Below are 57,671 nucleotides of genomic sequence, written 5' to 3'. Positions count from 1 at the left end.
GCTCGGTCCCCGGCACCGTACGCGCCGGGTCGGTCAGCCGCGTGCCCGCCGCCAGGTACACCGCAATGCGTCCCCCGGCAGCACCGGGGCACCGGGTCACAGCCCTGGGGCGCCCCACACCGGGAACCAGCGGCTCAGGTCCTGCTCTATCCGGAGATCGTTCCCGAGGGCCGCCTTCACCTGAAGCTCCAGCGCGTTGTCACGCCGCTGGGCGGTGCCGGGCAGCGGCGCGAAGGGATAGAAGGTGCCCCGCTTGTAGAGGTAGACGAGGGCCAGCCGCCGGCCGCCGCCCGCCGCGTACCCGCTGCCGGCGTGCTCGGTGCTTTCGGCGGTCCCGGTGTGCTCGAACCCGACCAGCGAACACAGCAGCTGCGGGCCGAAGCCGTTGGCCTCCATCGAGCTGTTCACCGCGTGCAGATCGTTCACCAGGTCCGGCAGCCGGTCCGGGGGGCGCTGCGAGACCAGCCAGGAGTAGCCGTAGTCGTCCTGCCGCAGCTCCACCGGCGGGGCGCCCACGGCTTCCGCGCCCCCCTCGCCCGAGCCCGGTCGCCGACGGTCGGCGTCCGCGTCCAGCAGGGCCCGCACCTCGCGCCGCGTCTGCTCGAAGGCCGCGCCCTCCACCGACGCGAAGCACACCGCGCCGCACCCGGTCGGCGTGAAAGCGGCCGCGGCCTCCAGCGTCACCGCCGCCGAGGGCACCGCGAACAACTGGTCCAGATCGGGTGCGACGGGTTTCGTACGGCCGAGCAGGATGTCCAGGAGCCCCATGCTCAGCCCGCCTTCCCCGGCATCGCCGCCTCACCCAGCTCGGCGGAGATCCGGCCCAGCTGCTCCAGCCGCTGTTCCAGGCTGGGGTGGGTGGAGAAGAACCGGGACAGGCCGGGCTCGGCGCCCAGTGCCGGGGTGAAGTAGAAGGCGTTGAAGGCCTGTGCCGTACGCAGGTCCTTCGTCGGGATCCGGGCGATGTCCCCCGAGACCTTGGTCAGCGCGGACGCCAGGGCCGAGGGCCGCCCGGTCAGGTGGGCCGCGGCCCGGTCCGCGGCCAGCTCGCGATACCGGGACAGCGCCCGGATCAACAGGAAGCTGATCGCGTACACGGCCGCTGAGACGCCCATGATCGTGGCGAAGACGGCGAGGGTGTTCTGGTCCCTGCGGCCGCGGAAGAGCTGCGAGTAGAAGGCGAACCGCACCATGAGACCGGCGAGGACACCGAGGAACGAGGCGACCGTGATCACGGCGACGTCCTTGTGCGCCACATGCGACAGCTCGTGCGCCAGCACACCCTCAAGCTCCGCGGGCTCCAGCCGGCGCAGCAGGCCGGTGGTCACGCAGATCACCGCGTGGTCGGGGTTGCGGCCGGTCGCGAACGCGTTCGGCATGTCGATGTCCGACACGGCGACCACCGGCTTCGGCATGTCCGCCTGGGCGCACAGCCGGTCGATGACCCCGTGCAGGTCGGGATACTCCTCGCGTTCCACGACCCGGCCGTGCATGGCGTACAGCGCGACACGGTCGGAGAACCAGTACTGCGCGACGAGCAGCGCCGCCGCGAGCACCACGACCAGCACCCAGGACTTCAACAACGCGATCAACACGGCCACGAAGGCCACGTACAGCAGCCCGAGCAGGAACAGCGTGACCATCATGCGCACGGTCAGCCGTCGGTCGCTCCGGAAGCGGCTCTGCATCTGCATCACCCCGCAGTCAGGCACTCGTCCCGCTGTCCAGTGTGCACCTGGCGACGCCCATGGCGAGGTCGGCGGCCGCTCCGGGACGGGCAAAGATTCGCCCCGGCCCGGCGGGTTTCCGCACGTCGGCGCCGACCGGCCGCTCCTGCGTACCCCGGCCGCCCCTAGGGCTGCCCTAGGGCGTGCGCATCTGGGCCCAGCCCAGCAGCAGGATCACCGCGGCGACGCAGCCGAGCACGATCACGGTCGACACCCATGACGACCGGCGCGGCACGACCGGCTCCGGGGCGGCGCGGAACGGGGCCGGGTCCGGCGGGTTCTCCTTCCACCGGGCGGCGAGCATCCGCGCCCGCGCGGACGGCTCCTTGTGCTCGGCGGCATCCGCCCACCTCAGATCGAACTCGCGCTCGCCGTCGTCCTGTACCGACATCCCCGTGTCTCCCCGTCACCCCTGTCGAACAGCCGTACACCATACAGTACGACCCCACCCCACCCCACCTCACCCCCACGACCTCACGCGCGTGGGCCTGCCGTACCGCCTCGACCAGCTCGCCGCTCGCGGGCGGCTCGCCGGGGCGGGCGAGCACGGTGGTGGCCCCGGCCTCGGCGTACAGCCCGGCCAGTCCCTCGCCGGGCACGACCGCGACGACGGCCCGCTGCGCCCGCTCCCGGGACGGCAGCGCGCCACCGCGGGTGTGCACGTCGCCATGGCCAAGTGGCTGATCCGGATCCGGTACGGCCGCCCGGCCTCGACGCCCGCCTCCACCGCGGCACCCCCCACAAACGGCCCCGCCCCCGCCCTGCCCTCGGGAAGCCGGTCGTACGACGTCGAGGTCCGTCACCCCCCGTGTCGCAGGGGGTGACGGACCTCAAGGGTGCCGCTAGGCGTCTTCAGTGCACCGTGCCGTCGAGCGGCGGGCTCGGGCCCGGGTCAGTGCACCCGCTCTTTAGACGTCGAAGTACAGCTCGAACTCGTGCGGGTGGGGGCGGAGCTGGAGGGGGGCGATCTCGTTGGTGCGCTTGAAGTCGATCCACGTTTCGATCAGGTCGGACGTGAAGACGTCGCCCGCGAGCAGGAACTCGTGGTCGGCTTCCAGGGAGTCCAGGACCGCCGGGAGCGAGGTCGGGACCTGCGGGACACCGGCGTGCTCCTCGGGGGCCAGCTCGTACAGGTCCTTGTCGATCGGCTCGGCCGGCTCGATCTTGTTCTTGACGCCGTCCAGGCCCGCGAGGAGCAGCGCCGAGAAGGCGAGGTACGGGTTGCCGGAGGAGTCGGGCGCGCGGAACTCGACGCGCTTGGCCTTCGGGTTGGAGCCCGTGATCGGGATGCGCATGGCCGCGGAGCGGTTGCGCTGCGAGTAGACCAGGTTGACCGGGGCCTCGAAGCCGGGCACCAGACGGTGGTACGAGTTCACCGTCGGGTTGGTGAAGGCCAGCAGCGACGGGGCGTGCCTGAGGATGCCGCCGATGTAGTAGCGGGCGGTGTCAGAGAGTCCGGCGTAGCCCTGCTCGTCGTAGAACAGCGGGTCGCCGCCGCTCCACAGCGACTGGTGGACGTGCATGCCCGAACCGTTGTCACCGAAGATCGGCTTCGGCATGAACGTCGCGGTCTTGCCGTTGCGCCAGGCGACGTTCTTCACGATGTACTTGAAGAGCTGAAGGTCGTCGGCGGCGGCGAGCAGCGTGTTGAACTTGTAGTTGATCTCAGCCTGGCCCGCCGTGCCCACCTCGTGGTGCTGGCGCTCGACCTTGAGGCCGGCCCGATCCAGCTCCAGGGAGATCTCGGCACGCAGATCGGCGAAGTGGTCGACCGGCGGGACCGGGAAGTAGCCGCCCTTGTAGCGGACCTTGTAACCGCGGTTGTCCTCCAGCGCACCGGTGTTCCAGGCGCCCGCCTCGGAGTCGATGTGGTAGAAGGACTCGTTCGCGCTGGTGGCGAAGCGGACGGAGTCGAAGACGTAGAACTCGGCCTCGGGACCGAAGTACGCGGTGTCCGCGATCCCGGTGGAGGCGAGGTACGCCTCGGCCTTCTTCGCCACGTTGCGCGGGTCACGGGAGTACTGCTCGCCCGTGATCGGGTCGTGGATGAAGAAGTTGATGTTGAGGGTCTTGTCCCGGCGGAACGGGTCCACCCGGGCGGTCGACAGGTCGGCGCGCAGCGCCATGTCGGACTCGTGAATGGCCTGGAAGCCACGGATCGAGGACCCGTCGAAGGCCAGCTCGTCGTCCGGGTCGAACGCCTCGACCGGCACCGTGAAGTGCTGCATCACGCCCGGCAGGTCGCAGAAGCGGACGTCGATGAACTTGACGTCCTCGTCCGCGATGAACTTCTTGGCCTCGTCGGCGTTCTGGAACATCCAGCTCCTCCTACTCCCGACCGTCCTGTCGCCGGGGTGGTAGTTCGTTCGTGCGGCCAGTGCGGTGGCACACGCTGGCTCGACCATAGGTACGGGTGATTTCTCGGGCGTGACCCATTTGTTTCGCAGAAGTTAACCGGTCCGGCTTCCACGGTAGCCCCGACGCACCCCGCCGTCTCCCGGTCGTTCCCGGGCGCAGTACCGTGGACGGGTGGACAACAGGCAAGCAATGGGGTCGTGGCTCTCCGGGCCGCGCGCGGCCATGGAAGAGGCCGGTGCCGACCTCGGACACCGGGGTGAACAGCTCGGTCTGCCGGAGCACGGGCCGGGCTCGATCGCCCGCCCGGGACGGCGGCTGGGCGCGCTCGCCGTGGACTGGGGACTGTGCCTCTTGATCGCATACGGTCTGATCACGGACAGCTACAACCGTGCGGCCCAGGTCTGGGCCCCGATCATCCTCTTCGCGCTGATCCTGCTCACCGTCGGTACGGTCGGCTTCACCCCGGGCAAGCGGCTCTTCGGCCTCCGGGTGGTCGCGCTCGACACCGGCCGTGTCAACCCGCTGCGCGTCCTGCTGCGCACGGTCCTGCTGTTCCTCGCCCTGCCTGCGCTCATCTGGGACCGCGACGGCCGGGGCCTGCACGACCGCCTGGCCCGCACGGTGCAGGTCCGCGTCTGAGGGCGTGCTCCGAAGCGTCCGGGGCCTGGGGCACACGGCTTACGGGTACCGACGGAGCGTGGCTTCGAGCGACGACGAGGGAGCGTGGCTCACGAGCGACGACGAGGGAGCGTTGCTTGCGTCTACGACGGAGCGTTGCTTGCGCCTACGACGAGGGGGGCGCCCGGAGATTCCCGGGCGCCCCCCTCGTCGTAGGCGGTCAGCGGGCCTTCGGGCCGCCCTTCGGCATCCGCATGCCCTTGGGCATCGGGCCCTTCGGCAGCGGCATGTTGCTCATCAGATCGCCCAGGGCGCGCAGCCGGTCGTTGGTGGCGGTCACCTGCGGGCCGGTCAGGACGCGCGGGAACTTCAGCATGGTGGTGCGCAGCTTCTTCAGCGCGACCTGGTCCTCGCCCGTGCCGACGATCAGGTCGTGCACCGGCACGTCCGCCACGATGCGGTTCATCTTCTTCTTCTCGGCGACCAGCAGGCTCTTCACACGGTTCGGGTTGCCCTCGGCCACCAGCACGATGCCGGCCTTGCCGACGGCCCGGTGCACCACGTCCTGGCTGCGGTTCATCGCCACCGCGGGGGTAGTCGTCCAGCCCCGGCCGATGTTGTCGAGGACGGCCGCGGCGGCGCCCGGCTGGCCCTCCATCTGACCGAACGCGGCCCGCTCGGCACGGCGGCCGAAGACGATCGCCGTCGCGAGGAAGGCGAGCAGCACTCCCAGGATGCCGAGATAGAGCGGGTGACCGATCAGGAAGCCGATCGCGAGGAAGACACCGAAGGTGGCGATGCCGACAGCCGCGAGTACAAGACCGATCTTCTTGTCGGCCTTGCGGGTCATCTTGTACGTCAGAGCGATCTGCTTCAGTCGCCCGGTGTTCGCAGCGTCCGCTGCGGTTTCCTTCCTCGCCATGTCACGAAGTCTACGTGGCCCGGCAAGCGCCTTCGACGGCAGTGTCCCGACGGTGACGCCCGGAAGGTGCGGGGCGTCAGGAGCGGGTGGCGGCCTGCTCCAGGACGCGTTGCGCCTCGACCCGGTCCTGGGCGCGGCGGCGGTCCTCCAGGACGGAGGTCCAGGCGTTGCGGCGGGCGGTGCGCTGACCGCCGCTCATCAGCAGGGACTCGACGGCGCGGAGTGCGTCGGTGAAGCTCGGGATGGCGGTGGCGCGAACGGGCGCTGCCTGCATGGAGGTCCCCCCTCGATACGGCTTCGGGAACGGGTGCGCATGGCGTGAGTCCAGGGTCACTGTTTGGTGTTACCAGGGCGTGACCGACCGGTCAAACACCGATGAAGCCTTGATTCGGGGGCCCGAAACGGTGACGCGGCCCCGACACGCGCCTCTCATCTGCGAGGACGGTCGGGGCCGCGACTTACCCGGACTCTACTGGCGGGTAACGGGGTGTGCGCGAACTCATACGACCCCGGATCCCCGCCCCGCGCAAGGGAGGTGACGGTGCCTCAGACCGCCTGGGCGGCGACGAACGCGCCACGCTTCTCGACGGCCATCTGGTACAGCCGCCCGGCACGGTAGGAGGACCGTACCAGCGGCCCCGACATCACGCCCGAGAAGCCGATCTGCTCGGCTTCCTCCTTCAGCTCCACGAACTCCTGCGGCTTGACCCAGCGCTCCACGGGGTGGTGCCGCACGGAAGGACGCAGATACTGCGTGATGGTGACCAGCTCGCAGCCCGCCTCGTGCAGCTGCCGCAGTGCGTCGCTGATCTCCTCGCGGGTCTCGCCCATGCCGAGGATCAGGTTGGACTTGGTGACCAGGCCGTGGTCGCGGGCGTCGGTGATGACCTTCAGGGAGCGCTCGTAGCGGAAGCCGGGACGGATCCGCTTGAAGATCCGCGGCACGGTCTCGACGTTGTGCGCGAAGACCTCGGGGCGCGAGGAGAAGACCTCGGCCAGCTGCTCCGGGACGGCGTTGAAGTCGGGGGCCAGCAGCTCCACCTTCGTACGGCCGCCCTCGCGGTCCGCCGTCTGCCGGTGGATCTGGCGCACGGTCTCGGCGTACAGCCAGGCGCCGCCGTCCGCCAGGTCGTCGCGGGCGACGCCGGTGACGGTGGCGTAGTTCAGGTCCATGGTGACCACGGACTCGCCCACCCGGCGCGGCTCGTCGCGGTCGAGCGCGGCGGGCCTGCCGGTGTCGATCTGGCAGAAGTCGCAGCGCCGGGTGCACTGGTCGCCGCCGATGAGGAACGTCGCCTCGCGGTCCTCCCAGCACTCGTAGATGTTCGGGCAGCCGGCTTCCTGGCAGACCGTGTGCAGACCCTCGCTCTTGACCAGGTTCTGCATCTTCGTGTACTCGGGGCCCATTTTCGCCCGGGTCTTGATCCACTCGGGCTTGCGCTCGATGGGGGTCTGGCTGTTACGGACCTCCAGGCGCAGCATCTTGCGTCCGTCTGGTGCGACTGCGGACACGACCGGCTCCCTAGCGATTGATTCTTCGGCGACTTCAAGGGTACGCCCGTTGATTTGAATGCCCGGCGGTGGTGCCCGCCCTGCTGGGGGCTGCCGCCCCCAGGCCCCCGCTTCGGCCTTGACGGCCTCGTCCTCAAGCGCCGGACGGGCTGTTGGGGCCGGGCTCTGTGGTCATGTGCCGGGCCTTGTCGTCACGTGGTGGGGACTGGGCCAGCCCTAGGCCGCCGGCTTTCGTTCGACTTCGCGGGGCTTGAGGTCCGCGTGCTCCAGGATGTCCCGCAGGTGGCGCTCGACCGTCGGCAGGACCTCCTCGACCGTGATGTCACGGCCCAGCTCCGCGGCGAGCGAGGTGACGCCCGCGTCCCGGATGCCGCACGGGATGATCCGGTCGAACCAGGCGTTGTCCGGGTTCACGTTGAAGGAGAAGCCGTGCATCGTGACGCCCTTGGCGACGCGGATGCCGATCGCGGCGATCTTGCGGTCCTCGCGCCGCTGGCCGGCGTTGGACGGGGCGTACTCCGGGCCGTTGAGGCGGGGGTCGAACTCCTCGTCGTTCAGGCGTGGATCGAAGTCCAGGGAGAGCCCGCCGACCGCCGGGCGCCGTTCGACCGGGTCGCCGAGTACCCACACCCCGCTGCGGCCCTCGACCCGGGTGGTCTCCAGGCCGTACTCCGCGCAGCTGCGGATCAGCGCCTCCTCCAGGCGCCGCACGTGTGCGACGACGTCGACCGGGCGCGGGAGCTTCTGGATCGGGTAGCCGACGAGCTGGCCGGGGCCGTGCCAGGTGATCTTGCCGCCGCGGTCCACGTCGACGACCGGTGTGCCGTCGAGCGGCCGTTCGCTGTCCTCGGTGCGCCGGCCCGCGGTGTAGACGGGCGGGTGCTCCAGCAGCAGAACGGTGTCGGGGACCTCGTCGGCGAACCGCGCCGCGTGCACCCGGCGCTGTTCGTCCCACGCCTCCCGGTACTCGACGGCATCCGCGCCGAACCCCATGCGGACGAACCGCAACTCACTCACGGCAAGCGCCTCCCTAGGGCGAAGGGTGTGTCAGGCACGTAACGCGCCCAAGCCACTGTACGTCCGGCCGTCACGCGTCAGCTTCGCGGTCCCGCCTCACACGATCGAATGAATGAGCGGCGAGATGTGCGAGTCGCTGCTCACTCTCCGCTACATTCGCGCCGTTCATGAGGCCATAAGGGCTGCTCACAGGCAATCCGGGCATGTCGGCCCGGGAGGCAGGAGACCGTACCGCATATGACGGAACGACCCGCGCAGCGCACTCCCAACCGCCAGCTCGCCGCGCTCATCGCGGAAGCGGGGTTCTCCAACGCGGGTCTGGCCCGCCGCGTGGACCAGCTCGGTCTGGAACACGGACTGGACCTCAGATACGACAAGACGTCGGTGACCAGATGGCTTCGGGGGCAGCAGCCGCGGGGCACCACGCCCGCCCTGATCGCGGAGGTCTTCACCCGCAGGCTCGGGCGCCGGCTCACCGCCCAGGACCTCGGCCTCGACGCCTGTGCCCCGGTCTACGCCGGGCTGGAGTTCGCGGCCGGCCCCGAGGAGGCCGTCGACATCGTCAGCGGGCTGTGGCGCAAGGACTCCGGCAGCCACACCGAGCTGCGCAAGATCGCGTTCACCGCGGCGGGGCTCGTGGTGCCCAGCCGGGACTGGCTGATCGGCCGGGCCGACGACCGGGTGGCCCGCAGCGAACCCGCCCCCCGGGTGCCCGCACAGGGCGGCCCTCTGTCGTCGCCGCGGCCCGCGGTCCCCGCCGCGCGGGCGGCGCATGTCCCGCCGCGGCCGCGCGGCCAGGTCGACCGCGGGGTCCCGCACAAGGTCACCGGCGGCGACATCGCCGCGCTGCGCTCCGTCTGCGAGCTGTTCCGGGCCCTCGACCACCAGTACGGCGGCGGCCACGCCAGGCAGGCCCTGGTGCGCTACCTGGAGCACGAGTGCGAGCCGATGCTGCGCGGCGTCTACGGCGAGCAGACCGGCCGCCGGCTGTTCGCCGCGGCGGCCGATCTCACCCGGCTCGTCGGCTGGACGTCGTACGACATCGCCGCGCACGGACTGGCCCAGCGCTACTTCGTGCAGGCGCTGCGGCTCGCCCAGGTGGCGGGGGACCGGGCGTACGGCTCCTATGTGCTGGTCACCATGAGCCGCCAAGCCGTCTACCTCGGGCACGGGCGGGAGGCCGTCCAGCTGGCGCGGGTGGCCCAGCAGGGGGTCGGGACCGGCGCCCCGCCCGTGGTGCAGGCCCTGCTGCACTCCGTCGAGGCGCGTGCGCACGGCGTGCTCGGCGAGGTGCGGGCGTGCACCGGCGCACTGGTGCGGGCCGAGCGTGCGCTGGAGGCGGCCCGGCCCGGTGACGAGGTGCCGCACTGGGCGCGGTTCTTCGACGAGGCGCAGCTCGCCGACGAGTTCGGGCACTGCCACCGGGACCTGCAGCAGTACCGGGCCGCCGCCCAGCACGCCGAACGCTCCCTGCGGCTGAGCGCCCCGGCGTACGCCCGCAGCCGGCTGTTCTGCCGGGTCGTCCTCGCCACCGCCCGCCTCGGCCTCGGCGAACTCGACCAGGCGTGCGCGCTGGGCGCGGAGGCGGCCGGGCAGGCCACGGAGATGCGTTCGGTGCGCGCGCTGGAGTACGTCAGGGACTTCGAGCGGCGGCTGGAGCCGTACAAGGACGCCGCGCCGGTGCGCGGGTACCGCGACAGGGTCGCGGCGCTCGGCTGAACCGGGGGCGCCTGAGGGCTCGGGGGGTTCGGTGGATCGGCGGGTGCGGGTTCGTCGGGGCTGGTCGCGCCGTTCCCCGCGCCCCTTTGGGGCGCTTGGTCGTGCCGTTCCCTGTGGGGGTCAGGCGGCTTTCCGCATCGCGGGCAGCGGGTCCGCGTGGTGCATCGAACCGGCCGCGCCCAGGTCCGCCAGGATCGCCGAGGCGGCGCGGCGGGCGGAGTGCAGCGCGCCCTGGACGGTGCTGGTGTCGCGATGGTCCCCGCACACATACAGGCCCGCCAGCAGCCGCACCGGGCGGCGCAGATCGTGCGGCGGGCGCATCGCGGGCACCGCCTCGGGGGTGTGGTGCACGGCCAGGGTCTCCCAGCGGTGCGTCGAGATGCCGTACAGCCGGGACAGATGCATGCGTACGGCCGTGTCGACGCCCTCCGGGGGAGCGCCCAGGACCGTCGAGGAGACCAGGGCACGGCCCGCGGGCGCCCGGCTCGGGTCGACCTCGCTGACGACCGCGGTGTGCGCGACCGGGCCGCCGCGGTCGGCGTCGAGCAGCAGCGAGGCGCCCGTCGCCGGCGGCTCGTCCGTCGTGTGGTGCACCACGGTCACCGGGTGGAAGTCCGGCACCCGCAGGCCCGGCAGCAGTTCGGCGGCGGCGCGCGCGTCGGTCGCCAGCAGGACCGCACGGCAGCGGATCTCGCCGTGTTCGGCGGTGGTCACCGAGGTGGTGGAGACGGAGGTGACCCGGACCCCGGTGTGCACGGTGCCCGGCGGCAGCGCGCCGGCCAGCAGCTCCGGCAGCGCCTCGGCGCCGCCCTCCGGCAGGCACAGCCGGCCACCGACGAACGAGCGCAGCGCGAGGTCGGCGCACCGGCTGGACGTGGCCAGCTCCGGGTCGCACAGCAGGGCGGCGAGCAGCGGGCGCAGAAAGCCGTCGACCGTGCGGGCGGGCATGCCGCGGACCACGAGGGCCTGGGCGGCGGGGAGTTCGGGGCGGGCCAGTAAACGCTCGACGGGGGTCGTGGCGATCCGGCCGAGCAGGGCGCGCAGCCGCAGGGGTGCGCCGATGTCGAGGGAGCGGGCGCCCGCCCGTGCGGAGGGCGCGGCCGAGCCTCTGGGGGCGCCCGCCAAGGCGCGCACGGCATGGAGTGCGCCCCTTGTGCTCCCCGCGCCCGCCGGGGCGCCCGCGCGTTGCCGGCGCCCGTCGTGGTGCAGCAGCAGGCCGGGCGCGAAGGTGCGCAGGACGAGGGCGTCGAGCCCGGGCGTCAGGCGCAGTTCGGGATACGACGTGGACAGGAGCCGTCCGATCCGGTCGAGCCGGAAACCGTCGACCTTCTCCGTCGACATACGGCCGCCGACGCAGGGGGCGGCTTCCAGGACCGCGGTCGTCACACCTGCGCTGGTGAGGCGATGGGCCGCCGACAGGCCGGCGACCCCGGCGCCCACTACGACGACGTCCGCCTGGTACACGGGCTCAAGCACGAGGCTCCTCCTCGACGTTACGCGGCCGGTGGGGGCCTCGTGCCCCGACAGGCAGCAGGAATACCCGAGTTCGGGTCGAGGGTAGGGCCGTGATGGGTCAAGAACAGTCGCGCATCGACAGGGCACGGTCGCACGACGGTCGCATACGGTCACAGGAGTTCATCAGGCGGCGCGGATCGCGTCCTCGACCCCGGGGAACGCAAAGACGAACCCCGACTCCAGCAGCCGCCTGGGCACCGCCCGCTGACTGCCCAGCACATCCCCGGCCAGCTCGCCCAGCACCGTCCGCAGCACGGGAGCCGGCACGGCGAAGAGCGTCGGCCGGTGCAGCACCCGGCCCATGGCCGCGGTGATCTCACGGTTCGTCACCGGCCGCGGAGCGGTCAGATTCACCGGGCCGGACAGTTCCTCGGTGTCGATGAGATGACGCAGCGCGGCGACCGTGTCATGCAGCGCGATGAACGACCAGTACTGCCGCCCGTCGCCCAGCCGCCCCCCGAGCCCGGCCCGGAACAGCGGGAACAGCCGCCCGAAGGCACCGCCCCGGCGGCTCACCACCAGCCCGGTGCGCGCGTGCACCGTCCGGATCCCGGCCTGCCGCGCGGGCCCCGTCGCCGCCTCCCACGCCACGCACAGGGACGGCAGGAAACCGTCTCCCGGCGGCGCCCCCTCGTCCACGACCCGGTTCCCGGTCGTGCCGTAGTAGCCGATCGCGCTGCCGTTCACGAACACCCGCGGCGGCTCCTCCAACGCCGCGACGGCCTGCGCCAGCGTCTCCGTGCCCAGCACCCGGCTGTCCCGGATCCGCCGCTTGTAGGCGTCCGTCCACCGGTGGTCGCCCACCCCGGCGCCCGCCAGGTTGACCACGGCGGCGCAGCCGGCCAGCCCGGCCGCGTCCACAGACCGCCGCTCCGGGTCCCAGCGGACCTCGCCGGGACCGGCGGGCGCGCGCCGGACCAGCCGCACCACCTCGTGTCCGTCGGCCGTCAGGGACCGGACCAGGGCGGCGCCGATGAGACCGGAGGCCCCGGCCACCGCGATGCGCGAACGTTCCATACCCCCATCCTGCCCGGTGCCGCCGCGAAACCCGGGGCGGCCTGCCGTCTTCCCGGCCTACAGTGACCGCCATGTCCGAACCGTACATACGCCGTGCCACCCCCGAGGACGAGGAGGCGCTGAGCCTTCTCGACCGGGCCACCTGGTCGCCGCTGCACGCCGTGCAGCCGAGGCCCCGGCCGCCCTACCCGCCGTTCTTCACCGAGCGCTGCGGACCCGAGGACCATCTCGTCGCGGAACTCGACGGCGTCCTCGTCGGCTACATCCGGCTCGCCCTGCCCACCGAGCTGGCCTGCAACGCGCACGTCCGCCAGATCCAGGGGCTGGCCGTCGCCGACACGGCGCGCGGTGCCGGCATCGGCCGGGCGCTGCTGCGGGCGGTGCAGGACGAGGCGCGGCGGCGCGGCGCCCGCCGCATCACCCTGCGCGTCCTCGGGCACAACACGCCCGCCCGGCGGCTCTACGAGTCCGAGGGCTTCGCCGTCGAAGGGGTACTGCCCGCGGAGTTCCTGCTGGCCGGCGAGTACGTCGACGACGTGTTCATGGGCCGCCCACTATGAGCCTCACGAGCTGCCCGGGTCGCCTGTGCTCTCGGTGTCGTGGGGGTTTCGTGAGCTGTCCGGGTCGCCCGCTGTGAGCCTCGTGAGCTGTCCGGGTCGCCTGTGCTCTCGGTGTCGTGGGGGTTTCGTGAGCTGTCCGGGTCGCCCGCTGTGAGCCTCGTGAGCTGCCCGGGTCGCCTGTGCTCTCGGTGTCGTCGGGGTCTCGTGAACTGACCGGGTCGCCCGTGCTCTCGGTGTCGTCGGGGTCTCATGAGCTGCCCGGGTCGCCCGTGCCCCGGTGTCGTCGGGGTCTCATGAGCTGACCAGAGCGCCCGTGCTCACCGGCGTCGTCGCGGTCGCCGCGCGCCGGGCGTCGCCCGCCACCTCGCCCGCCGTCAGGACGTAACCCGTCTCGGCGTCCGAGGTGGAGCGCGCGAAGACCACGCCGAAGACCCGGCCGTCGGTGGTCAGCAGCGGACCGCCGGAGTTGCCGGGGCGCACCGTCGAGCGGATCGAGTAGATCTCACGGGTGACCGTGGCGTCGTTGTAGATGTTCTGGCCCGTCGCCCGGATCCGGTTCGCCACCGTGGCCGCCTGGAGGTCCAGGCCGCCGTCCTGCGGATAGCCCGCGACCACCGCCGGCTCGCCGCGCCGCGCGCCGTCGTCGAAGTTCAGCGCGGGCGCGCTCAGCCGCGGCACGTACAGCACCGCCACGTCCTTCTGCGGGTCGAACAGCACCACCCGGGAGGTGTACACCCGCCCGACGCCGCCCACCCGCACGCTCGGGTTGTCGATGCCCGCCACCACATGCGCGTTCGTCATCACATGCCGCGGCGCATACACGAATCCGCTGCCCTCGCGGCCCTGGGTGCCCGAGACACCCTCGATCTTCACCGTGCTCGTCCGCGCCGCGTTCAGGGCGCCGGCCGTGACGCTGTCGCCGGACGGCCGGGCGACCTCGGCCGTCGACTCGTTCTCGAACGGGTTGAACACCTGGGGGAAGCCCGCCTCGGTCAGCGCGGACGTGGCACGGGAGAACCACGCGGGCGTGGTGTCCGGCATCGCGTTCTGCACCGCGCCCAGCACCGCCGAGTTCCGGATCGCGGACGTCACCAGCGGCGACGACGACGCGCCCAGCACGCTCGCCGCCACCCACGCCACGATCAGCACGGCCGCCGCGTTGGCCGCCGCGCCGCCCAGCCCGTCGGCCGCCCGCAACGGCCCCCGGTCCAGTTCGCGCCGCAGCCGCAGCGCCAGCCGCCCCGCCAGTTCGTGCCCCACCGCCGCCGGCACGAGCACCGTCAGCACGGCGGTCACCGTCGCCGCGGTCGTCCCACGGGTGACCAGGTCCATCACCCACGGCAGGATCCACACCCCGACGATCGCGCCGCCCACGAAACCGGCCAGCGAGACACAGCCCGCCACCAGCCCGCGCCGGTAGCCGGACGCCGCGTACATGAGAACCACCAGCACAAGCAGCACATCGAGCAGGTCCACGGAGCCGCCTTTCTCTCGGACCCCTTATACGGGCGGAACGCTCCCGGTGATCAGTCCCGCGCCGGGGACGGACCTGAACCCGCCACGTGCGCGTGTACCCACAAAAACGCCCCGGACCGGGACGATGGTTCCACCGGGTGGCACAGCACACATCGCGGGCGTGCCGTGAGCGACCCACAGTGAGGATCATGTGGGTCATCAAAAGAACGCGGGAGCGGGCGCGGTGGCGGACGCGGCGCCGCGGCGGGCGCCGCGTGCCCCGGACGGTCCTGGCGCTCGCCGCCTGTCTGCCCGGCGTCGCCGCCGGCCTCACACTGCTGCTGTGCGCCCGCGGCGTGCAGAGCCCCGTGGCGCTGCCACGGCCCGCGGCGCCGCGCAGCGCATCGCCCTACCAGGCCGCCCAGCCCGTCATCCTGCCGCGCTCCGCCTGGCTGGACGCCACCGTGCGTCGCACCCAGCCGCCCCCGCGCTACGACGACGCGGTCGTCGCCGTCTTCGTCCACCACACCGACTCGCCCAACGACTACACCTGCGCCAAGACGCCCGAGGTCATCCGCCGCCTGTACGCGGGCCAGACCACCGGCCGCCACTGGGACGACATCGGCTACAACTTCCTCGTCGACCGCTGCGGCACCATCTACGAGGGCCGGGCGGGCGGCATCGAACGCGCCGTCACCGGCGCCCACGCCCAGGGCTTCAATCACCGCACCGCCGGCATCGCCGCCATCGGCACCTTCACCGCAGGCATCCCCGTGCCGCGCGCCATGACCGACGCGATCGCCGCCCTGACCGCCTGGAAGCTGGGTCTGGCAGGCGTCGATCCACGGGCCGTCACCCGCCTGGTGTCCAGCAACGCCCGCAGCCGCTATCCGGTCGGTGCCGTCGCCGCCCTGCCGGCCGTCTCCGGCCATGACGCCGGGTTCCCGACCAACTGCCCCGGCGCGGCCCTGACGGCCAGGCTGCCCGACATCAGGAACACGGCGGCGCGCCTGCAAGGGCGGCGATGAGGCCGGCGCACAGGAACACCACAGCCGCCGCGCAGCCTCCGCAGAGCCGCCCGCCCTACGGTCGTGGACGACAGCAGCCGACCGAAGGCAGGGATCATGCACAGCAGCGGTACGGGGGTCACCCCAAGCACGGGGACCACGGCAAGCAGGGGAAACGCGGGAGCCGCGCAGGTGGTGCGGCAGCCCGGCAAGGCGGCCCCCGGTCGCGGCCGGCCGGTCCATGGCCTGTGGACGGTCGTGTGTGTCGTCGGCGCCGTGCTGCTCGGGCCGGCCGCCGCCACCGCGTCCGCCCTCGACCAGGCCAACAAGGCGCCCCTGCACCTGGCCGTGCGGACCGAGCAGCCGCAGGCCTGTCTGCCCATGGACACCGGCCGCAGGCGCGGCGCGGTCTGACCCGGTCACCGGCTCACCCCCGGAACCGGCCCCACAGCTTCGGATACCGCTGCGCGAGGACCCGCTCGTTCTCGAAGTCGAGCGGTGTGCCCTCCGGCTCTGCGGGCGCCGGCGCCACCCCCAGGTCCGGGGCCACGGTGCCGGTGAGCTGCTCGTACGCCTCGTCCGCCGCGTAGCCCAGCTCCTCGCCGTCGCCGTCGATCTCCTCGTCGAAGTCCTCCAGCAGATCGGCCAGCGAGTCCGGGTCGTGCAGGGCGCCCTCGAAGACGTCCCGGCCCTGCCCGATCAGCCAGCAGCGGAAGAAGTCGAACGCGTCGTCGCTCGCCCCGTCCAGCAGCACCCAGGCCGCGCCCCACAGATCCCAGCGGTAGGCACGGTTGTAGCGGGACTCGAAGTGACGGGCGAAGTCCAGCACCGCCTCCGGGTCGAGTTGGCCCAGCCGCTCCACGAGCAGGTCAGCCTGGTCCTCCGGGTCGCCCTCGGCGGCCTCGCGGGCGGCGTCCACCAGCTCCCAGAACTCCATCTCGTCCATCACGGGTCCAGCATCGGGCCTGCGCGGGCGGGACGCACGCGGAGTGCGCGCGGGACCGTCAGCCGCGGTACAGCAGGGCGAGCCGGGCGGCGTCCCGCGCGAACCGGTCCCGCAGCGCCGCGGGCGCCAGCACCTCCACCTCCGGGCCGAGCGCGGTGAGCTGCGCGTGCGCGACCTCCTCGGACTCCACCGGCAGGGTCGCCGTCACCCAGCCCCGTGCGTCCGCTTCGCCCGCGGACCGCAGCGCCTCCCGCGCGCAGAGCGGATCGACGGCGTGCCCGAGCCGCCGCACCCCCTGCGCGGACAGCCGTACGACGACCTCGGTGCGCAGCAGCGACCGGGCGAACCGCTCCGCCTGTGCCGCCCAGAAGCCGGGCAGGTCGAACTCCTCGTCCCGGGCGAAGCGGGGGCCAGGGCCGCCGACGGCCGTGAACCGGTCCACCCGGTACGTCCGGAACGCGTCCGCGTCCGGCACCCGCGCGCACAGATACCAGGCGCCGGCCTTCAGCACCAGCCCGTACGGCTCCAGCGTGCGCTCCACCTCGGCCTCGCCGCGGCGGTAGCGGGCCGTGAGACAGCGGTCGTCCCAGACCGCCTCGGCGACCGCGGGCAGCAGTTCCGGCGTCTCCGGCTCCCGGAACCAGCCGGGCGCGTCCAGATGGAACCGCTGCGCGGCCGTCCGCGGCGCGTCCCGCACAGAGGGCAGCAGCGCGGCGGACACCTTCAGCCGCGCCGCCGAGGCCGCGTCCTCAAGTCCCATGTCGCGCAGCGCCCCCGGCACCCCGCTCAGGAACAGCGCCTCGGCCTCGCCGCGCGCCAGCCCCGTCAGCCGCGTACGGTACCCGCCGATCAGCCGGTAGCCGCCGGCCCGCCCCCGGTCCGCGTACACCGGAACCCCCGCCTCCGACAGGGCCTGCGCGTCCCGGGTGACGGTCCGCTCCGACACCTCCAGTTCCTTGGCGAGTTCGGCGGCGGTCATCGAGGGCCGGGACTGCAACAGCAGCACCATCTTGATCAGCCGAGCAGCACGCATCCCCCCATGATGCCGCCCCCCTCTGACAACGGGGCCCACCAGGCCGTACGGGCCGCGCCCCCGGTGACGGCCCCCGGTGCGGCGGGGGCCGTCACCGGGGGCACGGTGACCGGGTGTTCGGTGTTCGGTGTTTCTACAGCCCGTACCGCTCGCGGGCCTCCTTCACCGAGGTGGTCTTCACCTCGCCGCGCCGGGCGAGGTGGGCCAGCGCCGCGACGACGATCGACTCCGCGTCGACGCCGAAGTGGCGGCGGGCGGCCGGGCGGGTGTCCGACAGACCGAAGCCGTCGGTGCCCAGCGAGGAGTAGTCCTGCTCCACCCACTGCGCGATCTGGTCCGGCACCTGACGCATGTAGTCGGAGACAGCGAGCACCGGGCCCTCGGCGCCCTGGAGCGCCCGACGGACGTACGGCACCCGGTCCTCGCCGCGCAGCAGCGCCGCGTCGGCCTCCATCGCGTCCCGCCGCAGCTCCGTCCAGGACGTCGCCGACCAGACGTCGGCCGCCACCCCCCACTCCTCGGCGAGCAGCTTCTGCGCGGCCAGCGCCCAGTGGATGGCCGTACCGGAACCCAGCAGCTGGATCCGCGGGGCGTTGGCGGTGGGGGCGAGCCCCGCCGACTCCGCCGTGTTGAAGCGGTACAGGCCCTTGACGATGCCCTCGTCGATACCGGCCGTCGACGGCTTGGCCGGCTGCGGCAGCGGCTCGTTGTAGACGGTCAGGTAGTAGAAGACGTTCGAGTCCTCGCCCGGCGCGGCCTGGCCGTACATCCGGCGAAGGCCGTCCTTGACGATGGTCGCGATCTCGTACGCGAACGCCGGGTCGTACGTCAGCGCCGCCGGGTTGGTCGCGGCGATGACGGGGGAGTGGCCGTCGGCGTGCTGCAGGCCCTCACCGGTCAGCGTGGTACGGCCGGCCGTGGCGCCGACCAGGAAGCCGCGGCCGAGCTGGTCGCCGAGCTGCCACATCTGGTCGGCCGTGCGCTGCCAGCCGAACATCGAGTAGAAGATGTAGAAGGGGATCATCGCCTCGCCGTGCGTCGCGTACGACGTCGAAGCGGCGATGAAGTCGGCCATCGAACCGGCCTCGGTGATCCCCTCGTTGAGGATCTGGCCGTTCTTGGCCTCCTTGTAGTACATCAGCTGGTCGCGGTCGACCGGCTCGTACGTCTGGCCCTTGGGCGAGTAGATGCCGAGCGACGGGAACAGCGACTCCATGCCGAAGGTGCGCGCCTCGTCCGGCACGATCGGCACCCAGCGCCTGCCGGTCTCCTTGTCGCGGACCAGGTCCTTGACCAGCCGGACGAACGCCATGGTGGTCGCCACGCTCTGCGTACCGGAGCCCTTGTCGAAGGCGGCGAAGGACTTGTCGGCGGGCGCGGGCAGCGGGGCGAGCGGGTGCACGCGGCGGGCCGGGGCCGGGCCGCCGAGCGCCGCGCGCCGCTCCTGGAGGTAGCGCACCTCGGGGGAGTCGGCGCCCGGGTGGCCGTAGGGCACCTGGCCGTCGGCGAAGGCGCTGTCCGGGATCGGCAGCTCCAGCAGGTCGCGCATCGCCTTGAACTCGTCCACCGTCAGCTTCTTCATCTGGTGGTTGGCGTTCTTCGACGCGAAGCCCTCGCCGAGGGTGAAGCCCTTGACGGTCTGGGCCAGGATGACGGTCGGAGCGCCCTTGTGCGCGAGGGCGGCCCGGTAGGCCGCGTAGACCTTGCGGGCCTCGTGACCACCGCGGGAGAGGTGGAAACACTCCGTGATCTTGTCGTCGCTCAGCAGCTTCGCCATCTCGACGAGCGCCGGGTCCTTGCCGAAGAAGTCCTCGCGGATGTAGGCGGCGTTGCGGGTCTGGTACGTCTGGACCTGCGCGTCCGGTACCTCGCGCAGCCTGCGTACCAGCGCGCCGGTGGTGTCGAGGGCGAACAGCTCGTCCCAGGCCGAACCCCACAGCGACTTGACGACATTCCAGCCGGCGCCGCGGAACTGGGCCTCCAGCTCCTGCACGATCTTGAAGTTGGCGCGCACCGGACCGTCGAGGCGCTGCAGGTTGCAGTTGATGACGAAGGTGAGGTTGTCCAGCCCCTCACGCGCCGCCAGCGCGAGCGCCGCCGTCGACTCGGGCTCGTCCATCTCGCCGTCGCCGAGGAAGGCCCAGACGTGGGACGCGGCGACGTCCTTGATGCCGCGCGCCGTCAGATACCGGTTGAAGCGCGCCTGGTAGATCGCCGACAGCGGGCCGAGGCCCATCGACACCGTCGGGAACTCCCACAGCCAGGGCAGGCGGCGCGGGTGCGGGTAGGACGGCAGACCGTTGCCGCCGGCCTCCTGGCGGAAGTTGTCGAGCTGCGTCTCGTCGAGCCGGCCGTCGAGGAAGGCGCGGGCGTAGATGCCGGGGGAGGCGTGGCCCTGGATGTACAGCTGGTCGCCGGAGCCATCGCCCTCCTTGCCGTGGAAGAAGTGGTTGAAGCCGATCTCGTACAGCCAGGCGGCGGAGGCGAAGGTGGCGATATGGCCGCCGACGCCCTGTTTGCTGCCCCGGGTCACCATCGCCGCCGCGTTCCAGCGGTTCCAGGCGGTGATCCGCGCCTCCATGGCCCCGTCGCCGGGTACGGCCGGCTCGGCGGCGGTGGGGATGGTGTTGACGTGGTCGGTTTCGAGGAGCTTCGGCAGCGCGACACCGGCCGCCTCGGCGCGCTCCAGCGTGCGGCGCATCAGATACGCGGCACGGTGCGGCCCGGCCTCCCTGGCGACGGCGTCGAGCGAGGCACGCCACTCGGCGGTCTCCTCGGGGTCGCGGTCCGGGAGCTGGTCGAGCGCGCTCGGCTGGATGGCGTGGGGGTCGGTCATGTCGCCGCCTTCCTCAGTCGAAGGGGGTTCCCTCAGCGGTAAGAGTTCAGGGGTGCCCTTGGTCTTTGGCAGGACAGGGCGTGGACTCGGGTGGTAGTCCGTCGGCGACTGTAACTCCCTGATCGATGATCGATCAAAGGGTTGACGGGCAAAACCTCTCGATTCCGAGAAACTCGGCACGGGGTGCCTCCGGCGGTGGCACCGGGTGACGGCGGTTTGTCGGTGTTGTCGCAGGTGGAGCGGCGTTTGGGCAAGGGGTGTTGAGGGTGGGGGCGAGGGCGGGGCCGGGCTGTGGTCTGTGTCCGGGGGATGTGGAGTGCGAGTTCCGGGCCGTAGCGGGTTGCGGGTTCTGGGTTGTGGTTGCGCGTCGCGGCGGGCCGCGGGGGATCGGGTTGCGGTGCTGGTTCTAGGGTCTCGGGGCGCAGCCCAGGACGTGGGCCTTCACCAGTTCCGCGATGAGCGGGTCCCGGGTCTTGAACGCGGCCACCAGATCCTCGTGTTCCTCGGCGTAGGACTGCTGCACGGTGCCCAGCCAGCGGATCGACAGCGCCGTGAACACCTCGATGCCCAGGCCCTCCCATGTGTGCAGGAGCACCGAGTTGCCCGCCGCGCGGACCAGCTCGCGGTGGAAGGCCACGGTGTGCCGCACCTGGGCCGTGCCGTCGGACCTGCGGTCGGCCTCGTACAGGGCGGCGACATGCGGCTCTAGCGCCGAGCAGTCCCGGGCCAGCCGCTCGGCCGCCAGCTCCGCCGCGATGGCCTCGAGACCGGCCCGCACCGGGTAGCTCTCCTCCAGGTCGGCGGCCGTCAAATTGCGCACGCGTACGCCCTTGTTCGGCGCCGACTCGATCAGCCGCAGCGACTCCAGCTCCCGCAGGGCCTCCCGTACGGGGGTCTGGCTGACCTCCAGCTCGGTCGCGATCCGCCGCTCCACGATCCGCTCGCCCGGCTTCCAGCGCCCGCTGACGATTCCCTCCACGATGTGCTCGCGGATCTGTTCGCGCAGCGAGTGGACGACGGGCGCGGTCATGACGGCTCCTTAGGGAGGGGCCGCGCATCGGCCCCCGGGGGCATTGACGTTTAGACAATACGGCCGGTTCGCTCCGCGGGTAGGGCGTGTGGGGGCGCTTTCGCGCAGGTGAGACGAGACTTACAGTCTGGTTTCGGCCCGGTTGCGCAGTTCCTTGTGCCCCTTGGGGTGGGTGGTGCGGGGGATATGACGGGGCCCCCGCCCGAGAGGTCGGGCGGGGGCGAAGGGCGGGGGAGTTACAGGCCCAGCTCGACCTCGAACTCGCCTGCCTCCAGGATCGCCTTGACCGCGGTGAGGTAGCGGGCCGCGTCGGCGCCGTCCACCAGGCGGTGGTCGTAGGAGAGGGTCAGATACGTCATGTCGCGGACGCCGATGACCGTGCCCTCCTCCGTCTCGATGACGGCCGGACGCTTGACCGTGGCGCCGATACCGAGGATCGCGACCTGGCCCGGCGGCACGATGATCGTGTCGAACAGCGCCCCACGGGAACCGGTGTTGCTGATGGTGAAGGTCGCACCGGCCAGCTCGTCCGGCGTGATCTTGTTGCCGCGGACCTTGCCGGCCAGGTCGGCCGTGGCCTTGGCGATGCCCGCGATGTTGAGGTCGCCGGCGTTCTTGATGACCGGGGTCATCAGGCCCTTCTCGGAGTCCACCGCGATACCGATGTGCTCGGTGTCGAAGTAGGTGATGGTCCCCTCGGCCTCGTTGATCTTGGCGTTGATGACCGGGTGGGCCTTCAGCGCCTGCGCGGCGGCCTTGACGAAGAACGGCATCGGGGAGAGCTTGACGCCCTCACGCGCCGCGAAGGAGTCCTTCGCCTGGGTGCGCAGCCGCATCAGGCGGGTGACGTCGACCTCGACGACCGACGACAGCTGGGCCTGCTCGCGCAGCGCCTTGACCATGTTGTCGCCGATGACCTTGCGGATGCGGGGCATCTTGACGGTCTGGCCGCGCAGCGGGGAGACCTCCAGCGCCGGCGCCGCCTTCCGCGCGGCCGGAGCGGCGGCAGCGGCCGGAGCCGGAGCGGCCGCGGCGGCCTTCGCGGCCTCGGCGGCGGCGATGACGTCCTGCTTGCGGATACGGCCGCCGACGCCGGTGCCCTTGACGGTGGCCAGGTCGACGCCGTTCTCGGCGGCGAGCTTGCGCACCAGCGGGGTCACATAGGCGCCCTCGTCACCGGCGATCGCGGCGGGAGCGGGAGCGGCCGGGCTGACCGGAGCCGGGGCGGCCGGAGCGGGGGCGGCCGGAGCCGGGGCAGGGGCAGGGGCAGCGGGCTGAACCGCGGCCGGTGCCGGTGCCGGTGCCGCAGGCTGGACCGGAGCCGGAGCCGGAGCCGGAGCCGGAGCCGGAGCCGGAGCCGGAGCCGGAGCCGGGGCCGGGGCCGGGGGAGCCGGCGGGGCGGCGGGGGCCGGTGCCGGAGCCGCGGGGGCGGCCTGCGCGGGCGCCGGAGCGGCGGCCGGGGCAGGGGCGGCCGGTGCCGGGGCGGCACCGGGGGCGCCGATGACGGCGAGCTTGGCGCCGACCTCGGCGGTCTCGTCCTCGCCCACCACGATCTCCAGCAGCACGCCCGCGGTGGGCGCCGGGATCTCGGTGTCCACCTTGTCCGTGGAGACCTCGAGCAGCGGCTCGTCGGCCTCGACGCTGTCGCCGACCGACTTCAGCCAGCGGGTGACGGTGCCCTCGGTGACGGACTCACCGAGCGCGGGCAGGACCACGTCCGTGCCCTGGGCGCCACCGGCCGGAGCCGCGGCAGGGGCGGCAGCGGGGGCCGCGGCCGGAGCCGGGGCGGCCGGGGCCTCGGCGACCGGCGCTTCAGTGGCCGGGGCCTCGGCGACCGGTGCCGGTGCGGCGGCCGGGGCGGGTGCGGCGGCCGGGGCCTCGGCAGCAGCGGGTGCCGGTGCGGCGGCGGGCGCGCCGGTGCCGTCGTCGATCACGGCCAGTTCGGCGCCGACCTCGACGGTCTCGTCCTCGGCGACCTTGATGGAGGCCAGTACGCCCGCGGCGGGCGAGGGGATCTCGGTGTCCACCTTGTCGGTCGAGACCTCGAGCAGTGGCTCGTCGGCCTCGACGCGTTCGCCCTCGGCCTTCAGCCAGCGGGTGACAGTGCCCTCGGTGACGCTCTCGCCGAGCGCCGGAAGGGTTACGGAAACCGCCATGGTTTCGGTTGCTCCTAACGAATTGCGGAAGTCTGTGTCGTCGCGTCCGTTGACCGAAGGCTCAGTCGTGGGAGTGGAGGGGCTTGCCGGCCAGGGCCAGGTGGGCCTCGCCGAGCGCCTCGTTCTGCGTCGGGTGGGCGTGGATGAGCTGGGCCACCTCGGAGGGCAGCGCCTCCCAGTTGTAGATCAGCTGGGCCTCGCCGACCTGCTCGCCCATGCGGTCGCCGACCATGTGGACGCCGACCACGGCACCGTCCTTGACCTGGACGAGCTTGATCTCGCCCGCGGTGTTCAGGATCTTGCTCTTGCCGTTGCCCGCCAGGTTGTACTTCAGAGCGACGACCTTGTCCGCGCCGTAGATCTCCTTGGCCTTGGCCTCGGTGATGCCGACGGAGGCGACCTCCGGGTGGCAGTACGTCACCCGCGGTACACCGTCGTAGTCGATCGGAACGACCTTCAGACCGGCCAGCCGCTCCGCCACCAGGATGCCCTCGGCGAAACCGACGTGCGCGAGCTGGAGGGTCGGGACGAGGTCCCCGACGGCGGAGATGGTGGGGACGTTGGTCCGCATGTACTCGTCGACCAGGACATAGCCGCGGTCCGTGGCGACACCCTGCTCCTCGTAGCCGAGGCCCTGGGAGACCGGGCCGCGGCCGACGGCGACGAGCAGGACCTCGGCCTCGAACTCCTTGCCGTCGGCGAGGGTGACCTTGACCCCGTTCTGGGTGTACTCGGCCTTCTGGAAGAAGGTGCCGAGGTTGAACTTGATGCCGCGCTTGCGGAAGGCGCGCTCAAGGAGCTTGGAGGAGTTCTCGTCCTCGACCGGGACGAGGTGCTTGAGGCCCTCGATGACCGTGACGTCCGAACCGAACGACTTCCACGCCGAGGCGAACTCGACGCCGATGACCCCGCCGCCCAGGATGATCGCGGACTGCGGAACGCGGTCCAGGACGAGGGCGTGGTCGGAGGAGATGATGCGGTCTCCGTCGATCACCAGGCCCGGCAGGGACTTCGGCACGGAACCGGTCGCGAGCAGGACGTGCCGGCCCTGGACGCGCCGGCCGTTCACGTCGACGGAGGTCGGGGAGGACAGTCGGCCCTCACCCTCGATGTAGGTCACCTTGCGGGAGGCGATCAGGCCCTGCAGCCCCTTGTACAGACCGGCGACCACGCCGTCCTTGTACTTGTGGACGGCCGGTACGTCGATGCCCTCGAAGGTGGTCTTGACACCGAACTGCTCGCTCTCGCGGGCCTGGTCGGCGATCTCGCCCGCGTGCAGCAGGGCCTTGGTGGGGATACAACCCCGGTGCAGGCAGGTGCCGCCGACCTTGTCCTTCTCGATCAGGGCGACGTCCAGGCCCAGCTGAGCCCCGCGCAGCGCCGCGGCGTAACCACCGCTGCCACCGCCGAGGATCACTAGGTCGAAAACGGTGCTGGCGTCGTTCGCCACGTCACGTCCTCCATGCATGTGCGCCGTACGCCGGGCCCCTTGGTCCCATCCCGGGGTTGACCGGTCGGTCGGCTGGTGTCCGGCCGCTCTTTCTTCGGCCCTGTGGTGGGGCCCTGTCCTGCCGGGCTCCATCTTCGCACCTGCCGGGGGTGGACGGGACGCGGGGCCCGAGTGTGAGACACCCCACGTCCCACCCGGCAACCACCCCCACAGCCGACCGATCACCCGCACCACCCCGAGGGGGCGCGAGGAACTGCGCGCCCGCCCACGACGGGGCTGCACCCGACCGATCACCGGCACCGCATCGAAGGGGCGCGGGGAACTGCGCGATCGGCCCCGACGGGGCTGCACCCGACCGATCACCGGCAGGTCCCGAGGGGGCGCGAGGAACTGCGCGCCCGCCCACGACGAGGCCGCACCCGACCGATCACCGGCACCGCATCGAAGGGGCGCGGGGAACTGCGCGATCGGCCCCGACGGGGCTGCACCCGACCGATCACCGGCACCGCATCGAAGGGGCGCGGGGAACTGCGCGACAAGCCACAAACGTCCCGCAGCGAACAACTCACCTCAGCCACCCCATAGACATAGGGGCGCGGGGAACTGCGCGACCGGCCGAAGACACGGTCCGCAGCCACCCGCCCCCTCGGGCAGAGCCCGTGGGCGACCTCAGCCCAGGTCACCCACCGCCGCAAGCTCCGCGAGCCGCACCAGCGTGCGCACCGCCGAACCCGTACCACCCTTCGGCGTGTACCCGAACGGGCCGCCCTCGTTGAACGCCGGGCCGGCGATGTCGAGGTGCGCCCAGGTGATGCCGTCGCCGATGAACTCCTTCAGGAACAGCCCGGCGACCAGCCCGCCGCCCATCCGCTCACCCATGTTCGCGATGTCGGCGGTCGGCGAGTCCATGCCCTTGCGCAGATGGTCGGGCAGCGGCATCGGCCACGCCGGCTCGCCGACCTGCTCGGCCGCCTCGTGCACCGCGGAGCGGAACGCGTCGTCGTTCGCCATGATCCCGAAGGTGCGGTTGCCCAGCGCCAGCACCATGGCGCCGGTCAGGGTCGCCACGTCCACGATCGCGTCCGGCTTCTCCTGCGAGGCGGCCCACAGCGCGTCCGCCAGCACCAGCCGGCCCTCCGCGTCCGTGTTCAGCACCTCGACGGTCTTGCCGCTGTACATCCGCAGTACGTCACCCGGACGGGTGGCAGTGCCCGAGGGCATGTTCTCGGCGAGCGCCAGCCAGCCGGTGACGTTGACCTCAAGGCCGAGCCGCGCGGCGGCCACGACCGCGGCGAACACCGCGGCGGCGCCGCTCATGTCGCACTTCATCGTCTCGTTGTGACCGGCCGGCTTGAGGGAGATGCCGCCCGAGTCGTAGGTGATGCCCTTGCCGACGAGAGCGAGGTGCTTCTTCGCCGCCGGGTTGGTGTACGACAGCTTCACCAGGCGCGGTGCCGCGGCCGAGCCGCCGCCGACGCCGAGGATGCCGCCGTAGCCGCCCTTGGTCAGCGCCTTCTCGTCGAGCACCTGCGCCTTGATGCCGTGCTCCTTGGCCGCGGCCTGGGCGATGGCCGCGAACGCCTCCGGGGTGAGGTCGTTCGGCGGGGTGTTGACCAGGTCGCGGGCGCGGTTCAGTTCCTCGGAGACGGCGGTGGCGCGCGCCAGGGCCGCCTTGTGCTCCTTGTCGCGGGGCTTGCCGCCGAGCAGCGCGGCCTCGGCGAGCGGCGTCTTGCCGTTGCCCGTCTTGCCGTTGCCGGCGCTGTCCTTGTAGGTGTCGAAGGAGTAGGCGCCCAGCAGCACGCCCTCGGCGATCGCGGAGACGGCGGCGGCGTCGGCGAGGGGCAGCGCGAAGGCGGCCTTCTTGGCGCCGTTCAGCCCGCGGGCGGCGACACCGGCGGCCTTGCGCAGCGCCTCGGCGGCGTGCGCGGCGCCCTTCGCGGGCTCGTCGCCGAGGCCCACCGCCACCACGAGCGGCGCCTTGAAGCCGGCCGGCGCGGGCAGCTTCGTCAGCTCGCCCTCGGCGCCGGTGGCACCGAGGGTCTCCAGGACGCCGGCGAGCTTGTCGTCGTACGCCTTGTCCACGGCTTCGGCGCCCGGTGCGACGACGGGGCCCTTGGTGCCCTTTGCGACACCGACGACGATCGCGTCGGCCCGCAGGCCGGGCGCCGCGGCGGTGCTGAGAGTCAGAGCAGTCACGGTGGTGAAATCTCGCTTCCGATGTGAAGTTGCTGTGGCCGAATGGGTGGGTCGACCGGGCCCGGGGACCGACCCTAGAACTGGCCTGAGGGCGGGTCGAGACCGGGGCCTTCGCCCTGCCGGCGAGCACCCGGGACGAGCCTACGCGTGTGTGTGCGCCTGCTCATTCCCCTGGTCGTTCACCTGTGGGTGACGTCGTGGCCATGTGCCGCCCGCCCCTGCGCTTCGGCGACCTGAGCCCCATGCGCCGGTGCCCGACGGCCGCCCCCGCTGCCCGTTCGCCGAATTCTCACCGATCGCCTCTGCGGAACTCCACAAGGGGATGGTCATCCTCCTGTATACGCCGCGTTCAGCGCCCCGAAGGGGCGCGGGGCTGTATCACCATGCGCTCCGCCGCGCGGTCGAGCCCAGCCACAACGGCCCCGCGGCCGAACGACGACCCATCACGGCCCAGCAGGAGTTCGGCGACGCCGACGGCGACGACCACCCCCAGGGCGGCACGCACACCGTCGTACGCCCCGAAGGCAGTGCCCCCGGCCCCGGCCCCGGCCCCGGCCCCGGCCCCGGCCGCCGCCGCGACCCCGGCCGCGACGGCGAACCACAACGGCGCCGCGGCCGAACGACGACCCGTCACGGCCCCCCCGGCGGAGCGCCGAGCGCCAGCAGCACGAGCGCCGTGGTCGCCGCCGTCTCCGCGAGTGCGCCGAACACGTCTCCGGTGACCCCGCCGAAGCGGCGCACACAGTGGCGCAGCAGGAGTTCGGCGACGCCGACGGCGACGACCACTCCCAGGGCGGCACGCACACCGTCGTACGCCCCGAAGGCAGTGCCCCCGGCCCCGGCCGCCGCCACCACCGCCACCCCGGCCGCGACGGCGCCGCCCGTCGGCACCACCCCCGCGACCGCCGCGCCCAGCCCCTCCGGCCGGGCGGCCGGCACCCCCGCGCGGGCGGCGGCGGTGAGCGCGAGCCGGGCGGCGGTCGCCGAGACCACGGCGGCGAGCGCGCCCCGGGCCCATGAGTCGCCGTACGCCTGCGCCAGGGCGGCCAGTTGGGCCGGTACCGCGAGCAGCAGGGTGACCACGCCGAACGGCCCGATGTCCGACTGCTTCATGATCCGCAACGCGTCCTCGGCGGGCTTGCCGCTGCCCAGCCCGTCCGCGGTGTCGGCGAGTCCGTCCAGATGCAGACCGCGGGTGAGTACGGCGGGTACGGCGACCGAGGCGACGGCGGCGAGCGGCGGGGCCGCGCCCAGCAGGAGCAGCAGCAGCCCGGCCCCGGCCGCGCAGCCACCCACGACCAGCCCGACCAGCGGGGCGCTCAGCATGCCGAGCCGGGCCGCCGCCCGGTCCCAGCGGCGCACGGCGACGGGCAGCACGGTGAGGGTGCCGAAGGCGAAGCGAAGCCCCTCCGAGAGCGAGGCGGGCGAGGCCGGTGAGGCGGGTGAAGCGGGCGAGGTCATGGACACCGGCGCAGGGTACCCGGCGGTCGCGGGAGCACCGCCGGGCGCCGGGATACGCGACCGACTGTCAGGGATAAAGTGCGCATATGGGACATTGGCTGGACCGGAACATCATCGAGCCCGGCAAGCTCCCGCTGCTTCTCGCCCTCGCCGCGTTCGTGCTGACCTTCCTGGTCACCCGGTCCATCACCCGGCTGATCCGGGCGGGCAGGGGCCCCTTCCGCAACGTCAGCGCGGGCGGGCTGCACATCCACCATGCCGTCCCCGGTGTCGTGCTCACCGTGATCGGCGGCTTCGGCGCGGTGGCCAGCGGCCGGCACGGCCTCGGCGGGTTCGTCTCCGCCGTGGTCTTCGGCATCGGCGCGGGCCTCGTCCTCGACGAGTTCGCGCTGATCCTGCATCTCGACGACGTCTACTGGACCGAGGAGGGCCGCAAGAGCGTCGAGGTCGTCGTCCTGACCGCCGCGCTCGTCGGCCTGCTCCTCGCGGGTTTCGCGCCGTTCGGCGTCAACGGCCTCTCCGCGGAGGAACTCCAGGGCCGCGGCGCGGCCATCGCGAGCGTCGCCGTGAACTTCCTGTTCTCCCTGGTCTCCCTCAGCAAGGGCAAGACCCGCACCGCCCTGTACGGCGTCGTCGTCCCGTTGATCGCCCTCGTCGGCGCGGTTCGCCTGGCCCGGCCGGGCTCGCCGTGGGCCAGGCGCTGCTACCGGCGCCGGCCACGGGCCCGTGCCCGGTCGCTGGTGCGCGCGTACCGTCACGACCGCCGCTGGTCCGGCCCCAGCCGGGCCGTCCAGAACTGGATCGCCGGTGCGCCTGACCGCTCCGCGAAGGGCCGGTGACGGTCGTCGTTCGGCTGTGGCTCTGGCGTGGTCGCTCGCGCCCGCACCGCGGAGCCGCATATCGATGCAGCCCCGCGCCCCTTCGGCGCGCGCGCTGCCTAGCCGCTCTCTGTTTCCTGGCGGCGGTCGGTGTGCTGGAGGACGGTCGGCAGGGTGCACAGGGTGGTGACGCCGGCCAGGGCCGCGATGTGTTCCTTGCCCGCGAGGTTGTCCTTGACCAGTACCTCGATCACCATCGCGAGCACCACCGCGCCGCCCGTCGCACAGGCGCCGTACCGCCGGCTCAGATACACCGCGAGGCCCACCACGGCCGCCGACGGCCCGGTGTCCACGACCTGCGCGTCCGAGGCCGGCAGGCCGAGCGGTGTGTGCGGTCCGAGTGCGACGCCCACGCGCGCATACAAGGTCCCGGCGAGCGTGACGACGTACGCGACGGTCAGCGTGCGCCACCAGCCGAGGCAGATCTCCGCGATGCCGAACACGAACAGGATCTGCGCCAGCGCACCCCACACCGGCAGGTCGAGCGCCGGGACGAACAGCGACAGCGGGGTGCGCAGCAGGGCGAGCCACAGCGGGTCCCGGGCCCGCACGGCGCCCACGTTCTGTACGAACTGAAAGCCCCACGACTGGTTCTGCACCACCTGGAGCACCGCGGTCAGGCACACCGCGGTGAGCGTCATCGGAATCGCCCGCGGGCCGCGCTTTTGCAGCGGCTCGCGCACCGTGACGTACAGCAGCCCCCACTCGGCGCGGGCCCAGCGGGCGACCCCGCTCATCCGGTGGACCTCATCGGCGCGTGTCCAGGTGTCTGCGGTGCAGCCACCCGGGCAGTCCGGGCGCCTCCAGGAAACCCTCCGCGTGCGCCGAGGCCAGGCCGATGCGCGGCAGGTCCGCGCTCTTCTCGAAGAGCAGGAACCGGGGTTCCCAGATGGGCCGGTACTTGGCGTTGGCACGGTACAGGGACTCGATCTGCCACCAGCGCGAGAAGAAGCTGAGCAGGGAGCGCCACAGCCGCAGCACCGGGCCCGCGCCGAGCCGTGCGCCGCGTTCGAAGACGGACCGGAACATCGCGAAGTTGAGGGACACCTGAGTGATCCCGATCTCCCCGGCCCTGCGCAGCAGTTCGATGACCATGAACTCCACCAGCCCGTTGTCGGCGTCCCGGTCCCGCCGCATGAGGTCGAGCGAGAGCCCGTGCGGCCCCCAGGGCACGAACGACAGCAGGGCCTTCAACTCGCCGTCGGCATCGGTGCATTCGAGCATCACACAGCGCCCGTCCGCCGGGTCCCCGAGCCGTCCGAGGGCCATGCTGAACCCGCGTTCGGTGGCGCCGTCCCGCCAGTCGTCCGCGCGCCGCACCAGATACGTCATCTCGTCGGCCGGGATCTCCTCGTGCCGCCGCACACGCACCGCGTACCCGGCCCGCCCGACCCGGTTGTAGGCCTGCCGGACGGTGCGCATCGCCCGGCCCTCCAACGTGAAGTCGGCCACCTCCACGATCGCCTCGTCGCCGAGTTCCAGGGCGTCGAGGCCGTGCCGGGCGTACACGGTCCCCGCCTCCTCGCCGGCGCCCATCACGGCCGGGATCCAGCCGTGCGCCCGTGCCTGGGCCAGCCATGGCACGATCGCCCCGGGCCACGCCTCCGGATCGCCGAGCGGATCCCCGGAGGCCAGCGACACCCCGCCCACGACCCGGTACGCCACCGCCGCCTTCCCGGTCGGCGACCACACCACGCTCTTCTCCCGGCGCAGCGCGAAGTAGCCGAGCGAGTCCCGTTCGCCGTACCCGTCGAGCAGCACCCGCAGCCGCTTCTCGTCGTCCCCGGTGAGCGGGTCGACGGCGCGCCGGGAGCGGAAGGCGGCGTAGAACACGGCCAGCACGAGGGCGGTGCTCAGCACGTTGATGACGACGTTGACCCAGTTGGGCGTCGAGATCCCGGGGAAGTACGACTCGTCGGCGGCGACCGAGACCAGCCGCAGCGTGCCGTAGTGCCAGCGCTCCGGGAACGTGGAACGCCCCGCGTCCGGCGCCCGGTTGGTGACCGTCACGAGCAGCGCCGCCAGCAGCGACGCGGCCAGCCCGCCGCCGACCGCGACGCCGGCGGCGAGCCGGGGGTTGGACCGGTCGCCCTTGGCGTAGAACTCGCGGCGTCCGACGAGCAGCGCGGCGACGAACCCGGCGGTCAGCACGAGGGAGATCCAGTTCTGCGCGTACTGCCGGATCTCCGGGAAGGACATGGCGAACGCGAACAGGGCGAGGAACGCTCCGCTGAGCACCAGGTTGAGGATCCACGCGGCACGCTTGCGGCGCCGCATGGTGATCGCCAGGAAGGCGGTGAACAGGCCCGAGGCGAAGCCCGCCGTCAGCAGGTACGGCGTGAAGTAGTTCTCCTGGTTGTGGCGGCGTACGTCCTGCCCGAGGGAGACCCACACCGCGCTGAGGAAGTTGACGAAGGCGACGGCCCGCAGGTACCAGACGGCGAAGGCGGCGGCCCGCGCCGAGGCCGTGCCGCCCGGCCGGTCACCCGACCGCCCCGGGCCGGTGTCCTGCTCCACGGCAATTCGGGCATCTCCCATGAGGAAGGATCATATGTCCGAGACCCCGACGAACCCCTCACACCCGCCCACACCCGCCCACACCCGCACTCGACCGTTGCTGTCGCTGTCGCTGCCATCCGGCCTCCGTCCGCGCCGGAGACGGGCCGACCGCCGCACGTTGTCTCCGGGCGCGGGCGGCCGTGTCACGGTCGACGACGCCGGGCGGCCTCGTCGCGGTCGACGACCCGGAGCGGACCGCGCGCCGCGTCAATGAGCCGGAGCGGATCGCGCGCCGCGTCAATGAGCCGGAGTGGATCGCGCGCCGCGTCAATGAGCCGGAGTGGATCGCGCGCCGCGTCAATGAGCCGGAGCCCGACAGTCGGGCTCGTATCCCCACCCGAGGACGACAGCCCGCCGGTCCACAACCTGCGGCACACGTGGGTCTGCTTCCGTGCGGGTCTGTTTTTGTGCGGGTCCGGTTTTGCGCCCGGTCCGGTCCCGCGGGTCTGCTTTCGCGTCCGTCCGGTCCTGTCCCGTCCGGTCCTGTCCCGTGCCGGTCCTGTCCCGTGCCGGTCCTGTCCCGCGCCGGTCTGCTTCCGCGCCCGTGCCGGTCCGCGCCCGTGCCGGTCCGGTCCCGTGCCGGTCCGGTCCCGTGCCGGTCCGGTGTCCCTTTTGTTCTGCTGGAGTCCGCTCTTCCTCGGCGGGCGGGCCCGGTGGTGCGGGGTCTGCGTCAGCGCGGTGCTGCCGCTGGGCTCTGCCTTTCGTCGGCGCCGGATTCCGGCCAGGTGTCAGTCGTCCGTCGCGGTCTGCTGCTGCTCCGGCTGGTCCCCATCGGGCTGCTCCGGCTCGCTCGCCGGCTTCTCGGGGAGTTCCGCGGCCAGCGCTGCCGCCGCCTGGACCAGGGGCAGGGCCAGCAGCGCCCCCGCCCCCTCGCCGACCTTGACCCCCTGCTTCAGCAGCGGTTCCAGTGCCATCCGGTCCAGCGCCTTCGCCTGCCCCGGCTCCCCGCTGTCGTGCCCGGCCAGCCACCAGTCCGGCGCCCGGAAGGCGATCCGCTGCCCGACCAGCGCGCACGCGGCCGCCACGACCCCGTCCAGGATCACCGGCAGCTTCCGCACCGCGCACTGCAACAGGAACCCGGTCATCGCCGCGAGATCGGCCCCGCCCACGGTCGCCAGCAGCTGCAACTGGTCCCCGAGCACCGGCCGCGCACGCCGCAGCGCGTCCCGGATCGCGGCGCACTTGCGCATCCAGGCGAGGTCGTCGATGGGCCGGCCGCCCCGCCCGGTCACCACGGACGCGTCGGTCCCGCACAGCGCGGCGACGAGCACGGCCGCCGCGGTGGTCCCGCCCACGCTCACATCGCCGAGCACCGCCAGGTCCGTACCGGAGTCGGCTTCCTCGTCGGCCACCGCGATCCCCGCGCGGAAGGCGGCCTCGGCCTCCTCCAGGGTCAGCGCGTCCTCGATGTCGATCCGGCCGCTGCCGCGCCGCACCCGGTACCGTACGACGTCCTTCGGGAAGGCGTCCGGCACGCAGTCCAGCGCCATGTCCACCACCCGCACCGGCACCCCGAGCCGGCGGGCGAGCACCGACACGGGGCTGCCGCCCTCCAGGACCGCGCGCACCAGTTCCCCGGCGCTGCCCGCGGGGCGCGCGGAGACCCCGAGCCCGGCGATTCCGTGGTCCCCGGCGAAGAGAACGACCCGCGGCCGTTCGACCGGCCGTACCGGTACGGCGCCCTGCGCGGCGGACAGCCACTCACCCAGGTCGTCGAGGCGCCCCAGGGACCCGGGCGGCACGATCAGACGTTCCCGGCGGGCCTCTGCGTCACGGCGCACACCGCCGTCCGGGCGCTCGATCAGATCCGTGAAGTCGTCGAGATTCAGCGAGCTCATTCGCCGAACAGTACCGGCACCGAACGAACGGTTCCGCGTCGGTTCCGCGCCACGTCGATACCGCATCCGCGCAGCGTCTTTGCACCCAAGATCGCTATCCCATACGTTCCGTTTTGCAGCGGATTGTCGTACAGGGAGGCGCGCATGCAGCCGGAGCCGTCCACGCAGCCCGAGCCACCCGCCCCGGCGGAACCGGCGACACCGAGAAAACCGGCGCCCCCAACGGAACCGACCACAACCACCGTGCCTCCCGCGCAAGCCGGCCCTCCCGCGCAAGCCGGCCCTCCCGCGCAAGCCGGCCCTCCCGCGCAAGCCGGCCCTCCCGCGCAAGCCGGCCCTCCCGCGCAAGCCGGCCCTCCCGCGCAGGCCGGGTCTCCCGTGCATGCCGGCCCTCCCGTGTGCACCGAGCCTTCTGCGCACACCGGGCCTCGGGTGCACGCCGGGCCTTCCGTGCATGTCGAGCCTTCTGCGCAGACTGAGCCTCGGGTGCACGCCGAGCCTTCTGTGCAGGCCGGGTCCCCGGTGCAGGTCGGTCCTTCCACGCAGACCGGGCCTCGCGCGCACGCCGGGCCTCGCGAGCACGCGGGGTCTCCCGTGCAAGCCGGGTCTCCGGCGCAGGCCGGGCCTCCCGCGCGAACCGATCCCCCCATGTCTCCGCCGGAGCCCGTGTCTCCGCCGGAGCCTGCGCCTGCCCCCGCGCTGGAGCCTGCGCCTGCCCCCGCGCCTGCGCCTACCCCCGCGCTGGAGCCTGCGCCTGCCCCCGCGCCGGAGTCCGCCCCCGCCTCGGAGGCGCTCGGGTTCCGCGTCGCCGCGCCCTTTCATGATCCGCGTCGGCCGGACTGTCCCTGGTGCGGGTCGCGGCGGCTGCGTACCCGGCTTCGCGCGCCCGACCTGCGCCACCGCGCCCCGGGCGTCTTCGTCGTCGAGGAGTGTCACGACTGCGCCCACGCCTTCCAGAACCCGCGCCTGACCCCGCAGGGACTGGCCTTCCACCAGCGGGAGTTCGACGACGCGCACGTGCGGCCGCTCGTGGACCGTGTGCACTCGGCCCGCCGGCACCGCGCCGCGGCCCAGGCGCTGCTTCGCTGCCCCGGCTTCCCCGAACCCGAGAGCTGGCTGGACGTCGGCACCGGCCACGCCCGCTTCCCGGAAGCCGCCCGCGACCTGTTCCCCTACACGGCGTTCGACGGCCTCGACACCACCCCGCGGGTGCTCCGGGCCCGCGCGGCGGGCCGGATCGAGGAGGCGTACGTCGGCAGGCTGGCCGATCCCCGCCTCACCGATCGCCTGCGCGCCCGCTACGACGTGGTCAGCATGTTCCACCACCTGGAGCACGCGCCCGACCCGCGCGACGAACTCCGAGCCGCCCTGACCGTCCTGCGCCCCGGCGGCCACCTCGTCCTCGAAGTCCCGGACCCGGCCAGCGCGTTCGCCACCCTGCTCGGCAAGTGGTGGCTCCCGCACGGCCAGCCCCGCCACACCCACCTGGTGCCGCTGAACAACCTCCGTGCGGAACTTCAGGCCCGGGGCTGCGCGATCGTCGCGACCGACCGCCGCGCCGCGCACACCCCCTACGACCTGTCCGCCGCCCTGACCCTCGCCCTCGCCAACACCCTGCCCGCACGCCTGCTCCGGGCCACCGCCCCGCTGGTGGCCGCGGCGACCGCCCTGGACCGCGGCCTGGCCCCGCTGCTGCGCCGCACCCGCTTCTCGAACGCGTACCGCGTCATCGCCCGCAAGGAGACCGGCTGACCGGGCCGCGCACCCGGCGTCAGCCGCGCAGCACCAGCGCCTGGCCGGCCACCACCAGCAGCACCTGCTCACACTCGCCCGCGAACGCCGCGTTCAACCGGCCCAGTTCGTCCCGGTAGCGGCGCCCGGACGCGGTCGCGGGCACGATCCCGGACCCCACCTCGTTGGACACGACGACGAGCGTGCGCCGCGTGGCCCGCACCGCCGCCGTCAACTCCCGTACCCGCTCCCGCAGGGCCCGCTCCCCGCCGGACGCCCACTCGGCGTCGTCCCACGCCCCGACCGCGTCCATCGCGTCGGTCAGCCACAGCGACAGGCAGTCGATCAGCAGCGGCGGGCCGTCCTTCGCGAGCAGCGGTACGAGATCGCAGGTCTCCGCCGTACGCCAGGACCCGGGGCGCCGCTCCCGGTGCGCCGCCACCCGGGCGGCCCACTCGGTGTCCCCGCTGCGGGAGCCGCCCGTGGCCACGTACAGCACGTCCGGGAAGGACTCCAGCCGCCGCTCGGCCTCCACCGACTTCCCGGAGCGCGCCCCGCCCAGGACCAGCGTCCGGCGCGGCACACCCGGCCCGGCCGGCCCCGCCGGCACATCCTCGGTTGCCCCCACCGTCAGCGTCGTCCCGTCCGGCACCGCGCGGGCGCCCGCCGCGGCCAGTCGCCGACGCGCCTCGGCGCCCGGCGGCACGTCGTGGTCCAGGTGCACGGCGACCACATCCGTCGTCGGTCCGGCCGCGCCCACCGCGCGCAGCCTGGCCAGTGCGTCCGGCCGCCCCACGACATCCGCGAGCACCAGGTCGTACGCCCCGGCGGACTCCGCGCCCCGCGTGAGCCCCGCCGGGGCACTGCCCGGCGGCAGATACAGCAGCCGCTGCCCGCCCGGCCCGGTCACCGCGTACCCGGTGCCGCCCGCGTCCATCGCCAGCGCCCGTACTCGATGCCCCGTCAGCAGCGTCAACTCCCGTCCGTCCGGCACCCGTACGGGCTGCGGCAGCCCGGCCGGCACCTCCACCGGGGGCCCGTCGTGCGGATGCGACAGCAGGACCTGCCGTACGCCGTCCAGCGCATGCCCCGCCCGCGCGGCGGCCAACACCATGCCCGGCGTCAGGTCGAGCAGCAGCACGCCGTCCACGAGCACCGCGGTGGCCGCCCGCGCGTCACCGCCGAGCGCCGTCGCACACGCCGCGCAGGGACAGTCGGGGCGGGGCAGCCCCGCCGGGGCTCCGGTACCGAGCACAGTCACTTCCACGGACCGATTTTCACCTGTCGCCGCAGGTCTCGCGCATCCGACTAGGCTGCGGGCAGGAGCCGGACCAGGATCCGGCTCTCGCTCTGCTCTGCATGTGCTGACATCAGGAGGCGTACATGGCGGCATGGACGTGGCGGTTCGAGAAGGCCGACGGGACGGAGGTCCAGCCGGCGGTGCAGCCCGAGGAGTTCACCACGCAGGGTGATGCCGAGTCCTGGATCGGGGAGCACTGGAAGGACCTGCTCGCGGGCGGCGCCGACCAGGTGTGGCTGTTCGAGGACGGCACGGAGATCTACGGGCCGATGAGCCTGCACGCCGCCGACGCGTAGCCGGCCCCGGCCGAGGGTGGCCGCCCGGGCGGCCACCCCGTACGCACCGCTCACCCGGCGTCCCGGTCCCGGTTCTGCTCTCTGCTCGCGCAGCGTCGCAGTGTCACGGTCCCGGTTTCGCTCACTGCTCGCCCAGTGTCACGTTCACCGTCTGCTCGGTGCCGTCGCGGGTGAACGTCACCGTCGTCCGCTGCCCCGGCCGGTTCGCCGCCAGCGCCTCGGAGAGCGAGGTGATCGTGGTGATGACGGTGCCGCCGAGCCGGGTGATGACGTCCCCCGTCCGGATGCCCGCCTTGTCGGCTGCGCCCCCACTGGTCACCTCGGCCACGGCGACCCCGGCGGGCTGGAAGGAGTCGTCGACGACGTCCCGCGCGGTGATGCCGAGCGCCGCCCGCCCCGAGTCGGTGACCCGGCCCTGCTTGACGATCTGGCCGGCGACCGTCTTCACCATCGACGCCGGGATGGCGAACCCGATGCCGGGCGCCGCGCTGCCCCCGAGGGCGGGGTCGGCGGCGGCGAGCGTCGGAATGCCGATGACCTGCCCGTCGAGGTTGACCAGCGCGCCCCCGCTGTTGCCCGGGTTGATCGCCGCCGACGTCTGCACCATGTTCGCGATGGTGGCCCCCGTGCCGCCGCCCGAACCGCCCTCGCTGACGGTCCGTCCGGTCGCCGACACGATGCCCTGCGTCACGCTGGACGACAGCCCGAGCGGCGAGCCCATGGCGAGCACGATCTGCCCGACCTCCACCTTTTCGGAATCCCCGAGCCGCGCCGCCCGCAGCCCTTCGGGTACCTGGTCCAGCTTGACGACCGCGAGGTCCTGCTCGGGGTAGGAGTAGACGAGCCGGGCGGTCAGCGGTGACTCGCTGTTGGCGATGGTCACCCGGAAGGTCTTCTCGGTGCCCACCACGTGCGCGTTGGTGACGATGTGCCCGTTGTCGTCGTACACCACCCCCGACCCCAGGTCCCGGCTGCCCCGGATCTGCACCACCGACGGCAGTACGTCCTTGATCACCCGCTGGTAGTCGCTCTGCAGGCTGTCGCCGTTCAGCGGAACCGCCGCCGGTGCGGTGGTCGCGGCCTGCTCGGCCTGCGGATCGGAGTCGGTGCACCCGGTGACGAGCACGGCGGAACAGACGAGCGCGGCGAGGAGGGCGACGGCCCGCGAGGCAGGGGTACGGGAAGCGTCCATGCCCCGAGTCTCACCGCGAGCCGAACCCCCGGGCCTGCGGAGAGCGGCCGAACGGGGTGGGCCGTCGCCGGGTCGGCCCCCGCACGCCGCCACCGGGCGCCACGGCTGGTCGCGCCGTTTCCCGCGCCCCTGGGTGGGCTGACCCCGGCGCGTGATGGTGAAGTGCCGTTGCTCTGTGGGGCTTTGGCGCTGTGGGCGACGGGCCGGGTGGGGGTGCGGGCGTGTGGGCTGTGCGGGTGTGTCGTGGCTGGCCGCGCAGTTTCCCGCGCCCCTGGGTCGGCTGGTGCCTGGCGCGTGGTGGTGAAGTGTCGTTGGCTTGTGGGGTTTGGCGCTGTGGGCGACGGGCCGGGTGGGGGTGCGGGCGTGTGGGCTGTGCGGGTGTGTCGTGGCTGGTCGCGCCGTTTCCCGCGCCCCTGGGTCGGCTGGTGCCTGGCGCGTGTTCGCAGAGGCCCGTTGGCTGTGGGGGATGGGCGTCGTGGGGCGGATCGTCGGGTGGGACCGTCAGCCTCGTACGCCGCACAGGTGCAGCAGTGCCGCCACCCCGCGGTACGGGTCCGTCCGTCCGGCCCGCTCCTCGACGGCGAGCATCGCTCCCGGAACCGTCGCTCCCGGAACCGTCGCTCCCGGAACCGTCGCCCCCGGGACCGCACCCAGGACCGCCGCCCCCGGAACTGCCGAACCGGGAACCGCCCCCGGAACCGTCGCTCCCGGAACCGTCGCCCCCGGGACCGCACCCAGGACCGCCGCCCCCGGAACTGCCGCACCGGGAACCGCCCCCGGAACCGTCGCTCCCGGAACCGCTCCCGGAACCGCCGCCCCCTGAACCGCACCCGGGCCCGCCGTCCCCGGTACCGTCGCCCCCTGAACCGCTTCCGGGGCCGTGTCCGCCCTGGGGGGCGCGTCCGTGTCCGTCGCCGTGTCGATGAAGACCCCGACCCCGTACCAGGCGTGCAGCGGCGCCCCGATCCCGGCCAGCGTCGCCGTCAGCGCGGTCAGCCGGTTCGCCCGTACCTCCGGGCCCGGCCGGTCCGCGGTCCCCGTGTCCGCGTCCACGCGGGACGGCGGCCGGGGGGTGGCGTCGAGCGCGGCGAGCGCCGCCGCCCAGTCCCCGGCGAGCCCCGGCCGCATCGCCGGCGCGTCCCCGTTGCGCACCACCAGCGACAGCAGACCGCCCGGCGCGAGCATCCGGGCCAGCCCCGCCAGCAGCGGGTCCGGCTCCGCGACATGCATCAGCACCTCGTGGCACAGCACCACGTCGAAGCTGCCCGGCAGGAAGTGCACCCCCGTGTCCCGGCCGTCCCCCTGCACGATCCGCAGCCGCTCCCGGATCCCCTCGGGCTCCGCGGTCAGCGTCCTACGGGCCATCGAGATCATCGCCGGTTCCTGCTCGACACCGGTCACCTGATGACCGGCGCGGGCCAGCCGCAGCGCCCGCGCGCCCCGCCCCATCCCCACGTCGAGCACCCGCAGCCGCTGTCCGACCGGGAACCGCCCGACTATCTGCTCGTCGAGCTGGCGGGCCACCAGCTCCTGCCGTACGACATCACACGGCCCGACCGAGCCCGGCCGGGCCTGCGCCGCGCCCTCGGGGAAAGAAGCTGCGCTCAGGGCCGCTCTCCACGCTTGACCTGGGGCTTCGGCAGCCGCAGCCGGCGCATCTGGAGGGAACGCATCAGCGCGTAGGCGACGGCGCCCTTGCGGTTCTGGTCGGTGAAGCGCTCACCGAGCCGCTTGCGCAGCCGGAAGCCGCTGAGCAGCGAGTCGAGCACGATCAGCACGATCACGACCAGCCACAGCAGCAGCGCGATGTTCTGCAGCGCGGGCACCCGCACCACGCTCAGCACCAGGATCACCACGGCCAGCGGCAGGAAGAACTCCGCGATGTTGAAACGCGAGTCCACCCAGTCCCGTGCGAACTTGCGGACCGGACCCTTGTCCCGGGCCGGCAGATAGCGCTCGTCGCCGCCGGCCAGCGCCTGACGCTGCCGCTCCATCTGGGCACGGCGCTCCTCGCGCTGCCGCTTGGCGGCGTCCTTGCGCGTCATCGACGTATTGGCGACGCTGCGGCGCTGGGACTGCGCCTCACTCCGTTTCGGAGTGGGGCGGCCCTTGGGGGCCTGCGGGTCGCGGGGCTGCTTGGAGCCGGTCACCGTCGCCTTGTCGGCGGACGGGGCCTTCTCTTCCTTCGCACGGCTACGGAACACGAAACCCAAGGGTACGGGGTGGTGAGGCGTGGACCCCAGCCAGGCGGGGAACGATCCGGCAACACCAGTCGTCTGTAAGGGGACAGAGGGGACGTTGCGCACGGTTCATCCGGCGGTCACCCGGGAGCCCACCAGGGGGGCCACCTACTCCCTACGCCGGACCGGGAGCGTACGCAGTCGTCCTTGGGGATGAGCGCATCCGTCCCCGAACAGTGCGGTAATGGAGGCAGGGCCCGTACTGTGGGTTCTGTCGCAGATCGGTGAGCTGGAGTCCGTCAGAAGGGGGCGCGCGAAGCCCATGAGCGGTGTCATGAAGCGTATGGGGATGATCTTCCGCGCGAAGGCGAACAAGGCCCTTGACCGGGCCGAGGACCCGCGCGAAACCCTCGATTACTCGTACCAGAAGCAGCTGGAGCTGCTCCAGAAGGTCCGCCGTGGCGTCGCCGACGTGGCGACCTCACGCAAGCGCCTGGAACTCCAGCTGAACCAGTTGCAGCAGCAGTCCTCCAAGCTGGAGGACCAGGGGCGCAAGGCGCTCGCGCTGGGCCGTGAGGACCTGGCCCGCGAGGCGCTGTCCCGCCGCGCGGCGCTCCAGCAGCAGGTGACGGACCTTGAGACGCAGCACTCGACGCTCCAGGGCGAGGAGGAGAAGCTCACCCTGGCCGCGCAGCGCCTCCAGGCCAAGGTCGACGCCTTCCGCACCAAGAAGGAGACGATCAAGGCGACGTACACCGCGGCTCAGGCCCAGACCCGGATCGGCGAGGCCTTCACCGGTATCTCCGAGGAGATGGGCGACGTCGGCCTGGCCATCCAGCGCGCCGAGGACAAGACCGCCCAGCTCCAGGCGCGGGCCGGCGCCATCGACGAACTGCTGGCCTCCGGCGCCCTGGACGACCCCTCCGGCATGGCCAAGGACGACATCCAGGCCGAGCTGGACCGCCTCTCCGGTGGTACGGATGTGGAGCTGGAACTCCAGCGCATGAAGGCGGAGCTGGCCTCGGGCTCGCCCCAGCAGGCGATCGAGGGCGGCACGGGCCAGCAGCAGCAGTCCCAGCAGCAGCCGCAGGACACTCCGCGCTTCGACAAGCAGTAGGGAAGCAGTAGAGCCGACGGTCTGGAGAGCGAGATGGCGGACATGATCGTACGGATCATGGGGGAGGGACAGGTGAGGCTGGCGGACCGCCACCTCGCCGAGCTGAACAAGCTGGACGACGAACTCCTGGCCGAGATGGAGAACGGCGACGGCCCCGGCTTCCGCCGCACCCTCCAGGCCCTCCTCGCCAGGGTCCGCTACCTGGGCGAACCGGTACCCGACGACTCCCTGAAACCGTCCGACCTCATCCTCCCGTCCCCCGACGCAACCCTGGAACAGGTCCGCGACCTCCTAAAAACCAACGGCCTGATCCCAGGCTGACCCCACCCCCTCCACGCCAAAGCCCTGGCCGCAGCCCCCTGGGGCCGCGGGGAACTGCGCACCAAGCCACTACGCACCCCACCCCGCAACCCCGACGGCGCAGGCGCCCCCATCCCCGTGACCTCTGTGTCAATGGGCCGGGGGGCAGCCCCTGGGGGCGCGGGGAACTGCGCGCCAAGCCACGACGCACCCCGCACAGCCCCTCACACGGCAACCCCGATGGCGCAGGCGCCCCCACCCCCGTGACCTCTGTGTCAATGGGCTGGGCCCAACCCACCCAGGGGCGCGGGGAACTGCGCGCCAAGCCACCACGCACCCGCACAGCCCCCCACCCCGCAACCCCGACGGCGCAGGCGCCCCCACCCCCATGACCCTGTATCCATGGGCCGGGCCCAGCCCACCCAGGGGCGCGGGGAACTGCGCGCCAAGCCACCACGCACCCGCACAGCCCCCCACCCCGCAACCCCGACGGCGCAGGCATCCCCATCCCCACCCCCGTCCGACTGCGGTCACGCCCCAGCCGCAGCCCACCCAGGGGCGCGAGGAACCGCGCACCCCGCCAAAGCCCCGCAGGCCCCCGTACGCTGCATCCCGTGAGCAGACTGCAACGCGCCCGGTGCCGGCTCACGGCGCACCCCTTCGCGCTGGACACGGCCATCGCGGCGGGCGCACTGGTGTGCATGGTGATCGGTTCCTTCGTCGCCCCCGAAGGAGAGCACGGCGTCAGCTGGGGCGTACGCACCCCCGACCCGCTCAGCCTCGTCCTGATGACCCTCGGCGCCGCCGCCCTCGTCTTCCGACGCAGCACCCCCAAGGCCGTCCTCGCCGTCACCGGCACCGCCTCCCTCGTCGAGAGCGTCACCGGAGTTCCGCGCGCCCCGGTCGCGATGTGCGCCGTCATCGCGCTGTACACGGTCGCCGCGACCACCGACCGTGCCACCACCTGGCGCGTCGGCCTGCTCACCATGACCGTACTGACGGGCGCGGCCATGCTGGCCGGCCCCCTGCCCTGGTACGCCCAGGAGAACCTGGCGATCATCGCCTGGACCGGCACCGGCGCCACCGCGGGCGACGCGGTCCGCAGCCGCCGTGCCGTGGTCCGGGCCATCCGGGAACGCGCCGATCGGGCCGAACGCACCCGGGAGGAGGAGGCACGGCGCCGGGTCGCCGAGGAACGCCTGCGCATCGCCCGCGATCTGCATGACGTCGTCGCCCATCACATCGCCCTGGTCAATGTGCAGGCCGGGGTCGCGGCCCATGTCATGGACAAGCGCCCGGACCAGGCGAAGGAGGCCCTCGCCCATGTGCGGGAGGCCAGCCGGTCCGCGCTCAACGAACTCCGCGCCACCGTCGGCCTGCTGCGCCAGACCGGCGACCCCAAGGCCCCCACGGAACCCGCCCCCGGCCTCAGCCGCCTCGATGAACTCGCCGGTACCTTCCGCAACGCGGGCCTCCCGGTCGAGGTCGCCCACGCCGACCAGGGCGAGGAACTGCCCGCCGCCGTCGACCTGGCCGCCTACCGGATCATCCAGGAGGCCCTGACGAACGTGCAGAAGCACGCGGGCCCGGACGCCAGGGCCGAGGTCAGCGTCGTACGGGTGGGCCCGCTCGTCGAGGTGACCGTCCTCGATGACGGCACGGCCGTGAACGGTGCCACGGCCGGCGGCGGGCACGGGCTGCTCGGCATGCGGGAGCGGGTCACCGCCCTCGGCGGCAGCCTCACCACCGGTCCCCGGTACGGCGGCGGCTTCCGCGTCCATGCGATCCTGCCCGTCAAGACCCGCACCACCGCCACGGGGGAGCCCGCATGACGATCCGTGTCCTGCTCGCCGACGACCAGGCACTGCTGCGCAGCGCCTTCCGCGTGCTGGTCGACTCCGAGCCCGACATGGAGGTGGTGGGGGAGGCGTCCGACGGCGCGGAAGCGGTGCGGCTGACCCGGGAGCAGCGGACGGACGTCGTCCTCATGGACATCCGGATGCCCGGCACCGACGGACTTCAGGCCACCCGTCTGATCAGCGCCGATCCCACCCTGGCCCATGTCCGCGTGGTCATCCTGACCACCTTCGAGGTCGATGACTACGTGGTGCAGGCGCTGCGCGCGGGCGCCTCCGGTTTCCTCGGCAAGGGCTCCGAACCGGAGGAACTCCTCGCCGCGATCCGCGTCGCGGCCGGCGGCGAGGCGCTGCTGTCCCCGACGGCCACCAAGGGCCTGATCGCCCGCTTCCTCGCCCAGGGCGACGCGGCAAACGACGGCCGCGACCCCGCACACTCCGACCGGCTGGACGCGCTCACCGGACGGGAGCGCGAGGTCCTGGTCCAGGTCGCCGGCGGCCACTCCAACGACGAGATAGCCGAGCGCCTCGAGGTCAGTCCGCTGACCGTGAAGACCCATGTGAACCGGGCCATGGCCAAGCTCGGTGCGCGGGACCGCGCCCAGCTGGTGGTCATCGCCTACGAGTCGGGGCTGGTACGTCCAAGGATGGACTGACCTACACCCGGGCGTACTGCGGCCGGAGTAGGAACCGGATAAGGAAATGGACCTGGGGGCGACGGATCCGCCCTCGCGCATGGACCAGGGTGGTGTTGTGGGCGCTCACACGCCCTTGCCGCTCACAGAAGAGAGACCCTGACCCATGTCCTGGCTGTCCAGATTCAGCCTCGCGCAACGGGCCCTGATCGGGCTGATGTCCATCATCGCGATCGTCTTCGGGGCGATCGCGATACCTCAGATCAAGCAGCAGCTGCTGCCCACCATCGAGCTGCCGATGGTGTCGGTCCTCGCGCCCTACCAGGGCGCGTCCCCCGACGTCGTCGAGAAGCAGGTCGTCGAACCCCTCGAAGACAACCTCGAAGCCGTCGACGGCATCACCGGCGTCACCTCCACGGCCGGCGAGGGCAACGCCGTGATCATGGCGTCCTTCGACTACAGCAACGACACCAAGCAGCTCGTCACCGATGTCCAGCAGGCCGTCAACCGGGCCCGCCCCCAGCTCCCGGACGGCGTCGACCCGCAGGTCATCTCCGGGTCCACGGACGACATCCCGACCGTGGTGCTCGCCGTCACCTCGGACAAGGACCAGCAGGCCCTCGCCGACCAGCTCGACAAGACGGTCGTCCCGGACCTGAAGGACATCGACGGCGTCGGCCGGGTCCAGGTCGACGGCGTACGGGACGTCCAGGTCACCGTGACCCCCGACGACGCGAAGCTGGCCAAGGCGGGCCTCACCCCCGCCGCCCTCGTCCCGGCGCTCCAGGCGGGCGGCGCCACCGTCCCGGCCGGCTCCTTCGACGAGGGCGGCGCCAACCGCACCGTCCAGGTCGGCGGCGGCCTCACCTCGCTCGCGCAGATCCGGGACCTGAGGGTCACCGGTGAGGGCGGCGGCAAGCCGGTCCGCCTCGGCGATGTGGCCACGGTCAAGGAGCAGCAGGCCCCGGCCGAGTCCATCACCCGTACCGACGGCCGGCCGAGCCTCGCCGTGAACGTCACCATGGACCACGACGGCAGTGCGGTCTCCATCTCGAACGCGGTCAAGGACAAGCTGCCCGGGCTGCGCAAGGACCTCGGTTCCGGTACGGACATCACGGTCGTCAGCGACCAGGGCCCGGCGGTCTCGAAGTCCATCAAGGGCCTGACCACCGAGGGCGCCCTGGGCCTGCTCTTCGCGGTCCTCGTCATCCTGGTCTTCCTGGCGTCGGTGCGCTCGACGCTGGTGACGGCGGTGAGCATCCCGCTCTCGGTCGTCCTCGCCCTGATCGTCCTGTGGACGCGCGACCTGTCCCTGAACATGCTCACGCTGGGCGCGCTGACCATCGCGATCGGCCGGGTCGTCGACGACTCGATCGTCGTCCTGGAGAACATCAAGCGGCACCTCGGCTACGGCGAGGAGCGCCAGGCGGCGATCCTGGGCGCCGTCCGCGAGGTGGCCGGCGCGGTCACCTCCTCCACCCTCACCACGGTCGCCGTCTTCCTGCCGATCGGCCTGGTCGGTGGCATGGTGGGCGCCCTGTTCGGCTCGTTCAGCCTCACCGTGACGGCCGCGCTGCTGGCGTCCCTGCTGGTGTCGCTGACGGTCGTCCCGGTCCTGTCGTACTGGTTCCTGCGCGCGCCGAAGGGCACCCCCGAGGACGCGGAGCAGGCCCGCAGGCAGGCCGAGGAGAAGGAGGCGAACAGCCGCCTCCAGCGCATCTACGTCCCGGTGCTGCGGTTCGCCACCCGCCGCCGCTTCACCAGCGTCGTGATCGCCGTGGTGGTGCTGCTCGCCACCTTCGGCATGGCCCCGCTGCTGAAGACGAACTTCTTCGACCAGGGCGAGCAGCAGGTCCTCAGCATCAAGCAGGAGCTGAAGCCCGGCACCAGCCTGGCGGCCACCGACGAGCAGGCCCGCCGGGTGGAGAAGCTGCTCGGCGACACCAAGGGCGTCAAGGACTACCAGGTCACCATCGGTTCGTCCGGCTTCATGGCGGCCTTCGGCGGCGGCACCGACACCAACCAGGCGTCGTACCAGGTGATGCTGGAGGACTCCGCGTCCTACGACGATGTGCAGACGCACATCGAGGACGGGCTGGCCGAGCTGAAGGGCATCGGCACCACCACGGTCTCCGCCGGTGACGGCTTCGGCAGCCAGGACCTGAGCGTCGTCGTGAAGGCGGCCGACGGGGACGTGCTGGACACGGCGGCGGAGCAGGTACGCAAGACCGTGGCCGGGCTCGACCATGTCACCGATGTGACCAGCGACCTGGCGCAGAGCGTGCCGCGCATCTCGGTCAAGGCGAACGCGAAGGCGGCCGCGGCGGGCTTCAACGACCAGACGCTGGGCGCCGCGGTGGCCCAGGCGGTCAAGGGCACGACGGCCGGGAAGGCGACCCTGGACGACACCGAACGCGACATCGTGGTCAGGTCGGCCGAGCCGGCCGAGACGCTGGCGCAGCTGCGCGCGCTGAACCTGGGCGCGGTCAAGCTCGGCGACATCGCGGCGGTGCAGCTGGTGGACGGACCGGTGTCGATGACCCGGATCGACGGCCAGCGCGCGGCGACCATCACCGCGCGGCCGACGGGTGACAACACCGGTGCGGTGAGCACCAAGCTCCAGTCGAAGATCAACGCGCTGAAGCTCCCGGCGGGGGCGACGGCGGAGATCGGCGGCGTCAGCTCCGACCAGGACAGCGCGTTCAAGAACCTGGGCCTGGCGATGCTCGCGGCGATCGCGATCGTCTTCATGCTGCTGGTGGCGACGTTCCGGTCGCTGGCCCAGCCGCTGATCCTGCTGGTGTCCATCCCGTTCGCGGCGACCGGCGCGCTCGGTCTGCTCATCGTCACCGGTACGCCGATGGGCGTCCCCGCGATGATCGGCATGCTGATGCTGATCGGCATCGTGGTGACGAACGCGATCGTGTTGATCGACCTGATCAACCAGTACCGGCGCCAGGGGTACGGCGTCGTCGAGGCCGTGGTGGAGGGTGGCCGGCACCGGCTCCGCCCGATCCTGATGACGGCCCTGGCGACGATCTTCGCCCTGCTGCCGATGGCGCTCGGCGTCACCGGCGAGGGTGGCTTCATCGCCCAGCCGCTCGCGGTGGTGGTGATCGGTGGTCTGATCACATCGACGCTGCTGACGCTGCTGCTGGTCCCGACGCTGTACGCGATGCTCGAACTCCGCAAGGAGCGCCGCGCGAAGAAGCGCGCGGCAAAGCGGGCAGCACCAGAGGTACGGGAACCGGTGGGCGTCTAGACCCGCGGGGTACAGCGCCTCGATCGGGTGGGGACCAGCCGCCACGCCCGCGGCTGGTCCCCACCCACCCCCAACAAACGCCGAGCCCGGCCCCGCCCACCCCGGGGGTCCGGGCCTCGGCCCATTCTCAGCACACGCCAGGCCCAGCCCCCAGAGGCGCGGGGAACTGCGCGCCAAGCCCCAACACACCGTCACAGGCAACGCCACCGCACCCCCACGCCGCTCGGCCCCCACACCCAACGGCCCCTCGGCAAACACGCCCGAGGAGTCTGATGAAGATCTCGAATATGCGCCCGGCTTGCCCTGGTTCAACCCGATTGACATTTACCGGCGATCCGGGGTGAACCGGGTGTCGAAAGCAAGATTTTCAGGACACTCCGAGGCCCAGCCCCCCAGGGGCGCGGGGAACTGCGCGAAAAGCCCCAACGCACCCGCACAGGCCAAACCACCCGCACCCCCACGACACCCCGCCCCCACACCCAACGGCCCGTCTGCAAACACGCCCAGGGCCAGCCCCCCCAGGAGCGCGGGGAACTGCGCGAAAAGCCCCAACGCACCCGCACAGGAAAGACCACCGCACCCCCACGCCGCTCGGCCCCCCACCCAACGGCCTCTCGGTAAACACGCCCCAGGGCCAGCCCCCCCAGGGGCGCGGGGAACTGCGCGAAAAACCCCAACGCACCCGCACAGAACAGCCCCCCGCACCCCAGCCCCCGGCCAAGCCCTACGGCAGTGCCAGCATCCGCTCCAACGCCAGCCGCGCGCCCCGCTCAGTCTCCTCGTCGACCTCGATGCGGTTGACGAGGTTCCCCTCGGCGAGCGACTCCAGGGCCCACACGAGATGCGGCAGGTCGATGCGGTTCATGGTCGAGCAGAAGCACACCGTACGGTCCAGGAAGACAACCTCCTTGCCCTCCGGAGCGAAACGGTTCGCCAGCCGCCGCACCAGGTTCAGCTCCGTGCCGACGGCCCACTTGGACCCGGCGGGAGCGGCCTCAAGGGCCTTGATGATGTACTCGGTGGAGCCGACCTGATCCGCCGCGGCCACCACCTCGTGCCGGCACTCCGGGTGGACCAGCACATTGACCCCCGGTATCCGCTCCCGCACCTCGTTGACCGACTCCAGGCTGAAGCGGCCGTGCACGGAGCAGTGCCCCCGCCACAGGATCATCCGCGCGTCACGCAGTTCCTCCGCCGTCAGCCCGCCGTTCGGCTTGTGCGGGTTGTAGACGACGCAGTCCTCCAGGGACATGCCCAGCTCCCGCACCGCGGTGTTGCGGCCGAGGTGCTGGTCGGGCAGGAAGAGCACCTTCTCGCCCTGCTGGAAGGCCCACTCCAGGGCCCGCCGCGCGTTCGAGGACGTGCAGATCGTGCCGCCGTGCCGACCGGTGAACGCCTTGATGTCGGCGGAGGAGTTCATGTACGAGACGGGCACCACCCGCTCGGCGACCCCGGCCTCGGTGAGCACGTCCCAGCACTCCGCCACCTGTTCGGCGGTGGCCATGTCGGCCATCGAGCAGCCGGCGGCGAGGTCGGGCAGCACGACCTTCTGCCCGGCGTCGGTCAGGATGTCCGCGGACTCCGCCATGAAGTGCACACCGCAGAAGACGATGTACTCGGCTTCCGGGCGGGCCGCCGCGTCCCGGGCCAGCTTGAAGGAGTCGCCCGTGACGTCGGCGAACTGGATGACCTCGTCGCGCTGGTAGTGGTGGCCGAGCACGAAGACCTTGTCTCCGAGCTTCTCCTTGGCCACCCGTGCGCGCTCGACGAGATCGGGGTCGGAGGGCGAGGGCAGCTCGCCGGGACACTCGACGCCGCGTTCGCTCTTCGGGTCGGCCTCACGGCCGAGGAGCAGCAGGGCAAGCGGGCTCGGCTGTACGTCGAGATCCGTGGTCTGGGCGGTGGTCACGACACGCACCCTTTCTATTTTTCGTCAACCTGACGCTATCTATCATAACTGGTTCACGTCACTTTGACGATGGCGATAGCGTCCATGTGACGTGAATCCCGGCCGGGTCGCTCACGGGCCGCTGTCCGCGCGCACGGGCGTGTGCGAGCATGAATCCAGAGGAAAAAACGCGACAACGCGAATGCCCGGCCCGGAATGAATCCGCGGACCCGCCGGTTGCACTCGTCGGCAAGCAGTCTCCGTACAACCCGGGAGAGATGTAGATGTCCGTATCGGACGAGACCACCACCGTCACCGACGGCATCATCCTGACCGACGCCGCCGCGTCGAAGGTCAAGGCCCTGCTCGACCAGGAAGGCCGTGACGATCTCGCGCTGCGCGTGGCCGTCCAGCCCGGCGGCTGCTCGGGCCTGCGCTACCAGCTCTTCTTCGACGAGCGCTCCCTCGACGGGGACGTCGAGAAGGACTTCGGCGGGGTCAAGGTCGTCACCGACCGGATGAGCGCTCCGTACCTCGGTGGCGCCACCATCGACTTCGTGGACACGATCGAGAAGCAGGGCTTCACGATCGACAACCCGAACGCGACCGGCTCCTGCGCCTGCGGCGACTCCTTCAGCTGAGCCACCCCAAGGCGGCGGCCCCTCCCGAGCGAGGCGCCGCCGCCTTCGTACGTGCTCCGGCAGCAGCGCCCCCGAAGGGGCGCGCGCCCGGCCGCACCGCTGCCGCGCCCGGCTGCACCGCTGCCGTGCCCGGCCGACGGCGCGCTCACGGCCGTGGCAGCGCTGCGTGCCCGCCCTTCGGGATCGGCTTGCCGTCCGTCCCGACCACGCTTCGGCCACCCAGCGGCGCATCCAGCGGAACGTTCTTCCGGTACCCCTTGGCGATCAGGATGCAGACCTTGTCCGGCCACGGCTTCTCCGTCACCGTGACCTTCACCCGGTCCGCGCTCTCCTCGACGGACGCCGTGTAGTCGGCGCACACCCCGCCCATGAAGCTCACGGTCAGCTTCGAGTCGTCGGCCGTGTAGCCGTCCACGGTGACGTCCCGTGTCTTCGGCGCGGGTCCCGACTCCGAGGGCGGCGCGGCCGACGGGCTCGCCGCGCCCAGGTACTCGGGGTCCACCGCCGGATACGTCACCGTGAAGGTGTCCCGTGCGCCCGCGCCCCGCACCTCGAACAGCCAGGACGGCACCAGCGTCTGCCGCCCCCGCACGGAGTGCGCGGCCAGCCCGAAGACCGCGGCGCGCACGGTCGCCGTGCCCTGCCGCGGCGCGGCCGTCGGCGCCTTGGCCGCGCACGGCTGCTCCAGCCGGTCCTTCAGGGGTACGGGGTCGGCGCAGCCGCCGATGCCCATGCGGTGGTCGGTCCGGGGCGCCGCGTTCATCAGGTCCAGCGTCCGCCGCGCGCTCAGGACCGGATAGGTGTCGCCCTTCTCCGGCGCCTTCAGCAGCCCGCTGCCGGTGACCACTTCGCCCTGACCGCTCACGGTCAGCCCGGTCGTCCAGCCGTACGTGGGCAGGCCGCCGACCACCGGGTCGGCGTTCACCACCCGCTGGGCGCCCGCCACCTGGCTCGCGTCGATCTTCGCGTGGTCCTGGCCGAGCGCCTTGAGGACCGGTGCCACCGCCTTTTCCGCGACGGGCACGCTCACGGGTTCGGCGGCGGGTTCGGCGGGGCTCTGCGGGCAGGTGGTGCCGCCCTTGCAGCTGTCGGTGCCGGGCGCGTACCGCTGGAAGGTCCAGTTCCCCGGCGCCTGCCCGGCCACCCGCAGGCTCGGCCCCGCGCCGTCCCGCCCGGAGCCGACCCGCCAGCCCGCCGCGTCGGCCACCGGCTTCCCGTCCACGCCGAGCGCCGCCGCCAGCCTGGCCACGTCGTCCGCGCCGACCTCGCCCGCGGGCCGGTACACCGGCGCCGAGCCGGGGCCGTCCGGCAGCGCGCCGCTCGCCTCGTACGTCACGCCGTACGGAGCGGGCTCACCTGGCGCGATCCCGTTCGTGCCGCCGGACGGCGCCGGCGAGCCCGCCGACGGCGCCGCGTATCCGTCCAGGGCGAGCCGCGGGGGAGTGCCGCCGGCACCGGCCGCCGGGCCCGAAGCGCCCCCCGAACCGCCGCCCGCGGTGGCGGCCACATAGGCCCCGCCACCCCCGGCCAGCAACACGGCCACCGCGACGGACACCACCACAGACGACCGCCGCCGCCCGCCGCCCGCGCCCCGCACGGCATCCCCCTCTTCCGCGCTCCCGTGCTCTTCCGCGCTCCCGTGCTTCTTCGCGCTCCCGTGCTTCTCCGTGTCCCCCTGCTCCTTCGCATCCCCCCGTTTCTCCGCGCTTGCTCGCTTCTCCGCGGTCTCCTTCTCCGGCGCGGTCCTCTCGGCGGCACCCGCGGTCGCGTCCTCGTCGTCCCGGTCGGGGGTGTCGGGGTTGTCGGGTCGCTCGGTGTTCACCGCATCGCTCCTTGGTGGGTCGTATCCCGCATCCCCTTGCAGGGGACAGCGATGTGACGCGGGACGGGAGCGCGCGGTTCCCATGGGCGCTCGCCGGAACAGGCCGCGCGCCCCCGTGAGGACGGCTCAGTCGCCGTAGTCCGACATCGCGTCCAGCAGCCGGGCGGAGCGCGGCGGGACGGTCACCCCGTGGATGAGCGACGGCGGCACCGGACGGGTGTCGGCGTCCCGGTGCACCGTCCAGCGCGGAGCCATCCGGGCGCAGTCGCCGCGCAGCGAGGCCAGGTCTCCTTCGAGGTCGGCCGGGGCGGGGGAGTGGACCTTGAGGTTCGTCATGAGGGCACCGTGGACAGGCCGGGAATGTGCGGAGAAGGAGCTGCTATCGGCTATTTTGGTCGACTTCAACGCCCTGCGCGAACCGGGTAGCGTGAACTGTCAAACTGCCTCCCTCCAGGAGAGTCCTCGCCGTGCGCATCGCAGTCACCGGCTCCATCGCCACCGACCACCTCATGACGTTCCCGGGTCGCTTCTCCGACCAGCTCGTCGCGGATCAGCTGCACACCGTCTCGCTCTCGTTCCTGGTCGACAACCTCGACGTCCGCAGGGGCGGTGTCGGAGCGAACATCGCCTTCGGCATGGGGCAGCTCGGTACCCGACCGGTCCTGGTCGGTGCCGCGGGGGCCGACTTCGACGACTATCGCGCCTGGCTGGAGCGGCACGGCGTGGACACGGAATCCGTACGCATCTCCGAGACCCTGCACACCGCACGCTTCGTGTGCACCACCGACGCCGACCACAACCAGATCGGCTCCTTCTACACGGGCGCGATGAGCGAGGCGCGGCTCATCGAGCTGAAGACCGTCGCCGACCGGGTCGGCGGCCTCGACCTCGTGCTGATCGGCGCGGACGACCCCGAGGCGATGCTCCGGCACACCGAGGAGTGCCGCTCCCGGGACATCCCGTTCGCCGCCGACTTCTCCCAGCAGATCGCCCGCATGGACGGGGAGGAGATCCGGATACTGCTGGACGGCGCCACGTACCTGTTCTCCAACGCCTACGAGAAGGGCCTCATCGAGTCCAAGACCGGCTGGAGCGACCAGGAGATCCTCGGCAAGGTGGGCCACCGGGTCACCACCCTCGGTCCCCGCGGCGTCCGCATCGAGCAGGCCGGCGACGAACCGATCGAGGTCGGCTGCCCGGAGGAGGAGCGCAAGGCCGACCCCACCGGCGTCGGCGACGCGTTCCGCGCCGGCTTCCTGTCCGGCCTCGCCTGGGGTGTCTCCCTGGAGCGGGCCGCCCAGATCGGCTGCATGCTCGCCACCCTCGTCATCGAGACGGTCGGCACCCAGGAGTACCAGCTGCGCCGCGCCCACTTCATGGACCGCTTCACCAAGGCGTACGGCCATGACGCGGCGGCCGAGGTGCACAGCCGCCTCGCCTGACTAGGCCGCCCGGCGGACCACATAGGCCGAGCCGTGGTCCGCCGGCTCCTCGCCCATGTACTCCTGACCGCGCATCTCGCACCACGCGGGGATGTCGAGCCGGGCCGCCTCGTCGTCCGAGAACACCCGCACCTCGCCGCCCACCGGCACGTCCCCGATGACCTTCGCCAGCTCGATCACCGGGATCGGGCACCGCTTGCCGCGGGCGTCCACGACGAGCGCCCCGGACCGGGCGGGAGCCGGCACAGTCACCGGCGCAGGCGCGCCGAACTTCTCCCGCACCCCCGCCACCGCACCCGGCAGCACCGACAGGAACCGCTCGACGTCCGCCTCGGACGTCCCCGGCGGCAGCGACACCCGTACGTTCCCCTCGCTGAGCACCCCCATCGCCCGCAGCACATGGCTCGGCGTCAGCGTGCTGCTGGTGCACGACGAGCCGGACGAGACGGAGAAGCCCTCCGCGTCCAGCGCGTGCAGCAGCGTCTCGCCGTCGACGTAGAGACAGGAGAACGTGACGATCCCGGGCAGCCGGCGGTCCGCGTCGCCGACCACCCCCGTGTCCGGCACCGCCCCCGGCACCCGGGCCCGGATCCGCTGCGTCAGTTCCCGCAGGCGTACCGCCTCCTCGTCGGCCTCGGCCCGTACCGCCCGCAGCGAGGCCGCCGCGGCCACGATCGCCGGAATGTCCTCGAACCCGGCCGCCCGGCCGGACTCCCGTTCGTCCAGGGGGCCTTGGGCCGCGAACCGTACGCCCTTGCGCACCACCAGCAGGCCCACCCCGGGCGGTCCGCCCCACTTGTGGGCGCTGCCCGTCAGCAGCGACCAGCCGCCCTCGACCGGTCCCCATGCCAGCGACTGGGCCGCGTCCACCAGCAGCGGCACCCCGGCCGCCCGGCACACCTCGGCGACCGCCGCCACCGGCTGCACGGTGCCCACCTCGTGGTTGGCCGACTGCAGACAGGCCAGCGCGGTCTCAGGACGCAGCGCGGCCCGGTACGCCGACGGGTCCGCCGCCCCCGATCGGTCGACCGCCACTTGGGTGACCGTCCCGCCGTCCCGCTCGTGGACGTCGGCGGCATGCAGCACCGAGGAGTGTTCGACGGCTGACACGATCAGGTGGCGGCCGGCCCGCCGCCGCCCGGCCAGCGCCCCCGCGATCCCGGTGTGCACGGCCCTGGTCCCGGACGAGGTGAACACCAGTTCGTCGGGGCGGCATCCCACCGCCTCCGCCGCGGTCTCCCGCGCGGCGTCCAGCAGCATCCGCGCTCGCCGCCCCTCCCGGTACAGCCGCGTGGGATCGGCCCACCCCTCATCCAACGAGGCCAGCAACGCCTGCCGAGCGACAGGATGAAGAGGAGCAGCAGAAGCGCCGTCGAAGTAGCCCATACAGCAACGTTAAAACCCCCACACACCGTCCAGCCCCAAAGGGACGCGGGGAACAGCGCGCCAAGCCACTCCCCTCCCGCACCACCCCTTGGGGGCGCGGGGAACGGCGCGCCAAGCCACAACGCTCCGGCACCCGCCGACTAACCCGAACCCCCGAGCTGCAAGGCGCCCTCCGATCCACAGCACCCTGCCCCTTGGGGGCGCGGGGAACGGCGCGCCAAGCCACAACGCTCCGGCACCCGCCGACCAACCCGAACCCCCGAGCTGCAAGGCGCCCCCAGACCACAGCACCCTGCCCCTTGGGGGCGCGGGGAACGGCGCGCCAAGCCACAACGCTCCCGCACCCGCCGACCAACCCGAACCCCCGAGCTGCAAGGCGCCCCAAACCACCGCACCCCCGAGCTATCAGCCGCCCCGAACCACAACACCCCCTCCCGCACGACCCGCGGCGCGAAGGGCACCCTCCCCGCAACCCCCCGGAGGGCGTGGGCTAGGGTTTGCTCCGCATAAACATCCAAACCCCTGCCCGACGCAGGGCGGCGACCGACCAGCGAGAAGGCCGCAGCCGAACCGCGCGGGCGAGACTCTCGGGAAGGCGCTACGTGAGTCCCAACGGCTCCGACCGCTCGCCGCGGCGCCCGATGCGGCGGAAGCTGCTGCAGGCAATGACCGCGGGCCTGGTCCTGGCGACCGCTACCGGTTGCACATACAAGGACTTCCCCCGCCTTGGCATGCCCACCCCGACCACGGAAGAGGCTCCGCGGATCCTCTCGCTGTGGCAGGGCTCCTGGGCTGCCGCGCTCGCCGTCGGCGTGCTGGTGTGGGGCCTGATCCTGTGGAGTGCGATCTTCCACCGGCGCAGCCGGACCAAGATCGAGGTTCCTCCGCAGACCCGGTACAACATGCCGATCGAGGCCCTGTACACCGTGGTCCCGATCATCATCATCTCGGTGTTGTTCTACTTCACCGCCCGGGACGAGACGAAGCTCCTGGACCTCTCGAAGAAGCCCGATGTCACGGTCAACGTGGTCGGCTTCCAGTGGAGCTGGGGCTTCAACTACATCGAGAGCGTCCCCGGTTCCACCGGCGACGCGAAGACCGACAAGAACCTGGAAGCCATTCCGTCCCGGTTCAAGGACGAGTTCCCGGCGAGCGCCGGCGGTGTCTACGACGTCGGTACGCCCGGCACCCGGAACCCGCAGACCAACAACCCGGGTCCGACGCTGTGGCTCCCGAAGGGCAAGACGGTCCGCTTCGTCCTCACTTCGCGTGACGTCATCCACTCCTTCTGGGTGGTGCCGTTCCTGATGAAGCAGGACGTCATCCCGGGCCACACGAACGCCTTCCAGGTGACCCCCAATCAGGAGGGCACCTTCCTCGGCAAGTGCGCCGAGCTCTGCGGCGTCGACCACTCCCGGATGCTGTTCAACGTGAAGGTCGTCTCCCCCGAGCGCTACGAGCAGCACCTCAAGGACCTCGCCAAGAAGGGGCAGACCGGTTACATTCCCGCCGGCATCGCGCAGACGAGCCACGAGAAGAACCGGGAGACGACAAACCTGTGAGCATCCTCAACGAACCCCAGGGTGCCGCGGCAGCTGAAGACTCGTTCGAGAACGAGCTGCCGGTCAGGCGCAAGCAGCCCGGCAACGTCGTGGTGAAGTGGCTGACGACCACCGACCACAAGACGATCGGGACGCTGTATCTCGTCACGTCGTTCGCGTTCTTCCTGATCGGCGGCGTGATGGCGCTGATCATGCGCGCCGAGCTGGCTCGACCCGGTCTGCAGATCATGTCGAACGAGCAGTTCAACCAGGCGTTCACGATGCACGGCACGATCATGCTGCTGATGTTCGCGACGCCGCTGTTCGCCGGCTTCGCGAACTGGATCATGCCGCTGCAGATCGGCGCGCCTGACGTGGCCTTCCCGCGGCTGAACATGTTCGCCTACTGGCTGTATCTGTTCGGCTCGCTGATCGCGGTCGGCGGCTTCGTCACCCCGCAGGGCGCCGCCGACTTCGGCTGGTTCGCCTACTCCCCGCTGTCCGACGCGGTCCGCTCGCCCGGCATCGGCGCCGACATGTGGATCATGGGTCTGGCCATGTCCGGCTTCGGCACCATCCTCGGCTCGGTCAACTTCATCACCACCATCATCTGCATGCGTGCCCCCGGCATGACCATGTTCCGCATGCCGATCTTCGTGTGGAACGTGCTGCTGACCGGTGTCCTGGTGCTGCTCGCCTTCCCGGTCCTGGCCGCCGCCCTGTTCGCGCTGGAGGCCGACCGCAAGTTCGGCGCCCATGTCTTCGACGCCGCCAACGGCGGGGCCCTGCTATGGCAACACCTCTTCTGGTTCTTCGGCCATCCAGAGGTGTACATCATCGCGCTACCGTTCTTCGGCATCATCTCCGAGGTCATCCCGGTCTTCAGTCGCAAGCCGATGTTCGGCTACATGGGCCTGATCGCCGCGACCATCGCCATCGCCGGCCTGTCCGTGACCGTGTGGGCGCACCACATGTATGTCACCGGCGGTGTTCTGTTGCCGTTCTTCTCCTTCATGACCTTCCTGATCGCGGTCCCGACCGGAGTGAAGTTCTTCAACTGGATTGGCACCATGTGGAAGGGCTCGTTGTCCTTCGAGACACCGATGCTCTGGGCGACCGGCTTCCTGATCACCTTCACCTTCGGTGGTCTGACCGGTGTCATCCTGGCGTCGCCGCCGATGGACTTCCATGTCTCCGACTCGTACTTCGTGGTGGCCCACTTCCACTACGTCGTCTTCGGCACCGTGGTCTTCGCGATGTTCTCCGGCTTCC

Annotated in this window: 48 protein-coding genes and 3 pseudogenes (1 of these 51 cut by a window edge); 17 read left to right on the top strand and 34 right to left on the bottom strand. The window is 72.2% G+C overall.

All coding sequences use genetic code 11. The features are described from left to right. Positions 1–96 precede the first annotated feature (96 nt). From pspAB to glnA, 5 genes and pseudogenes are all read right to left on the bottom strand, one after another. On the bottom strand, positions 97–768 hold the full coding sequence (gene pspAB, locus ABT245_RS04575) for a PspA-associated protein PspAB (protein WP_351728480.1): 672 nt from the start codon (positions 766–768) through the stop codon (positions 97–99). A gap of 2 nt (positions 769–770) precedes the next feature. Next, a complete protein-coding gene (gene htpX, locus ABT245_RS04570) occupies positions 771–1,688 on the bottom strand; it encodes a zinc metalloprotease HtpX (protein WP_351728477.1) in 918 nt (305 codons plus the stop codon). A gap of 175 nt (positions 1,689–1,863) precedes the next feature. Beyond that, the gene (locus ABT245_RS04565) at positions 1,864–2,118 is read right to left on the bottom strand and encodes an SCO2583/SCO2584 N-terminal domain-containing protein (RefSeq protein WP_351728475.1); all 255 of its coding nucleotides are present in this window, start codon (positions 2,116–2,118) and stop codon (positions 1,864–1,866) included. A gap of 76 nt (positions 2,119–2,194) precedes the next feature. Further along, positions 2,195–2,463 (bottom strand): annotated as a pseudogene (locus tag ABT245_RS04560) (DAK2 domain-containing protein); the annotation flags it as partial. 172 nt (positions 2,464–2,635) lie between these two features. Beyond that, a complete protein-coding gene (glnA, locus tag ABT245_RS04555; RefSeq protein WP_351728472.1) occupies positions 2,636–4,045 on the bottom strand; it encodes a type I glutamate--ammonia ligase in 1,410 nt (469 codons plus the stop codon). A 211-nt stretch (positions 4,046–4,256) separates the two neighbouring features. Between glnA and ABT245_RS04550 the strand changes: the two genes are divergently transcribed. Continuing rightward, the gene (locus tag ABT245_RS04550) at positions 4,257–4,724 is read left to right on the top strand and encodes an RDD family protein (protein ID WP_351728469.1); all 468 of its coding nucleotides are present in this window, start codon (positions 4,257–4,259) and stop codon (positions 4,722–4,724) included. Between the two features lie 199 nt (positions 4,725–4,923). On the opposite strand, the gene ABT245_RS04545 is transcribed toward ABT245_RS04550, so the two are convergent. The 4 genes from ABT245_RS04545 to lipB all read right to left on the bottom strand — a co-directional run bounded on the left by ABT245_RS04545 (position 4,924) and on the right by lipB (position 8,154). After that, on the bottom strand, positions 4,924–5,625 hold the full coding sequence (locus ABT245_RS04545; RefSeq protein WP_351728467.1) for a DUF4191 domain-containing protein: 702 nt from the start codon (positions 5,623–5,625) through the stop codon (positions 4,924–4,926). A 76-nt stretch (positions 5,626–5,701) separates the two neighbouring features. Beyond that, positions 5,702–5,899, bottom strand: a complete 198-nt coding sequence (locus tag ABT245_RS04540; protein WP_351728464.1) for an SCO2195 family GlnR-regulated protein — start codon at positions 5,897–5,899, stop codon at positions 5,702–5,704. 272 nt (positions 5,900–6,171) lie between these two features. After that, positions 6,172–7,137 carry a lipoyl synthase gene (gene lipA, locus ABT245_RS04535; protein ID WP_351728462.1) on the bottom strand — a complete coding sequence of 322 codons (966 nt, stop codon included), beginning with the start codon at positions 7,135–7,137 and terminating at the stop codon, positions 6,172–6,174. A gap of 216 nt (positions 7,138–7,353) precedes the next feature. Continuing rightward, entirely contained in the window at positions 7,354–8,154 is an 801-nt protein-coding gene (gene lipB, locus ABT245_RS04530; protein WP_351728459.1) for a lipoyl(octanoyl) transferase LipB, read from the bottom strand. A gap of 237 nt (positions 8,155–8,391) precedes the next feature. Here lipB and ABT245_RS04525 point away from each other — a divergent pair, with 237 nt between their 5' ends. After that, positions 8,392–9,873: an NsdA family TPR-like regulatory protein gene (locus ABT245_RS04525; protein WP_351728457.1), complete on the top strand. Its 1,482-nt coding sequence runs from the start codon at positions 8,392–8,394 to the stop codon at positions 9,871–9,873. A gap of 120 nt (positions 9,874–9,993) precedes the next feature. Here ABT245_RS04525 and ABT245_RS04520 read toward each other — a convergent pair whose 3' ends face one another. Continuing rightward, positions 9,994–11,349 (bottom strand): NAD(P)/FAD-dependent oxidoreductase, encoded by a 1,356-nt coding sequence (locus ABT245_RS04520; protein ID WP_351728454.1) that lies wholly within the window; start codon positions 11,347–11,349, stop codon positions 9,994–9,996. A 162-nt stretch (positions 11,350–11,511) separates the two neighbouring features. After that, positions 11,512–12,405, bottom strand: a complete 894-nt coding sequence (locus tag ABT245_RS04515) for a TIGR01777 family oxidoreductase (RefSeq protein WP_351728451.1) — start codon at positions 12,403–12,405, stop codon at positions 11,512–11,514. Positions 12,406–12,476: 71 nt separating this feature from the next. Here ABT245_RS04515 and ABT245_RS04510 point away from each other — a divergent pair, with 71 nt between their 5' ends. Beyond that, on the top strand, positions 12,477–12,965 hold the full coding sequence (locus ABT245_RS04510) for a GNAT family N-acetyltransferase (protein WP_351728449.1): 489 nt from the start codon (positions 12,477–12,479) through the stop codon (positions 12,963–12,965). A gap of 291 nt (positions 12,966–13,256) precedes the next feature. On the opposite strand, the gene ABT245_RS04505 is transcribed toward ABT245_RS04510, so the two are convergent. Beyond that, entirely contained in the window at positions 13,257–14,441 is a 1,185-nt protein-coding gene (locus ABT245_RS04505; RefSeq protein WP_351728447.1) for a MarP family serine protease, read from the bottom strand. 254 nt (positions 14,442–14,695) lie between these two features. Between ABT245_RS04505 and ABT245_RS04500 the strand changes: the two genes are divergently transcribed. Continuing rightward, entirely contained in the window at positions 14,696–15,448 is a 753-nt protein-coding gene (locus tag ABT245_RS04500) for a peptidoglycan recognition protein family protein (RefSeq protein ID WP_351728445.1), read from the top strand. Between the two features lie 171 nt (positions 15,449–15,619). Next, positions 15,620–15,841, top strand: coding sequence for a hypothetical protein (locus ABT245_RS04495; protein ID WP_351728442.1), 222 nt, complete (start codon positions 15,620–15,622; stop codon positions 15,839–15,841). 13 nt (positions 15,842–15,854) lie between these two features. Here the strand turns inward: ABT245_RS04495 and ABT245_RS04490 are convergent, their stop codons facing one another. The 9 genes from ABT245_RS04490 to ABT245_RS04450 form a co-directional block, all read right to left on the bottom strand. Next, positions 15,855–16,376, bottom strand: a complete 522-nt coding sequence (locus ABT245_RS04490; protein ID WP_351728440.1) for a DUF4240 domain-containing protein — start codon at positions 16,374–16,376, stop codon at positions 15,855–15,857. Between the two features lie 55 nt (positions 16,377–16,431). Further along, complete coding sequence (locus ABT245_RS04485) at positions 16,432–17,406, bottom strand: helix-turn-helix transcriptional regulator (RefSeq protein WP_351728438.1); 975 nt, start codon at positions 17,404–17,406, stop codon at positions 16,432–16,434. 133 nt (positions 17,407–17,539) lie between these two features. After that, the gene (gene aceE / locus ABT245_RS04480; protein WP_351728435.1) at positions 17,540–20,242 is read right to left on the bottom strand and encodes a pyruvate dehydrogenase (acetyl-transferring), homodimeric type; all 2,703 of its coding nucleotides are present in this window, start codon (positions 20,240–20,242) and stop codon (positions 17,540–17,542) included. 406 nt (positions 20,243–20,648) lie between these two features. Then, complete coding sequence (locus ABT245_RS04475) at positions 20,649–21,272, bottom strand: GntR family transcriptional regulator (protein WP_351728433.1); 624 nt, start codon at positions 21,270–21,272, stop codon at positions 20,649–20,651. Positions 21,273–21,508: 236 nt separating this feature from the next. Continuing rightward, positions 21,509–23,428: a 2-oxoglutarate dehydrogenase, E2 component, dihydrolipoamide succinyltransferase gene (sucB, locus tag ABT245_RS04470; RefSeq protein WP_351728431.1), complete on the bottom strand. Its 1,920-nt coding sequence runs from the start codon at positions 23,426–23,428 to the stop codon at positions 21,509–21,511. Between the two features lie 61 nt (positions 23,429–23,489). Then, a complete protein-coding gene (gene lpdA / locus ABT245_RS04465; protein ID WP_351728428.1) occupies positions 23,490–24,878 on the bottom strand; it encodes a dihydrolipoyl dehydrogenase in 1,389 nt (462 codons plus the stop codon). Between the two features lie 669 nt (positions 24,879–25,547). Next, positions 25,548–27,074, bottom strand: coding sequence for a leucyl aminopeptidase (locus ABT245_RS04460; protein WP_351728425.1), 1,527 nt, complete (start codon positions 27,072–27,074; stop codon positions 25,548–25,550). Positions 27,075–27,423: 349 nt separating this feature from the next. Further along, positions 27,424–27,708, bottom strand: coding sequence for a hypothetical protein (locus ABT245_RS04455; RefSeq protein WP_351728422.1), 285 nt, complete (start codon positions 27,706–27,708; stop codon positions 27,424–27,426). Beyond that, positions 27,705–28,535, bottom strand: a complete 831-nt coding sequence (locus ABT245_RS04450) for an adenosylcobinamide-GDP ribazoletransferase (RefSeq protein WP_351728984.1) — start codon at positions 28,533–28,535, stop codon at positions 27,705–27,707. Before ABT245_RS04450 ends, ABT245_RS04455 begins: the two co-directional genes overlap by 4 nt. Positions 28,536–28,621: 86 nt before the next feature. Here ABT245_RS04450 and ABT245_RS04445 point away from each other — a divergent pair, with 86 nt between their 5' ends. Beyond that, positions 28,622–29,374: a hypothetical protein gene (locus tag ABT245_RS04445; protein WP_351728419.1), complete on the top strand. Its 753-nt coding sequence runs from the start codon at positions 28,622–28,624 to the stop codon at positions 29,372–29,374. 98 nt (positions 29,375–29,472) lie between these two features. On the opposite strand, the gene ABT245_RS04440 is transcribed toward ABT245_RS04445, so the two are convergent. The 4 genes from ABT245_RS04440 to ABT245_RS04425 form a co-directional block, all read right to left on the bottom strand. Next, entirely contained in the window at positions 29,473–30,150 is a 678-nt protein-coding gene (locus ABT245_RS04440; protein ID WP_351728417.1) for a hypothetical protein, read from the bottom strand. 10 nt (positions 30,151–30,160) lie between these two features. After that, complete coding sequence (locus tag ABT245_RS04435) at positions 30,161–31,951, bottom strand: phosphatidylglycerol lysyltransferase domain-containing protein (RefSeq protein WP_351728414.1); 1,791 nt, start codon at positions 31,949–31,951, stop codon at positions 30,161–30,163. Positions 31,952–32,700: 749 nt separating this feature from the next. After that, positions 32,701–33,810 carry a nicotinate-nucleotide--dimethylbenzimidazole phosphoribosyltransferase gene (cobT, locus tag ABT245_RS04430; RefSeq protein WP_351728411.1) on the bottom strand — a complete coding sequence of 370 codons (1,110 nt, stop codon included), beginning with the start codon at positions 33,808–33,810 and terminating at the stop codon, positions 32,701–32,703. Beyond that, on the bottom strand, positions 33,807–34,052 hold the full coding sequence (locus tag ABT245_RS04425; protein WP_351728408.1) for a hypothetical protein: 246 nt from the start codon (positions 34,050–34,052) through the stop codon (positions 33,807–33,809). Before ABT245_RS04425 ends, cobT begins: the two co-directional genes overlap by 4 nt. 406 nt (positions 34,053–34,458) lie before the next feature. On the opposite strand from ABT245_RS04425, the gene ABT245_RS04420 reads away from it, so the two are divergent. Further along, positions 34,459–35,562, top strand: coding sequence for a class I SAM-dependent methyltransferase (locus ABT245_RS04420; RefSeq protein ID WP_351728406.1), 1,104 nt, complete (start codon positions 34,459–34,461; stop codon positions 35,560–35,562). A gap of 19 nt (positions 35,563–35,581) precedes the next feature. Here ABT245_RS04420 and ABT245_RS04415 read toward each other — a convergent pair whose 3' ends face one another. Next, the gene (locus ABT245_RS04415) at positions 35,582–36,808 is read right to left on the bottom strand and encodes a bifunctional adenosylcobinamide kinase/adenosylcobinamide-phosphate guanylyltransferase (RefSeq protein ID WP_351728403.1); all 1,227 of its coding nucleotides are present in this window, start codon (positions 36,806–36,808) and stop codon (positions 35,582–35,584) included. Positions 36,809–36,924: 116 nt separating this feature from the next. Here ABT245_RS04415 and ABT245_RS04410 point away from each other — a divergent pair, with 116 nt between their 5' ends. Then, positions 36,925–37,137: a hypothetical protein gene (locus ABT245_RS04410; protein ID WP_351728400.1), complete on the top strand. Its 213-nt coding sequence runs from the start codon at positions 36,925–36,927 to the stop codon at positions 37,135–37,137. 121 nt (positions 37,138–37,258) lie between these two features. On the opposite strand, the gene ABT245_RS04405 is transcribed toward ABT245_RS04410, so the two are convergent. The 4 genes and pseudogenes from ABT245_RS04405 to ABT245_RS04395 form a co-directional block, all read right to left on the bottom strand. Next, complete coding sequence (locus tag ABT245_RS04405; RefSeq protein ID WP_351728397.1) at positions 37,259–38,329, bottom strand: S1C family serine protease; 1,071 nt, start codon at positions 38,327–38,329, stop codon at positions 37,259–37,261. 501 nt (positions 38,330–38,830) lie between these two features. After that, positions 38,831–38,920, bottom strand: a pseudogene (locus ABT245_RS45990) (SAM-dependent methyltransferase); the annotation flags it as partial. A 255-nt stretch (positions 38,921–39,175) separates the two neighbouring features. Next, positions 39,176–39,853 (bottom strand): annotated as a pseudogene (locus tag ABT245_RS04400) (class I SAM-dependent methyltransferase); the annotation flags it as partial. 80 nt (positions 39,854–39,933) lie between these two features. Continuing rightward, on the bottom strand, positions 39,934–40,533 hold the full coding sequence (locus ABT245_RS04395; RefSeq protein ID WP_351728391.1) for a DUF3043 domain-containing protein: 600 nt from the start codon (positions 40,531–40,533) through the stop codon (positions 39,934–39,936). 298 nt (positions 40,534–40,831) lie between these two features. Between ABT245_RS04395 and ABT245_RS04390 the strand changes: the two genes are divergently transcribed. From ABT245_RS04390 to ABT245_RS04370, 5 genes are all read left to right on the top strand, one after another. Beyond that, entirely contained in the window at positions 40,832–41,626 is a 795-nt protein-coding gene (locus ABT245_RS04390) for a PspA/IM30 family protein (RefSeq protein WP_351728389.1), read from the top strand. Positions 41,627–41,668: 42 nt separating this feature from the next. Then, positions 41,669–41,947: a PspA-associated protein PspAA gene (gene pspAA / locus ABT245_RS04385; protein WP_351728982.1), complete on the top strand. Its 279-nt coding sequence runs from the start codon at positions 41,669–41,671 to the stop codon at positions 41,945–41,947. A 593-nt stretch (positions 41,948–42,540) separates the two neighbouring features. After that, positions 42,541–43,758: a sensor histidine kinase gene (locus ABT245_RS04380; RefSeq protein ID WP_351728386.1), complete on the top strand. Its 1,218-nt coding sequence runs from the start codon at positions 42,541–42,543 to the stop codon at positions 43,756–43,758. Then, a complete protein-coding gene (locus ABT245_RS04375) occupies positions 43,755–44,438 on the top strand; it encodes a response regulator (RefSeq protein WP_351728383.1) in 684 nt (227 codons plus the stop codon). The genes ABT245_RS04380 and ABT245_RS04375 overlap by 4 nt, the downstream gene beginning before the upstream one ends. Positions 44,439–44,583: 145 nt before the next feature. Continuing rightward, a complete protein-coding gene (locus ABT245_RS04370; RefSeq protein ID WP_351728381.1) occupies positions 44,584–47,679 on the top strand; it encodes an efflux RND transporter permease subunit in 3,096 nt (1,031 codons plus the stop codon). A gap of 724 nt (positions 47,680–48,403) precedes the next feature. On the opposite strand, the gene nadA is transcribed toward ABT245_RS04370, so the two are convergent. Next, entirely contained in the window at positions 48,404–49,588 is a 1,185-nt protein-coding gene (gene nadA, locus ABT245_RS04365; protein WP_351728378.1) for a quinolinate synthase NadA, read from the bottom strand. Between the two features lie 263 nt (positions 49,589–49,851). On the opposite strand from nadA, the gene ABT245_RS04360 reads away from it, so the two are divergent. Beyond that, positions 49,852–50,208, top strand: a complete 357-nt coding sequence (locus tag ABT245_RS04360; protein WP_006135694.1) for a HesB/IscA family protein — start codon at positions 49,852–49,854, stop codon at positions 50,206–50,208. Positions 50,209–50,353: 145 nt separating this feature from the next. On the opposite strand, the gene ABT245_RS04355 is transcribed toward ABT245_RS04360, so the two are convergent. Then, complete coding sequence (locus ABT245_RS04355; RefSeq protein WP_351728374.1) at positions 50,354–52,030, bottom strand: hypothetical protein; 1,677 nt, start codon at positions 52,028–52,030, stop codon at positions 50,354–50,356. A 126-nt stretch (positions 52,031–52,156) separates the two neighbouring features. Then, entirely contained in the window at positions 52,157–52,366 is a 210-nt protein-coding gene (locus tag ABT245_RS04350; protein ID WP_351728372.1) for a hypothetical protein, read from the bottom strand. Between the two features lie 131 nt (positions 52,367–52,497). Between ABT245_RS04350 and ABT245_RS04345 the strand changes: the two genes are divergently transcribed. Continuing rightward, positions 52,498–53,472 carry a carbohydrate kinase family protein gene (locus ABT245_RS04345; protein ID WP_351728370.1) on the top strand — a complete coding sequence of 325 codons (975 nt, stop codon included), beginning with the start codon at positions 52,498–52,500 and terminating at the stop codon, positions 53,470–53,472. On the opposite strand, the gene ABT245_RS04340 is transcribed toward ABT245_RS04345, so the two are convergent. Continuing rightward, entirely contained in the window at positions 53,473–54,858 is a 1,386-nt protein-coding gene (locus tag ABT245_RS04340) for a cysteine desulfurase/sulfurtransferase TusA family protein (RefSeq protein WP_351728368.1), read from the bottom strand. 602 nt (positions 54,859–55,460) lie between these two features. Here ABT245_RS04340 and ctaC point away from each other — a divergent pair. Continuing rightward, positions 55,461–56,420 (top strand): aa3-type cytochrome oxidase subunit II, encoded by a 960-nt coding sequence (gene ctaC, locus ABT245_RS04335; protein ID WP_351728366.1) that lies wholly within the window; start codon positions 55,461–55,463, stop codon positions 56,418–56,420. Beyond that, a protein-coding gene (gene ctaD, locus ABT245_RS04330; RefSeq protein WP_351728363.1) for an aa3-type cytochrome oxidase subunit I crosses the window boundary here: on the top strand, positions 56,417–57,671 show its 5' portion. The gene runs 482 nt beyond the window's last position; only the first 1,255 of its 1,737 coding nucleotides appear in the window; it begins with the start codon at positions 56,417–56,419; its stop codon lies beyond the right edge, outside the window. Before ctaC ends, ctaD begins: the two co-directional genes overlap by 4 nt.

The sequence above is a fragment of the Streptomyces sp. NPDC001508 genome (assembly GCF_040298665.1).
In the GTDB taxonomy this organism is placed as follows: domain Bacteria; phylum Actinomycetota; class Actinomycetes; order Streptomycetales; family Streptomycetaceae; genus Streptomyces.
Note: the sequence above shows the minus strand (reverse complement) of the source record. Positions and strands in the feature narration are given on the sequence as shown.

Bases quoted from the DNA above. Each gene is read 5' to 3' on its own strand.
- ABT245_RS04565 (WP_351728475.1), bottom strand. From the start codon at position 2,118: ATGTCGGTACAGGACGACGGCGAGCGCGAGTTCGATCTGAGGTGGGCG.
- ABT245_RS04475 (WP_351728433.1), bottom strand. From the start codon at position 21,272: ATGACCGCGCCCGTCGTCCACTCGCTGCGCGAACAGATCCGCGAGCAC.
- ABT245_RS04445 (WP_351728419.1), top strand. From the start codon at position 28,622: ATGGGACATTGGCTGGACCGGAACATCATCGAGCCCGGCAAGCTCCCG.
- ABT245_RS04350 (WP_351728372.1), bottom strand. From the start codon at position 52,366: ATGACGAACCTCAAGGTCCACTCCCCCGCCCCGGCCGACCTCGAAGGA.
- ABT245_RS04540 (WP_351728464.1), bottom strand. From the start codon at position 5,899: ATGCAGGCAGCGCCCGTTCGCGCCACCGCCATCCCGAGCTTCACCGAC.
- ABT245_RS04450 (WP_351728984.1), bottom strand. From the start codon at position 28,535: ATGACCTCGCCCGCTTCACCCGCCTCACCGGCCTCGCCCGCCTCGCTC.
- glnA (WP_351728472.1), bottom strand. From the start codon at position 4,045: ATGTTCCAGAACGCCGACGAGGCCAAGAAGTTCATCGCGGACGAGGAC.
- ABT245_RS04340 (WP_351728368.1), bottom strand. From the start codon at position 54,858: ATGGGCTACTTCGACGGCGCTTCTGCTGCTCCTCTTCATCCTGTCGCT.
- aceE (WP_351728435.1), bottom strand. From the start codon at position 20,242: ATGACCGACCCCCACGCCATCCAGCCGAGCGCGCTCGACCAGCTCCCG.
- htpX (WP_351728477.1), bottom strand. From the start codon at position 1,688: ATGCAGAGCCGCTTCCGGAGCGACCGACGGCTGACCGTGCGCATGATG.
- sucB (WP_351728431.1), bottom strand. From the start codon at position 23,428: ATGGCGGTTTCCGTAACCCTTCCGGCGCTCGGCGAGAGCGTCACCGAG.
- ABT245_RS04405 (WP_351728397.1), bottom strand. From the start codon at position 38,329: ATGGACGCTTCCCGTACCCCTGCCTCGCGGGCCGTCGCCCTCCTCGCC.
- ABT245_RS04440 (WP_351728417.1), bottom strand. From the start codon at position 30,150: ATGAGCGGGGTCGCCCGCTGGGCCCGCGCCGAGTGGGGGCTGCTGTAC.
- ABT245_RS04545 (WP_351728467.1), bottom strand. From the start codon at position 5,625: ATGGCGAGGAAGGAAACCGCAGCGGACGCTGCGAACACCGGGCGACTG.
- ABT245_RS04435 (WP_351728414.1), bottom strand. From the start codon at position 31,951: ATGGGAGATGCCCGAATTGCCGTGGAGCAGGACACCGGCCCGGGGCGG.
- ABT245_RS04420 (WP_351728406.1), top strand. From the start codon at position 34,459: ATGTCTCCGCCGGAGCCCGTGTCTCCGCCGGAGCCTGCGCCTGCCCCC.
- ABT245_RS04370 (WP_351728381.1), top strand. From the start codon at position 44,584: ATGTCCTGGCTGTCCAGATTCAGCCTCGCGCAACGGGCCCTGATCGGG.
- pspAA (WP_351728982.1), top strand. From the start codon at position 41,669: ATGATCGTACGGATCATGGGGGAGGGACAGGTGAGGCTGGCGGACCGC.
- cobT (WP_351728411.1), bottom strand. From the start codon at position 33,810: ATGAGCTCGCTGAATCTCGACGACTTCACGGATCTGATCGAGCGCCCG.
- ABT245_RS04390 (WP_351728389.1), top strand. From the start codon at position 40,832: ATGAGCGGTGTCATGAAGCGTATGGGGATGATCTTCCGCGCGAAGGCG.
- ABT245_RS04410 (WP_351728400.1), top strand. From the start codon at position 36,925: ATGGCGGCATGGACGTGGCGGTTCGAGAAGGCCGACGGGACGGAGGTC.
- ABT245_RS04525 (WP_351728457.1), top strand. From the start codon at position 8,392: ATGACGGAACGACCCGCGCAGCGCACTCCCAACCGCCAGCTCGCCGCG.
- ABT245_RS04375 (WP_351728383.1), top strand. From the start codon at position 43,755: ATGACGATCCGTGTCCTGCTCGCCGACGACCAGGCACTGCTGCGCAGC.
- ABT245_RS04485 (WP_351728438.1), bottom strand. From the start codon at position 17,406: ATGCGTGCTGCTCGGCTGATCAAGATGGTGCTGCTGTTGCAGTCCCGG.
- ABT245_RS04360 (WP_006135694.1), top strand. From the start codon at position 49,852: ATGTCCGTATCGGACGAGACCACCACCGTCACCGACGGCATCATCCTG.
- pspAB (WP_351728480.1), bottom strand. From the start codon at position 768: ATGGGGCTCCTGGACATCCTGCTCGGCCGTACGAAACCCGTCGCACCC.
- ABT245_RS04510 (WP_351728449.1), top strand. From the start codon at position 12,477: ATGTCCGAACCGTACATACGCCGTGCCACCCCCGAGGACGAGGAGGCG.
- ABT245_RS04515 (WP_351728451.1), bottom strand. From the start codon at position 12,405: ATGGAACGTTCGCGCATCGCGGTGGCCGGGGCCTCCGGTCTCATCGGC.